Source organism: Desulfovibrio sp. UIB00 (genome assembly GCF_022508225.1).
Taxonomy (GTDB): domain Bacteria; phylum Desulfobacterota; class Desulfovibrionia; order Desulfovibrionales; family Desulfovibrionaceae; genus Desulfovibrio.
This window is the reverse complement of sequence record NZ_JAETXJ010000008.1, coordinates 57,672-115,342: the sequence shown is the minus strand read 5'-3', so window position 1 is coordinate 115,342 and position 57,671 is coordinate 57,672. Positions and strand designations below refer to the sequence as shown.

Here is a 57,671-nt window from a genome sequence, read left to right as displayed (position 1 = left end):
AATACAATGCCATCACTGATTTAATAAACCTCGAACTTCACTTATTTTTTCAATATAACATTCCATCCCCGCCACTCCAGAGCCTTACCGTAGCTCGCGCAGGTATTGACGCAGTCGCCGCAGTGGGTGCAGTCCCTTCGCTCTGGCCCGCCCTTGCGGCGCGGATTCAGCTCAAGCGAGCAAGCCTGCTTGCAGGGAGCCTTGCCCTTGCAGGTACAGTTTGCCGCCTGCCAGCCGATGCGCAGGCCCGGAGCTTTGACGGGCAGGCATTTGGCCGCAGCGCCAAGCAGTACCGACTGCGGGCACACAAAGCGGCACCACAGTCTTTTGCCAGCCACAAGCTCCAGCGCCAGCGCCGCCAGCGGCACAGCCACCGTCCCAAGCAGCAACCAGAAGTCGCCGCCTTGCCATACAAGCATGGGCAGGAGCGACAGCTCGCCCGGCAACGAAACAATAGCCATTGCGGGAAAGCCCGCCACCAGAACCGCCGCAAGCCCTGCCCCCAGCAGCAGAGCCTTGCCCGCAAACGCGCGCCCTTCCTTCACGTGCGCGCTGCCTTGACGCCCACGCGCCCAGTGCGCCAACTCGGAAAAAAATCCGTAGGGGCATACCCACGAGCAAAAAACTCTGCCCAGCACTAATGCCAGCGCCAGCGAGATCAAGGCCCCGATCAGCAGACGCTCACCAGGTAAAAAGCCTGTGGCCGCAACCTGGGCCGCGCCAACCGGGTCAGCAAAGGGAATGCCGAAAAAATCCAGCGCAAAAAAACTGCCGCTGATCTGGCGCAATTCTGCTGCATTGAGCCACGGCAGCACGCACAGTCCCGCCACCACCAGCACCTGCGCGCCGCGTCGCGCCCAAGCGAGAATCTTCATGCCTTGCCTCCGGGCGCTTTTTCCGTGGGAGCCGCCATTGGCGGCACAAAACGGGATGAAGTGGGAACAATCTCCACAGCCTGCACCGGGCAGACATAGTCGCAGATGCCGCACCCAACGCAAGCCGTGGTCATGGCAGGCACCAGCCCGCCGCTCAGCACCACGGCTGTTCCGCGCAAGGGGCAGCGGTCATAGCAGGTCATGCACATGGTGCCGGTTTTGTAATTGTGGCAGAGGTCTTTAAGAATATAGGCCTGCCCCATTCCCGCCCGCGCAATTTCCTTTACGCCCGTGTCCAGCGCCCCGGTGGGGCATACAGGCGGGCACTTCATGCAAAGGTAGCAGGGTTTTCTGCGGGGGCGCACCTGCGGCGTATGCCGCGCGCGCCCCAGACCGCCAGCCAGCTCAATGCTCTCGTGCGGGCAGGCAGTCACACACTTGCCGCAACGAACGCACTTGCGCAAAAAGGTTTCTTCATCCACAGCACCCGGCGGGCGCAGAGGCGGCACAAAAAGGCTCATTTCGTCTCCCCTGCCTGTTCCCCGCCATTGTCAGCGTCCGCGCCCGCATGGCGGCGCGGCTCATGCGCAGGGCAGCCCATGTGCCCTTGCACGTCCAGATCATCTTCATAATCGGCAAAGGCCAGATGCAGATCGTCCACCTCCGGCAGTTCCCGCAACGCCATGAGTTCCTTCTGGATTTTGTCCGAAGGCTGCTCCACCACGACCACCAGCCCGCCAATGTCCGCGCCATCCGGCGTGCGCTGCACATCCAGAATGCCTTCTCTGCCCTGCAAAGCCTTCTCAAGCCTTGCGCAGGCTGCTGCTGAAGCACTCAGGATTATTCCCGCAATAGCCATATTTCCTCCCGCGTTGCCCCGCCCGCATGCCAAACACACGGACGGGGCCTTCACTCATATGGGGCTTACCGATGGGCGTTAAACCTTGCGAACCCGCGCGGCGCAGATCTTGTATTCCGGCTCGCGCGAACCGGGGTCGGTGGCGTCCAGAAACAGCTTGTTGACCAGCTTTTTGGGATCAAAAAACGGCACGGCCACAAGCCCTGGCCTGCACACATCACTCACGCGCGCGGGCAGTTCCATTTTGTCGCGCCGGGTTTCCAGAATCACGTTGTCCCCGTGCTTCACGCCGAGGGAGGCGGCGTCCTGCTCGTTGATTTCCACAAAGGCCGCCGGGTTGGCCTTGAGCAGTTCCGGCACCTTGCCTGTCATGGTCGCTGTGTGCCAGTGGTCGATAACGCGCATGGAGGTAAGGTACAGCGGGTATTCGGCATCCGGCTCTTCCGCAGCGCCCTTGGCGGGCCGCATGAAGATGGTGGGTTTACCGTCCGGCTTGCCGTAAAAGAAGAACTTGTCCGGATGATCGGCTGGCACCAGCGGATCATGCCCGCGCACAAAGCGCAGATTGGTACCGGGGTGATCCTCCGAGGGGCAGGGCCAGATGATACCCGATTCCTTACGCAAGCGCTCGCGCGTCATGCCGTAGAAATCATAGGTGGTGCCCTTGGCCACCATGCGCCATTCGTTCCACACGTCCTCGGCGTTTTTGAAGTTCACCAGCTTTGGGTCAACGCCAGCGCGTTTGGCGAATTCCACCAAGGTGTTCACCGTGGGACGGCACTGACCGGGCGAATCCACGGCCTTTTCAGTCAGCGAATACCGTCGCTCGCCGCAACCGTACACGCCGTCGCGCTCGCACCAGAATGAAGGCGCAAGCACAAGGTCGGCGTATTGCAGGGTAACGGCATCGGGGAAGGCCTCAATGCACACGATAAACGATTCCGGGTGCGACATGGCCTTGTGCACCTTGTTCAGGTTGGGCAGGGTGTGCGCGGGGTTGGTCTCGCAAATGACCATGCACTTCACATCGCCCCGGCCCAAGGCCTCAAAAAGTGCCACGGTGTGATAGCCGGGATTGGGCGAAATGCGCCCTTCCGGCAGGCCCCAGAGTTTTTCCATCTCCGCCCGGTGCTTGGGATTGGGAATGGCACGGCCCGCTGGCAGCAGATGCGAGAGCGCGCCGGTATCGCGCACGCCGCCGCAGGCGTTGGGCTGGCCCGTGAGGGAAAAAGGCGTTGCGCCGGGGCGGCATATCTGCCCGGTGAGCAGATGCAGGTTGTGAATGAGGTTATTGGCAAAAACCCCCTGCACGCGCTGGTTGATGCCCATGCACCACAGGCTCATGGTGGCGGATGATTCGGCAAAAGCCCTGGCCGCCGTATAAATCTGCTCCACGGGGACGCGGCAGATTTCGGCAACTTTTTCAGGCCGGTAGTTTTCCAAAAAGGCCTTGTAGCCTTCAAAGTCCGAGGGTTTGCCCTCGACATCCACAAAGCTCACGTAGCGCTGCCAGAAGCGCGGATTGTCCAGTTCTTCATTGATGATGACCCAGGCCATACTGTGCATGAAGGCCAGATCCGTGCCGGGGCGAAAGGCCACGTGCATGTCGGCTATGCGGGCAGTATTGGTGCGGCGCGGATCGGCCACAATGATCTTGATGCCCGGCTCCACTTGCTTGCGGCGGGCAATGCGGCGGAACAGCACGGGGTGCGCCTCTGAGGTATTGGAACCGATGATGAAAAAACAGGTGGCCTGATCGATGTCGGCATAGGTGCCCATGGGCTCGTCCTTGCCGAACGTGGTGGTATAGCCGCCCACAGCCGAGGCCATGCACAGACGGGGGTTGCCGTCCACGTTATTAGTGCCGAAGCCAGCCTTGAATATTTTGCTGGCGAGGTAGCTTTCTTCCGTCAGGCATTGGCCGGAGCCGTACCAGGCAACTGAATTTGCGCCGTACGTATCAATGCTGTGCCGGAATTTGGACGCCATGAGGTCAAGGGCTTCATCCCAGCTCACAGGCTCAAGGGGGCCGCCCTTTTTGCGCCGCACCATGGGCTGGGTGACGCGTTCCTTGGAATTGAGCACAGGAATGAGCAGCGAACCCTTCAGGCACAGCAGGCCCGCGTTGTGGTTGTTGGGGTCGCCCTGAATGGCAACGGCCTTGCCGTTTTTAACGCCCACCATCACCCCGCAGCCGGTGCCGCAGTAACGGCACACGCCTTTGACCCATTTGTCGGGTTTCTGATCGTCCGCAGCAAGGGCGAGGGTTGGCAGGCCCACGCCCGTGGCCGCCGCCATAGCGGCAGACATGGCAAAAAAACGTAAAAAATCACGACGCGATGAATTCATATCCGCAACCTCGCTGTTAGCTTGGCATGATTGTTTCTTTACTGCGGGCCGCCCTGCTTGCGGGCTGGCCCACCCTGCGCCGTCAGATGCGGCGCATACCGCACGTGCGAGCTACCAATCCGTCTTGCCGCTGGGCATACGGTATTCGTAAGCCTTGCCGTGCATGGGGCTCTGGTGGTTGGGGTGACAGGCGGAACAGTCATCGCGCTTGCCAAACTTGGCCTCCATGCGCTGGATGGAAAGCGAATGGCAACGAGCGCAAACCTCAACCCCCGGCTTGCGGGTAAAGGGAATGGCCCCCTTGCCGTCAGGCATGCCGTGACAGGTCTGGCAGCGCACAAGGGTGATGCCGTGCTTGCTCTCATACCATTCCTGCGCAAGACGGGGAGTGCTCTTCATGTGGCAGGCGTAGCAATCGCCCGCCATCTGCGGAGAATCCAGATGCTTGGCCGCCTCGCAGCGCTCCGCAGGGAAGGCCCAGGCCATATACAGAAAATAGCCGCCCGTCAGCACCGCCAGGGCAAGCAGAACGATGAGCAGTTTCTTGTTGCGGGTCATGGCCGTATCTCCTTGATTTTCTGTGCGAACTTCTGATTTGCTGGAATGCGCTCGTCAAATACGGGCAAGTGGGCAAGGTTGCGATGGCAGCCCACGCAACCGCTGCGGGCCTGACCGTTCTTGCCTTCGTAATTGTCGTGCGCAAGGCGGCCCTCTGCCGAGATCGGCCCGTCTGCCTTGGCATTGCGGGTCAAATCCTGATGGCAGGCGCGGCAGTTGGCATCGTCCGTAAAGCGGCGGGCAATGGGTTGCATGGCAGCCCGGTCAAGATCCGTACCGCCCTCCACATTGTGAACCCACAGGTCTTTTATCCCCATCCATGCCTTGGCGCCGAGCATGCGGGCCAGATTGCCCGAAGGGATATGGCATTGCGAGCATCCGATGGCTTTGCCCTGTGCGTCCTTGGCGTGCGGGGAGAGCATCAGTTCATCCTGATACACGCGCATTTCGTGGCAGGACAGGCAAAACTCCGTCCGCGACGAATACGACACTCCCGCTGCCGCCAGGCCTACGCACGCGGCCAGGGCGATACAGCCCACAATCCAGACGCGCTTAGAAGGATACGGCATGGTTTTGGTCTCCATGGCTGATGGTGCCGCCATGCCAAAAGGGCATTCCCGCCCGGGGATATGCCTGCGGCAGGGCGCAAATTGTGAATTTCACCACAAAAAGCAAAAGAGGTGCCAAAAACCCTATTTTGAAAATTTGTGTGATTAGCGGTAGTTTGTGATCTTCTGGAAGTCAGGGGCTTAGGATTTGTCAGAATAAAATGACAAAAATCATCTTATTCTGACTATGTGACAACTGGAGCAGACAAAAAACCGAGCCAGCACATGGGCGGGCTCGGGAGCGTGAGGTGGGCGCGGGCATATCCCGCCACTGCACGGGAGAAAAAGCGACAGAAACTATTTTTGCGCAGCAGGCGTATTTTTATAAATCCAGGTGCTGATGGCAGAAACCGCTTGTCCTTCTATACCCAAAAAGCCGTGTGCAGACATGCCCTGGCAAGCATCGGCAATGGCGTCACCGTGCGAAAGGGCGATCACATCCTTGCGGGGCGCGTTTTTAAAGGCGCGCTGCAAACCCGCCACGCCGGAATACGGGCTGACCTTACAGGCATCCTGCTCATTGTGCAGAATGAGAACAGGGATGGATATGCGACCCAGATCCGCATTATAGATGGTGCCGGAATTCTTTTTGCTGTTCTGCGTAACGGTGGAGCTGACCACCAGGGCATCGGCATTACCGTGCTCCAGCCGCGCGGCTGTGTTGGCCGCGGATATTGTGCCCCTGCTGGTTCCCACCAGCACCACGGGCACATGCCACTGTTTGCGCACAAATTCCATGACCATAGCGGCGTCCTGAGCCTGCTCCGCGCTTGTGCGGTAACTGTTGGCGCTCTGGTTGCCTATGCCTGTCGGCACATCCAGCAGCACCGCTACCAGTCCCTCCCTGGCAAAAAGTTCTCTGGAGCGGGCGAGGAAATTCCCCTGGAGGCTTGTCTGATCCCCATTTTCCGTCAGCCCCAGGCAGCCGTTGTCGCCCGCAAAAAGGATCACGGCGGCCCTTGGCTGTGCGGGCACATCCACCAGAGCGCGCAGTGCGCCCTGCTTGGCGGTTTGCCATTGCACAAAAAGGCGCTCGGGTGATGTGGAGAGTTTTTTCTGCACCACATTCTGAGCGTCCGCGCTCCAGGCTGGGCCGCACAGCACGCTCAGCAGCATCCCGCAAAAAAGGCATAGGGCAAAAAAAGGCTTCCGTCCCTGCGCACGTTGACGCGCGGCCAAAGCCACCGACAAATCTGAGCCAATACCGATCATTGCGTCTTCCTGTTGTATCTGGCGATCACCGCCGCTCCTGAACCCCAGAGTGTTGCTGCCATGCCCTGCGCCAGCAGCATCATAATATTCACAAATACCCCTCGCTGTGTAAGCAAAACGTTAAGGAGCCTTACCTGATGCAAACTGGCGCTGTTGCCACTGTCTCCCAATCCCCATTGTGGTTTGGCGCAAATCCGCTACAGTATGCCCATGATACGTTATGGATTTGCCTGCAAGACCATCGGGGTACCCGGCGCTGACCTGAGCGCTCTTACCCTTGCCCGGGCCACGCCCGAAAACATGCTCACCGTGTGCCGACACAATCTGCGCGCGCTGGAAACCATGTTGCGCTACTGCGCCTCGGCGCGCATCCCCTTGATGCGCATAAGCTCGGACATCATCCCACTGGCTTCGCACCCGCAAAACACATTTGACTGGCGCGCATGCTTGCAAGACGAACTGGAAGGGCTGCGCGCCGTGCTGAAGCAAACCGATATCCGGGTTTCCATGCATCCCGGTCAGTACACGGTGCTGAACTCCCCCCGGCAAGAGGTGGTGGAGCACGCCTTTGCTGACCTTGTATTCCATGCCGACTTTCTTGACGCGCTGGGGGCGGACGGCAGCGCCCGCATCGTCTTGCACCTTGGCGGGGGCTATGGCGACAGGGCATCCGCCCTCGTGCGGCTGGCAAAAAATCTGCTGGCCCTGCCGCCGCACGTTCTGGCCCGCATCTCGCTTGAAAACGATGAGCGCACATTTACTATTGAAGATGCTCTGTGTATCTGCGATAAATGCGGCCTGCCCGCCATCTTTGACGTTTTTCACCATTCCCTGAACTCCCCGGCAAAGGGAAATCTGGCGTACTGGCTTGATCGCGCCATGGAGAGCTGGAACCCGCAGCATGGCCGCCCCAAGCTGCATTACAGCCAGCAGCTTGCTGGCGGCAAAGCGGGCATGCACTCGCGCACCATTGCCATGCGGGATTTTATGAAATTTCATCAGTCTCTGGGGCAGCGTGAGGTGGATGTGATGCTGGAGGTGAAGGACAAAAACCTTTCAGCCGAAAAGTGCATCCAACTCACCAATCCTGGGCTGACGCGGCAGGAGCTTACGGCCCAGTGGGCCAGATACAAGTATCTTGTGCTGGAGAGAGATCAGGCAGCCTACACGGCCATACGCGCCCTGCTCAAGGCGGAGACGCCCGATGCCAAGGCTTTTTATGCACTGGTGGAGCAGGCGATGGAAAAGGAACTTTGCGGCCCGCAGGCGCGCAATGCCGCCGAGCATGTGTGGGGCTATGTGGACAAGCTGGCCGCGCCCGCAGAAAAAAAGCGCGCTCTGGCGGGCATGGCTGAACTGCAAAACGGCCTTGCCGCCCTGCCCCGCGTCAAGCGTCTGCTGCTGACCCTGGCCGAGCGGCATAAGGTGGAATACCTGCTGCACAGCATCTATTTTTATGTGTAGCAAAAAAATTGGCGCAGGGCAGAACCGTGCGCCGAAAGATGTCAGGCTGGTTCGCCCTGCCACTCCATGTGCAACAGGGGGTAGGGATTGCCCTGCCCGTCCAGAGCCGACCGCCCCACCACCTTGAAACCCTGCCGCTCATAAAAAGCCAGAGCCTGCGGATTCTGTTCGTTCACATCCAGCGTCAGCCGGGAGTGCAAGGCCCGCACGTGCTCCAGAAGCGCCCTGCCCACGCCGTGACGGAAGCAGCGCGGCTCAACAAAGAGCATTTCCACCTGCGCGCCGTTGCAGCCAATAAAGCCCGCCAATGGGCTGCCCGTAGCGTGTTGCGCGGGTGCAGCCTGCCCGCAAGGCGCAAGCTCCGCCACCCATAGGATTTCCACGCCCGGCAGATAGGTGTTGTGCACATCATGAAACAGGCGTTCCACCTCGCCGGAAGGCAAAAAATGGTGGGTGGCCTCCACGCTGCGCCGCCACAAATCCGCCAAGGGCGCATGGTCGCAGGCTGTTGCCTGCCGGATGCGCAATGTCTGCGAAAGAGCCTTTTCGACAACGCCGCTCATCGAACATTCTGATGAGCAACCCCGGCCAGCAGACCTGCAGTGCGGTCGACACGCAGGGGCGGCACATGGCTTTGCACTTCAAGGGTAAACTGCTCCTTGACCAACTGGCCGCTGTCGAGCAGAGCGCGGACGCGAGCCTCGCGGTCGGGCGCGGCAGAAGCCACCGCCGAGGGTGACTGCTCATGCCCCTTGGCGTACTTGGGCGAAAAATGTCTTTCGACCAGCGCCACGCAAACAGTATAGGCCACAAAAACCACTGTTACCCCGCCGAGAAACAGCGCCGTGCGCAGCAACATCTTAAGCGTTTCCATATGTCTCCCGACCTGAACGTGTTATGCAGGCGCAGCTTCCCCGGCAGAGGGATCCAATACTTCCATCATGTCGCCCGTGCGCACAACGCCGCCGTGCAACACCTTGGCAAATACGCCCTGGGTGGGCATGATGCATTCGCCCATGGTGTGGAATATCTGGCAATGGCTGTGACATTCCTTGCCGATCTGCGTAACTTCCAGCAGCACGTCATCACACGCAATACGGGTTCCCACCGGCAGAGCGGCAAAATCAATACCGTCCACTATCAGATTTTCTCCAAAACAGCCGTTGGCGACCAGAGCGCCCCGGGCCTTGAAGGCCTCGATGGCCTGCCACGAAAGCAGGCTGACCTGACGGAGCCAGTTGCCCGCGTGAGCGTCGCCCTCAATGCCGTGATTTTCTATAATATTCGCCTGATCCACGGCCTTTTTGGCCGTGCCTTTTTTCTGACTGGTGCAAATGGCTATGATCTTGCCCATACTACATTTCCTTTACTGTCGTTATGCCTTGCCGCCTGCAAGCGGCTGTCCGCAGTCTGCCCCAGATAGGCGGCAGCGTCCAGTCAGGCTGCAGGCCTGCTGCCTGACACATCATGTATGCTTGCCCACCCGCCACATCCCGCAGGCGGGAAACCGCGCAAACAGGTACGTGAGCAGTGGAGCTGCCTAATAACACTATTTTCGTATGTTATCACAACCCGCACCGCCCGCCAAGATGAGCGGCATCAATAATTATACTTCCAGGTCAGGCCGCCCTTGGTACTCTGCTGCTCGGTGCGCAGTTCAAGATTGGCCTTCGGGGTCAGCTCCAGCTGAATCACAAAGGCGGTTGTGCCCTGTTTGGCTCCCTGCTGCACGCCCACATAGATATCTTCCGTGAGGTACTTGCCCATTTCCACCGAGCTGCCCGCCGCCATGCCGTCGCCGCCTTGGCCCGACTGGCCCGTCCCGTTTGTGCCGGAAGCGCTGGAATTGAAGCGCAGCACATCAACGCCCAGCACCTGACGTGCAGAATCCAGCACACCACCGCCTCCGCTGCCCGACCCAAATCCGGCCAGCTGCGCCACGGCGGCGGCCAGACGCAGATTTTCAAACCTCCCAAGCTCGCTGGCACTTTTGCCAAAAAGTATCTGGGCCAGAATTTCATCGCGCGGCATTTCAGGGTCGCTGCTCAGGATCAGCTGCATTTTGCGCACCGTGCCCACAATGCTGATATTGGCCATGAGTGCAGGGGTCTGACTGGTGAGCATGATGTCCAGCAGGGGGTTGGACACAGCCCCGCCGCCAAAGGTCACAGCGCCCCGCGCCAGCTTGAAATTTTTGCCCAGAATATCAAGACTGCCTTTTACAGCGCTGAGCTGGCCGGAGATCAGAGGTTCGGCGGGCGTACCGCCTACATGCATGTCTGCCTTCCACTCGCTCTTGAGTCCAAACCCTTCCACGACAAAGCGCCCCGGGATGACAATGCGCAAGTCCAGCAGGCCCGCACTGCCGCCAGAAGCGGGAGCAGTTGGGGCTGGGCCGACGGCTGCGGGGGATGCGGTCTTTTTGCCCTGCGGCACGGCAGGTGTGGGCGGTTCATGCCCTGCTCTGGCCCAGGCGGGCGAAACCTTGCTGATGGGCAGGGTGGTGATGCTGGTGCCCACATCAAGGTTATTGAGCAGCACAAGCCCCTGATTCACGGTGACGGTTCCCCGTACTTGGGGCGCTGCGGCGCTGCCAGCCACGGAAGTCTGCGCCGAAAGTTCCACGCGGATGTCGCGGCGTCGCAAGGGGCGCAGATGGTCAACCACGGCCTTGAAATCAAGCATGCTGCCGTCAAGCCTGGCCTGCCCGGTGATGCGCGCTGTACCGCCCTGCCCATCAGCTGCGCCAAGGTTCAGACGGGCAAGCCCCAATGCGCCGCCACGGCCTTCTTCAAGATCAAGCCGTAGGTTGATGCCCGTGAGCAGCACACCGTACTGCAAATTTTCGTAACGGGTGTCGTCCATGCGCACAAAACCCTTGGGGGTCGGGGCCTCAAGGCTGCCGCCCACATCAAGCGAAAGCGCAAGCCGCCCCGCAAGCCGCTGGTCAGCCACGGGCATAAGGCTCCACAGGGGGGCCACGGCTCCATTCCAGTGCACTGCCGCGCGGAGCGGCCCCTGCATGTTCGGGCTCGGCAATCCGTCCGGCCCGAAAAGAAGGGGCAAACGGGCTTCTACCCGGCATTCCGTACCGCCCAGAGCCACCACCGTGGCCTGATCCGGCACAAGGCGCAGGGCCAGAGCGCCGCTGCCAGCACTGTCCCGCTCCAGCTTGCCGGTAAGCGCAAGATTCATGGGTTTGAGCGCCGCCCCCGGCACCACAAGGCCGCGCACGTCCACGCGCAGATCCCCGCCGGGTTGAGCCGGAGTGCCGGTAAGCCGTGCGCTGGCCTCAAGCTCGCCCTTGGGCAAGGCCGGAATCAGCACACGCCAGGGCGCGAGCGAAAGACGCTCCAACGTAAGGCGCAGATCAAGCTTTTCCGGCCCAAGGGCGGCCTGCGCCCGCAACCTGCCGGAAGGCTTCATGGTTACATCAAGACCGTTGACCTCCAGATCGCCCGCGCCGTAGCGCATTGTGGCCCCTGCCGCCGCGCGCAGGCCCAGCTTTTGCGCGGGCAGGTCAAGATCAAGGCGGCGCAGTTCAAGCAGGCCGGGCTGCCAACGCACGGCGCAACGCGTTGCGGCAAATCCACTTGTTTCGAGGCTGGCTTCCAATGGCCCAAATATGGAACCCTGGGCGCGCAGCTTGGCACCAAGGCGGATAGTCCCGCTGCGTACCCCGGCGAGGTCAAGCCGGACGGCAAGCAGGCCCTTGCCGAGGGTATCGGTCAGAACCGCCTCGCCCTCCAGGCCCTGGATTTCCACCGCCGGGTCTTTGCCTGCCCGGTAAGCCATCCGAGGCACTCGCCAGCGAAGCGTTGCCTGCTGTGAGTACGCGGCCTGCGAGGCCGGAGCCTGCGTTTTCTGGGCTTGAGAATTTTTGCCTGATAAATCCTGGCCTGACGAACTTTGAGCAGCTGCGGGCACCGCAGGTTCCACCCGCAGCGAAGCCAGTTCAAGGGAGAGCGCGGCGTCTCCGTCCAGCCGCGCCCCAGGCAACATGGCGGACAACGCCTGCCAGTCCGCCACGCGCACGTCCACCTTGCCGTTCACGCGGGGCATACCGCCCACCAGCGGCGGCAGGGGCAAGGCCGCACTCACATGGCCAGAACCAGCCACGCCCAGCAACTGGCATTGAAGGTCACGCAGGCCAGCGCGCAAAAGACCATGCCCGTCTTCACTGTCGTTCAGGGCAAAAAGCGTTGCGCCAAGGCGCTGTGGATGGCTATCCACTACGGCGGAGGCCTGCACTTTTACTGTCAGTTCCGCTGCCTGCGCCGCATCTTTTTGTCCGGGGTCTGTCAGCCCGACTTCTGCCGGGGTTGCACTTGTCTGCTTGAAAGCGCCAAGCAGCACCCGCCCCCAGTTGAGCGGCGTGGATTCCAGTTTCAGGGAAATATCCGCCAGGGCATGCCCGCCCACGTTCCACGCGGGGCAATCCAGCGCTATCTGCATATCTGGAGTTTGCAGCGGCCCCTTTGCCGTGATGCGCAACTGGGCGAGTTCCGGCAGCAAGGTACTGTTTGTGAAAGGAGCGGCAGCTGATGCAGGTGCGGTCTTTTCAGCAGCGTCTTTTTCCGAATCAGCTTTCCCGCCAGTGTTGGCCTGAATATCCACATCCAGCGGCCCGTCCAACCAGGAAGCGGCCTCGCCAGTGTCCCACTTTGCATGCCCGGCAAGATGCAGAGGCCCGGCTTCCACCCGGATGCTTTCCAGCGCGGCGCTGACCCCGGCGGCTCCACCACCAGCGACGGGAGCAGTGACGCGCGCGGCAAGGCGCGCCTGTACATAGGTTCCTTCGCGCAGCAGGGCGGCAAGCACGCCTGATTCGGCGGGCAGATTCCTGGCAGAAGAGATTTCTACGGAAGAAGAACTTGCAGGAGAAGCAGTGGAAGCGTCAGAAGCCCTGCGCAATATCGAGGAAAGCTCGGCTGTGGCATCAAGGCCAAGAACTTCGCCCACGTGGGAGGGGGTGAGAATCACTTTGGCTGTTGAGTCAACCCCGTGGATTGCCGCCCCACCAACGTACAAAGGGCTATCTTCCGCGCAGGCTATTCTGAGCAGCAAGAAGGCTTTCGCCCCCTGTATTCCACCCTCCACCCGCAGGCTGGCTTCAAGAAGTACATCGGCGGAAGTTTTATTTCTCCCTCCGCCCTGCGCTTCGGGATGCAGCTCAGGGCGCACTCCGGGCAATGTCGCGCCGGGTGTCGCTGGCTGGCCCTCTGCGGTAGGAGGCGCACTTTTTTCCGCATCTGGCGCGGCAACCTTTGGGGTTGGCGCAGTTTCATTCCGGGCAGCGGCAGGAGCCTCCCCACCCAGCAAAGCTTGAGGCAAATGGGCATTGAGGATGTTCAGCCCGCCAAGATGCACCTGCGGCAACCAGCCGGGCAAACCGCCAAGCATGCGTAGCGCATCACCCAGCATGGCGCGCAAGGCAGCCTCAGTCAGGGGCGGCGCAGGCGCAGGAACGGGCGCGTCCGGCAGTATGGGCAGGCGCAACAGTTGCGCGTCATTTACATATACGGAAGCAATGCGCACGACCGAAGGCAGGGCGCGCCAATCCCATTGCGCGCGGCAGTCCGGCAGACGCATCCACAGACCGTCACCATCGAACAGTTCCAGGCCAAGAGAAAATTCAAAAGGCAAGGAGCCGGAAAGATGGGTAATGCGCGCCCGCACGCCAGCAGGCGGCGTACCGGATCCCGGCGCGGCTTCCATAGCCGTATTGATTTTTTCCGTCAGCCAGCCCTGCACGGATTCGCTGCGCAAGGCCGCGAGGGTTGCGGCAAGGGCAATTACGCACAGCAGCACGCACAGGCCCAGCGCCCAGCCTGCACGGCGCAGCCACTTGCGAAAGGAACCACTACCGCCGCCAGAGGGTTTTCTGTGGCCGGGCTGGCCCGCATTGGAGGCAGCCTTGCCGCCCAGAGCGGCAGATGCGGAAGGAGAGGAAGACGGCGGGGCCGCGCTGTGTTCCTGATCCATCAGAAAGACTGTCCTATGCTGACGTAAATCTGCACCGGGGGATCGCCGTCAATGGGCTGCAAGGGAAAACCCACATCCAGCCGCACAGGGCCGATGGGCGTATAGTACCGCAGGCCAAGGCCAGCGCCCCAGTTCATGTCGCCGATGATGCGCGGCAGCTCGTCCCTGTAGACCATGCCGCCATCCAGAAAAGGCACAATGCCCACATCCTCGGTAATTTTATAGCGCGCCTCAAGATTTACCACCTGATAGGAACGCCCGCCCAGCGGTTCGTCCTTGTGGTCGCGGGGACCGAGCGACTGATAGGCATAGCCCCGCACAGAGCCAGCCCCGCCCGTGTAATAGCGCAAACTGGCCGGAATGGTGCGCAGCCCGGCACCCGCAAGCCCCCCGGCCTCGACCCTGCCCGCCAGCACAAGCTTGTCATCCGGCAGGCCGTCCTTGCGGAAGGGGGCGTAATAGCCGCTGGCAGAAACAACCCCTGTCATGACGTTGAACGATTCGCCGTAAAAGCCCGTGTAGGGCTTGACCTTGACCGCCAGCTCCGACCCGTCGGAAGGATTGAGGATATTGTTGCGCGTGTCGCGCCGCAGCCCCACCCGTGGCCCAAAAAATCCGTAGCCCTTGGGGTCCTGCTCGTTATCCTTGATGGAGCCGCTTTCGCCCCCAAGGCCCGCGCTGCCCCACCACTGGCGAGAAAGCCGCCGCTCGATGTCGCCGGAGCCGCTGCCCGCAATTTTTTCGTAGGCGCTGGTATCTTCCCGCAGGGTGGAGCCGGTGACGAGCAGTTTCTGCTCCCTGGCCATAAAGGCGGGCTTTTCAAACACCGCCTTGAGGCCTTGCGTTTCCGTAGCCAGCGGAGCTGAAAGCGTGAGTTTTTCACCATTCCCAAAGACATTGCGGTTTTCCCACATGCCTTCCACACCAAGGCCCGTATCCGTATCGTACCGGGCACTGGCCCCCACCGAATGGAAGGGCGCTTCCGCCACGGTCACTTCCAGCGGCAGCACGGAGGCGCTTTCGCGCCCCGCGCCCCAGGCGAGATTTTCTTCCAGAGGTTTGACCTGCACGGAGCGGAACAAGCCCAGACCGCGCAGCTTGTTGGCGTAGTCTTCCACCATGTCCGAATCCCACGGTTCCTCGCCCACATTCCAGGGCGCGAGCCGCTGCACGTATTCGGCGTTCACTTCCTTTGCTCCGCGCACTTCGATACGGCCCATGAGCGCCGGAGGACCGGGCCGCACCAGGATATCGGCATTGAGTTTGCGGGCCTCGCGGTCAAGGGTGTAGCTGGTATCCGCCACAGCGGCCAGGGGATAGCCCTGCCGCCGCAAGGATTCTGGCAGGGCATCCACCGCCGCGAGCAGGTCATCGGCGGCAATGGGCTTGCCAATGGCGACTCCCGGCAAAACTGTGGGGAAGGACGGCGGGGGCACGGGTTCCGTTTGCAGCCCCCAAAAGCCCACCTCGCGCTGCCGATTGCGGAAAAACTGCGGGATGTCGGGCTCCGGGTCGTAATACACATCGGCGCGGCCCAGGCTGTAACGCTTGCCCGGCGAAAGGACAAGGTCAACAACAACGGGTGAGGCGTCCTTGTCTATTTGAACGGAAGCAAGGCCGTCATAATAGCCTTGGGAGTGCAGCAGGCTTTGCGCGCTGGCGGTGTCGGCTCTGGCGCGCCTTTCAAGAGCCAGCAGGCTGTCTGGCTGTTCCTTGGCAAGCTGCACAAGCTGGCTTGAGGCCTTCATTTGCCCTGCCAGAGAATCAGGGCCGTCCTGCACCTTGATACGCACCTTGTACGGCACGGGCTTACCCTGCCAGGCCGTTTCCAGCCCCGGCGGCGCTGGCTGCGGTTCTTCTGCGGGCGCTCTGGCCAGCAAGCCGCAGCCCCCGGCGCACAGCAGCAACACCAAGACTGCGAAGGCTCGCAGTACGGAAAGGCTGGTCGCCCTCTGGGGGGGTAGTGCGCCAAGGGTGGAGATCATGTCGAATCATACGTTGCCCCGCCGCATGAATCAAGAACCATTCGCAACTGTTGCTTGCAAAAAACTGCCGCTTGGCTAGGATTGATGCAACAGGCCTTGCAGCCTGCGCAACGCATAACAACAGGAAGAAGTATGAATTACGATCTCTGCCTGCACATGGACAGCAAGGACCCCGACATCCTGCGTCTTGTTCTTCGTAATGCAGCCAACTATATCAAAGCCCTGCCCCAAGAACGCTTTCAGCTTGTGGTTGTAGCCAACGGCCCAGCCGTCACCCAGTTCGTCAAGGGCAATGAAGAATTCCGAGCCATTGCGGCCCCCTTGCAGGATCAGGGCCTGCGCATCCTGCTGTGCGCCAACGCGCTGGCCGACAACAAGATCGATCATGCTGGCATCTGGCCCGGCTGCGATGTTGTGCCCGCCGGGCTTGTGGAAATTGTGCGCCTGCAACGCGAAGGCTTCGCCTATATCAAGCCCTAGGACGAACTGCGTTTCTGTGGGCATCTGCGGTGTCTGAGCGCGTTCTACCCTGCGCTTTTTTTACTATTGCTTCCGGTCTGGCCGGGGGAGACAGAGCATGGAATGCTTTGGGGAAATTCTCGACATGGTGCGCCGCCAAAGCCCCGTGGTGCACAGCATTACAAACTATGTGACAGTCAATGACTGCGCAAATATCATTCTGGCTGCGGGGGGATCGCCCATCATGGCTGATGATGCGGCGGAAGTGGAGCAGATTGTGGGCCTCAGTTCGGCTCTGGTTCTCAATATTGGCACCCTCAATACCCGAACGGCGGCATCCATGCTTGCAGCGGGCAAACGCGCCAATGCCCTGAACATTCCTGTTGTGCTCGACCCTGTGGGCGCGGGCGCGTCCAGCCTGCGCAACGAAACGCTGCGCGCCCTGATGCAGGAGGTGCGCTTTGCCGCCATCAAGGGCAACAGTTCTGAAATCCGTTTTCTGGCGGGCGATAAAGCCACGGCGCGCGGCGTTGACGCAGATGAAGGCACGCTGGTTTCAGAAGACAACCTTGCCGCCTCGGCCCGCATGGCCATGGACATGTGCGCCGCCACTGGTGCGGTTATCATCATCAGCGGGCGCATAGACATTGTGGCCCACTCAAAAGGGGCCTGGGCCGTCAGCAATGGCGACCCGCTCATGACGCGCATCACCGGCGCAGGCTGTATGACAGCCGCCGTGGTGGGCTGCTGCGTGGGCGCTGCCCCGGCCGAGCTGCCGCAGGCCTGCCTGTGCGCCATGTGCTCCATGGGCGTGGCCGGGGAGATCGCCGCAGAAAATATGGGGGCCGTGGGCGGCGGCACAGGCACCTACCGCACTCTGCTGCTGGATGCCATGAGTTCCCTTGACGGCCCCGCCATCACCTGCCGGGGCAAGGTACAGCACATAGCCTGACCTGCGCTCCAGAGTTCAACTACTCACAAAGCCCTCTGCCGCTCGACATTTGAGCGGCAGAGGGCTTTTGCAATTCTGGCTTCGGGCTGGCAGAAAAAACTTTTAGCTCAGCTTACGAATGGATGAATTACTGCTCTAAATGGGCAGCCGCACAACGCAGAGCACATCGTTGGCGTAGCGCCCATCGCGCTTGTATTCGCGGTAGCCGCGCGAGCGCGCGCAACCCACGGCATACAGCACACCATCCACAGATTCGAGCTGCGAGGTGCATTCGCCCTGTCCTAGAGCCAGCCACTGGGGCCGCAGCTCACGGTTTTCGCCAGGGTGCATGTGGGCTTCGCTGGCGGCCACAAGGGTTCCGCCCGCCTCGGCAAAAAAGCTTGCTGCCCCGGTGATCACTTCGCCATCCCCATTCTTGGGCAGGGTATCGCCCAGCATGCCCGCAAACTGCGGCAGGGAATCGAAAACAATGCCTATGCCACCAACGGCCTGCCCCCCCTGTGGTGCAAACACGGGAGCGCTGTACACATAGGTTGGTTGCGCTGCGCCCTTGGGGTGATACAGTTCAGTGGCGCGAAAGGGCGAGACGGAAAAATCGTCCGAATCCTTGAGCGACAAGGTACGGCGCACATACTCCTCGCCTATCTGCTGCCCGTAAAGACTGCGCTCCCCGGCCTGCGAACAGGCCACAACGGTTCCGCGCGCATCGTAGAGAAACAGGTTTGAGTACACCGTGTAATAGCTGTTGATGTACTCCAGAATATCCTCAAGGCGTGAGAGGTCGCCCCTGCTGACGGACGGCTGCGCAAGGATACGGCGAAAATCCGGGGTCAGCGCCCACCAGCGGCAATCGTTGGCGCGCTCATACAAATTGCGGTCCATTATTTCCACGGTGATGGAGGCCAGAAAGGAGGCATCGTTCAAACGCGAGGCCGTGACCGTTTTTAGCAGGCCATCGGTGAAATAATGGAACTCATGCTCCATTTCGATGCCCATTTTGCGCACAGCATCCAGGATGGGCGGCAAGGCCTGGGCGGCGAGGCGTTCGTCATCCCGCGCATTGCCGCTTTGACGGGCGGCCATTATCTGCCCGTTGAGCGCAGCCAGCGTCAGATCGCCCATAACATCGCCGGCCTGTTCTTCAATGCTGGTCAACTGGGCGGAGAATCCCGCCTCCCGCCGCACAAGGGCAACATCAAGCCCTTCTGCCGCCTTGCTGGCAAACGCGCTTTGCGCGTTGCGCAACACGTGGGTTTGCCATGCCTGCCCCTCATAGCCCTGATAACCTTCTGAAGGACGCGAGACCGCCAGAGTTGCCTTGCTGGCATGACTGGTCACGGTAAAGCTGTCCTCCGGGGTGAGGGCAAAGGAACTCCCGATGGGAACCATCCGCGTATCGCTGCTGGCAAAGGCCTGACCTTTTTCGTCCAGCAGCAGGATGACCATATCCTGCGCAAAGCGGGCCATACCTGCAAAGAGGTCTGCGGTTTCTCCGTCCATATCGAATACAAGACAGAGCACGCCCAGGGGTTCGGCGATACCTTCGCCCCTGATGGCGTGGGAATATACAAGGGCCGACCTGCCATCGGGGGAGAGGTCTGTAGGCCGAAAGGTTTCCACAAATTCCTGTGCGGCCAGCGTCTGCCTGACCAGCGGATCTTTTGAGGCGCTCACAGGCCTTTTGGTATCAAGCTGCACGCACACCCCGCCCTGAGGATCAAGCACCAAGATGTCACGGTACACGCTGTATTTTGAGCGGTAGGCAGCAAGCCGGGCGCGCAGCGTGGGTACATCGCATGCGCCGCTCTGCAAAAAGCCCACAATCTCGCCATCTGTTGCCAGAAAGCTCACGTCCGCAGTGCGCTCATAAAGATTGCGCTTGATGATGTCCATGACCACCTGGGCCACAGGCGACATTTCGCGCACGGCTTTTTCAAGCAGCTTTTCGCCCAGCATGCTGGTCATGTCCTGCCGCAGCAGGCCAAACGTATCGCGGGTCTTGAAGATGAAATCAAAGAGGGTGGCGGCAATGGCGTTGCAATTGATCTTGCCCGTGAGGGCAATCCACGTCCATTGCCGTTCCAGTTGAGAAAATACCGTGTGGCATCGCCTGATATCAGGCATAAAGGGAATCAGCTGCTCAACGGCCTCTTTCGTGGACGCATGGGGGTCGCGCACAATCACCTCGCTCGGATTTTCTCTTGGCGCCGCAAGGCAGAGCAAAAAAACGGACGGTTAATAATCCGTTGCAAATTACAGTAGCTGTATCAAAACTCAAGCGGGGGGGGGCAAAGAACCTCTAAAAAATTTACACAAAAGTCAATGCTACTCTCTTTTTTTTTAAAGAGGTATTTTTGCACACCTTGCGATTTGTCTTATTAAAAATGATAAGCAACAAACAGTAAATTTGTTAGCACACTAATCATCCATGACAGTCAAATATACTTTATGTTTTTGCATTTGAACATGTATTCAATACACACAATCAAATTATTATTTGTATTGCGGACAGAGTAGCACACCATAAGCTTATCGACAGTATAATAAAAACTTAAGAGCTTTTGTCTGAAAGGCCTTGCCATTCATGGCAGGGAACCATGAGCCACCACAAAAAATCATGCTGGCGGCGCAAACAGCAACACCCCCGCAGGGCATGCCCTGCGGGGGTGAACTATCAAAATGAACGGAAGGATATTGCCGCTCGCGGTGTTGATGCTTTAGCTGTTCTTGCGCTTGCCTGCGGTCTGGTAGCGCTTCATGGCCGAAAGTTCGGCCTTGCGCAGGCGGATGGAAAGGGGAGTGACTTCCACCAGTTCATCTTCGCGCACAAAGTGCAGGGCGTGCTCAAGGGTCATTTTCTTCACCGGGGTGAGGGTGACGTTTTCGTCTTTGCCCGAAGCGCGCAGGTTGGTGAGCTTCTTTTCCTTGGTGGGGTTCACGTCGATATCGTTATCGCGGTTGTGCTCGCCCACGATCATGCCTTCGTACACCGGGTCGCCGGGTTCCACAAAAAGAACGCCGCGCGGCTCAAGGTTAAAGAGGGCATAGGCCACGCCAGCGCCAGCGCGGTCGGCAACGATGGACCCCGTGTAACGCGTGGGAAAATCGCCGCGCCATTCTTCGTAGCCTTCCACATAGGAGTTCATGATGCCGGTACCCTTGGTATCGGTGAGGAACTCGTCGCGGTAGCCGATAAGGCCGCGCGAAGGCACGCTGAATTCAAGGCGCACACGGCCCGTGCCGTTGTTGACGCAGTTGAGCATGCGGCCCTTACGCTGGGCCAGCTTGTCAGTCACCACGCCCATGAACACTTCGTCGCAGTCCACGTACAGGCGTTCAATAGGTTCAATGACTTTGCCGTTTTCGTCCTTGCGCAGAATAACTTCGGGGCGGCCGACGGAAAGTTCAAAACCTTCGCGGCGCATGGTTTCGATAAGGATGGCCATCTGAAATTCGCCACGGCCCTTAACCAGGAAGGCGTCGCGGTCTGCCGTGTTTTCCACGCGTACGGCCACGTTGCGCAGGGTTTCCTTGACCAGACGGTCATAGATGGCGCGGCTCTGCACAATCTTGCCCTCGCGACCGGCCAGGGGAGAACTGTTGATGCCAAAGCGCATGGCCACAGTGGGCTCATCCACGCGGATACGGGGCATGGCGCGGGGATTGTCGCGGGTGCAGATGGTATCGCCGATGGTCACATCTTCAATACCTGCCAGAACCACGATGTCGCCGGGCAGGGCCTTTTCCACTTCCACCACCTGCAACCCATCATACACCTGAAGCTTGGTGGCGCGCAGGGGCTTGGCCTGACCGTCCTCACCAATGCAAGCCAGGGCTTCCTTGGCGAAAACAGTGCCGTGCATGATGCGGCCCACGGCCAGACGGCCCAGATAATCGGAATAGTCGAGGTCGGCCACCAGCATCTGGAAGGGCTGCTCGGGGTCATAGCTGGGGCCGGGGATGTACTTAACAATGGCATCGAACAGAGGCGAAAGATCCTTCTGCTCGTCGTCAATGTTGTTCATGGCCACGCCAGCGCGCCCAATGGCGTACAGCACGGGAAATTCAAGCTGGTGCTCGTTGGCATCCAGATCAATGAACAGGTCGTAAATTTCGTTGAGCACTTCCTGGGGGCGGGCGTCCTTGCGGTCAATCTTGTTGATGACCACAACCACGGGCAGACCGGCCTCAAGGGTTTTGCGCAACACAAAGCGCGTTTGCGGCAGCGGCCCTTCAGAGGAGTCCACCAGCAGGATTGCGCCGGTAGCCATGGAGAGAGAACGCTCCACTTCGCCGCCAAAGTCGGCGTGGCCAGGGGTGTCAATGATATTGATCTTGACCCCTTTCCAGTTGACGGCGCAGTTCTTGGCGGCAATGGTGATGCCGCGTTCGCGTTCCAGATCCATTTTGTCCATCACGCGGTCGTCAACCTGCTGGTCGGCGCGGAACACGCCGCCCTGTTTGAACAGACCGTCCACAAGGGTGGTCTTGCCGTGGTCAACGTGGGCGATAATGGCGACGTTACGAAGGGATTCATTGTGCTGCATGGCTTTGTGCCCTTAAAAAACACTAGGTAGTGCGGTTTTGTTCCCCGCCGGGGGGAGATTCCGACTGGCAGCGAAGCTGCGCCAGTTCAGCGCCGGGTGCGGCCGACGCAGGCAGGGGGAAAAACCGGCAGTCGGTATTGTTTGTTCTTTAATGATGTCCGGGCCGCGCTTTTACGCACTTTTCAGAGTTTTGTCACCATGGCGCGGATGAGCCGACCCAGATTTTTGCCCGCCACAGCGGCCACTGCGAGGATTTCTTCCAAGGGGGCCGGGGTCATGCAGTCAGGTAAATTTTTATTGGTCAAACATGAAAGGCCAAGTACACGCATGCCCATATGCCGTGCCGCAATGATCTCAAGTACAGTGCTCATGCCCACGGCATCCGCTCCCCACTGGCGGTACATGCGTGTTTCTGCGGGCGTTTCCATTTCCGGCCCATGAACGCCAATGTATACGCCGCGCTCAAGCCGCAGGCCCATTTTTGCCGCAGTTTCCATGGCCATCGCCCGCAAATCCGCGTCCAGAGGCGCGCACATGTCGGGGAAGCGCGGCCCCCACGCCTCAACATTGATCCCGGTTAGGGGCGAATGACCGGTATTATTGATGATGTCGCTCATGCACATGATGCCGCCAGCATCGAACTGCGGGTTCAGCCCGCCAGCCGCATTGGTGATAACAAGCGTTTTCACGCCCATCAGCGCCATAACCCGTACGCCCATGCAGACCTCTGCCGGGGTGCGTCCTTCATAGAGATGGCAGCGACCTTGCTGGATGAGCGCATAGCGCCCTATGGAGTCGTCCTCTCCACACGCTCCGGCAAACCGGCCCCATACAAATGCGCCCGCATGCCCTTCCACGCTGGAAGCGGGAAAACCCGGCAAGTCGGTATAGGGAACAACAACACGGTCTTGCAGCTTTTCTGCCAGAGCAGAAAGCCCCGTACCCAGCACAATGCCTACAGGTGCATCCGCATCGGGCGCGGCCTTGGGATCAAGCCTGCGCGCTCCCAAGGGCAAAGCCAGAGGCCCCTGCGCGGCCTGAATGGCGTCACGCAGTGCCGTTGCGGCGCGCTGGACATCCTGAAAATTTTGCATAGAATCCCCTCCTGAAAAATACGCTCAGTGGTCTGCTGTCAGGCCGCAATCCGCGCCGCGCGTTCCTTTGCCGCTGCGCGGCTTTTTGTGCCGGACAGCCCCTGCGCGAGTGGATTTTCGCGCCAAAAGCGGGTAAGAGGTGCGGATGCACAGTCTGTATAGCTCGCCAATCGACACCCCACAAGGGGGGAGCGGGCAACGAAACAGAACCGTAACACCCCGCGATGCAAATCCAAACTCCGGCACACGCCCGCTCCGCCTCTTGGGCAATCGCGGCCATGCCGGGCATAAACCAACACAAAAAAGCGCAATTCAATGAGGGAGACAGGCTTGGACAAAGCTCAGGACAGCATTCCCCTGCAAAAGCACAAAATTCTGGTGGCCAACCGTGGCGAAATAGCCATGCGCATCATGCGCGCCTGCCGCAAGCTTGGAGTGGCCTTTACCGCCATCTTCACGGCTGAGGACGCGGCATCGGGCCATGTGCGCCTGGCGCGCGAACAAGGCGGAGAAAAAAGCCTGTACCGCGTGTCATCTTACCATGACGCCAACGAACTTATGGCCGTGGCCGACGAGGCGGGCTGCACAGCAGTTCACCCCGGCTACGGTTTTTTTGCCGAGGATTTTCGTTTTGCACGCCGCGTAACCAAACGCGACCGGAAACTTATCTTCATCGGCCCCTCGTGGAAAATCATTCGCGAGCTGGGCGACAAAATCAACACCAAGCGCCTGGCGCGCAGCCTGGGCGTACCTACCGTCCCCGGTTCCGACCGCCCCATCTATGACGAGATGGAAGCCGAACGCATCGCCAAAAGCGTGTTCGAGTTTCAGGATCAGCAGGGCATCACGCGCCCGCTGGTGCTGGTCAAGGCTTCCGCTGGCGGCGGCGGCATGGGCATTGAGGAAGTGTACGACCCGGATCAGTTTCGCTCGGTCTACCGCCGCATCCGCAGCTACGCCCTGCGCCAGTTCAAGGATGAAGGCGTACTCATCGAGCAGCGCATCACCGACTTCAACCACCTTGAAGTGCAGGTGGTTTCTGACCGTTCAGGGCAGAATCCCGTGCATTTCGGCACCCGCAACTGCTCCATCCAGTCCACTGGCCGCCAGAAGCGCATTGAGATCGCCCCGGGCTTTGCCCCCGATGAACTCAAGTACACTTTTGACGCGGGCAAGGTGCTGCGCGATATTGTTGACTACTCCCTCACCATGGCCCGCAAGGTGGGCTACGACAACGTGGGAACCTGGGAATGGATTGTGACCCGCAAGGGCGAACCCTTCCTGATGGAAGTGAACACGCGCATTCAGGTGGAAAACGGCGTTTCAGCACGTATTTCAAGGGTGAACGGCAAGGGCGATGTAGACCTCATCGCCGAGCAGATCCGCATTGGCCTTGGCGAGCCGTTGGGCTACGGGCAGTCGGACATCACCTTTGAAGGTCTGGGCATTGAATACCGCCTGATCGCCGAAGACCCGGACAGCAACTTCACCCCCTGGGTGGGCCGCATTGAAAAATTTGCATGGAAAGACCAGCCATGGCTGACCATGCTCACCCATGTTCCGACAACCGAGCCTTACGAAATTCCCACAGAATTTGACCCCAACCTGGCTCTTGCCATCATCTGGGGCAAAGACCTTGAGGAAGCCAAGGCGCGCGGCCTTGAATTTCTTGGGGATCTTCGGCTGGAAGGCCACAATGCATCGGGCGAGGAGCTGAAGTCCAACGTCAACTTCCTTGCGGCCAACACAGAGCGCATTTTGCGCTTCTGACGGGACCAGCCCATGAGCACGGCACCGTCCACACATCTGGCGCAGGTTTCCGCAGACTGCGGGAACCAAGGCGCACTGACCGGGGCGAAGACTTTACGCCCCCAGTATGGACGCATGCTGGCAGACATGCCATTGGCCGCCCGGAATTCCGGGGATTTCGCCTACCTAAAAAAACCAGTCTAGCTGGCCCCAATATACTATGGACAACAACATCGAAAAACGCATCCAGAGTCTGCGCGACAGACTTACCTATCTGGTGGACATATTCGCCGGCAAGCACAAGGACAACGCCGACCTGCTTGAAGAAAAGCTGACCGCCTTCACTGCGCGCGTCCGCTCCGGCAATGTGGAAGATCCCTATGCCGAACTTGCCACGGTAGAAGATCTTTTCAACTATGTGGAACGCCGCCTTGAGGGCAGCATCACGCCCATGGACAAGGTGCGCATTGTGCGCCACGCCCAGCGTATCTGCCTGCGCGACATACTTGAAAACGTCTACGACAATTTCACCGAAGTGGGCGGCCAGGACGAGCACAGCCTCGACCCCAGCATGCTCATTGCCCGCGCGGTCATTACCCGCCGCCGGGGCAAAAAGGTATACACCCAGTCCGTTATGGTTATCGGGCAGGAAAAGGGCCACGGCGCGGAATTCCGCAACGGCGGCTCGGTCAAGCCCTGGGGCAACGCCAAGGCGCAGCAGTACATGCGCGTGGCCGAGACCGAAGGGATACCTGTCCACACCTACATTTTCACGCCTGGCTCGTATCCCATTGAGGATTACCCCGGCGCGGCGCAGCAGATCGCCCGCAACATCTACAGCATGGCTGGCCTGCGCGTGCCCGTTATCGCCGTCATTTCCGAAGGCGGTTCCGGCGGCGCGGAAGCCATCGGCCTTGCCGACAAGCGCCTGATGCTCTCGCACGGCTACTATTCGGTTATTTCACCCGAAGGCGCCGCCGCCATTGAAGGCCGCATCAAGGCTGGCCAGCGCGCCACGCCCGAGCTGATTGAAAGCTGCGCCACTAACCTCAAGATGACTGCGCAGGACAACCTCAAATTCGGCTACATCGACCGTGTGGTGCAGGAACCGCCGCTGGGCGCGCGCCCCTGGCACTTCGACTTTTTCCGCAGTCTGCGGCAGGAAGTGCTGCGCGCCACCGACGAGGTCGTGATCTCCACACGTACCATGCCCGGCCTCAAGGGGCTGGCCTTGGCCCGCGTGCGCAAGCCGGACGCCAACCTGGACGAAATGTACACCCGCTGGGGTCTGACCTCTGCCGCCAAGGACAGGCTGCGCGAACGCCGCCAGCAAAAGTTCCTGCGGCTCTCGCGTCAGGCGGCGCGCGACAGGCGTCCCTTCTTCACCAAGATGGCCGTTGCCACCTGGGACTGGCTCACCAAGCCGTGGGTCAGCTTCAAGTACGATTTCTACCGCAAGCACCAGATGCGCATCCGCACTTTTATGGAAGAAATCGACAACGAGTGGGAAGTGTTCAAGAGCCGCCTGCTGGCCCCCTGGCACAAGCTCACCCGCAAGTTGCCCAGCGCCAAGGCCGAAAGCAGCAAGGTCAAGGAGTTGACCGCCCTGTCTACGTGGTCGGACGATGGCCGCCGCAGCCGGTGGAACTACATTTCGCCGCGCTACAAGACAGACCGGGCCATCACCTGCCCCAACAGCGCCGCCTATGGCTGCCTTGACCTGTGGGGGCCTGACCTCTTTGCCGAATTCGCGGGCGTGTGCAGCCACTGCGGCTACCACTTTCCCATGGAGCCGGAATGGTATGTGAAGAACGTCTTTGACCTCGGCTCGGTCTTTGAATTCAACAGTGAGATTGAAGCGGGCAACCCCCTTGATTTCCCCAACTTCAGCGACCGCGTTCTTGACGCGCAGAAGAAAACAGGGGCCAAGAGCGGCTGCATGACCTTTGAAGCCCGCATAGACAACACCAAGATGGTCGTAGCCATGCTCATGGGCACCTTCCGGGGCGGCTCCGTGGGCGCGGCAGAAGGCTACAAGTTTGTGGAAGCCGCCCAGCGCGCCGCCAAGAAGCGTTATCCCTTCCTGGCCTATGTGCATGGCACGGCGGGCATCCGCATTCAGGAAGGTACGCACGGCGTTATCCAGATGCCCCGCTGCACCGTGGCTGTGCGCCGCTACATTGAATCCGGCGGCCTGTATATGGTGCTGTACGACACCAATTCCTTTGCCGGGCCTGTGGCCAGCTTCCTCGGCTGCTCGCCCTATCAGTTCGCGGTGCGCTCGTCCAACATCGGCTTTGCCGGGCCGGGCGTTATCAAGGAAACCACGGGCATGGACATCCCGCCCAAGTACCACCGCTCGTACCGCGCTCTTTCGCGCGGGCACATTCAGGGCATCTGGGACAGAAGGGAAGTGCGAGCCAACCTCAAGCAGGCCCTGCTGACCATTGGCGGCAGAAACCTGTATTACAGGTAGCGCCCCACTGCGTAGAAAAACGACAAGTATTCCGAGTGACGCGGCGGCCGGGAACAGTCCGGTCGCCATGCGCCGGCGGTTCGGGGGCAGCAGCCCCACCAGCCGGAGCGTCGCCAATATATAACGTTAACGGACCCAAGCATGATAAACATATCTGCACTGCTGGACGAAATAAAGGCTTCGCCCTACCGCGAAATAGTCATCAGCACGCCCCACACGGGCAAGGTGACATTTGCGGGCATAAAACAGGGCGACAAGGTGGTAGGCCCGCAGGGCCAGTGGAAGGAAAAGCCCGGGACGCTCATCGCCACGCTTGAACGCGAACGCAATCCCAAATCCATCTGCGCCAACGAAAAGGGCGAGATCAGCCTTCTGCACACCGAACTTGAAGGCACATTTGTGGAGGCAGGCACCCCCCTTGCCGTGGTGCGGCACATGCTCACCCGCGCAGAGGTGGAACGCATCCTGCTCAAAAAAGCCCTGCATCTTTTTGTTGCGCCCGAGCGGGCCAAGTACTACTTCACACCTGAGGTGGACAAAAAAATCCGCGCGGCAGATTCACAGTCGGTAGCCGTGCGCGAAGGCATGGAACTGCTCATCATGTCGCGCATGAAGCGCGAGGTGCCGCTGGTCTATACGGGGCCTGCGGGCGTTATCTATGCCGTCTACTTCACCTATAACGAAAACATCGACGCCGGAGCGCCCCTCATCGGCGTATGCCCGCAGGATCAGCTTCCCGCCATTCAGGAAGTCATCATGCGCGTGCAGACCGAATGGACTGAAAAAGACTAGGCTCTCCTGCCAGCACAGGCCGTTGCCCTGCGCACGCTGCCGAAAGCAGCTCGTCTGGGCGCGGCAAATTCGCATACGGGCGGCCCGCCGCCAAGGGAGCACCTATGGGCAATGCACTGCAAATCCGCGTGAGCGCCGTCACCTGGAACGAAGACCTGCTGGAAAAACTCTGGCCCAAACTTACAGAGCTGGCTTTCAGCGTTCCCATCAAGCATGAAAAACATGGAGTGCTTGAAATGGTGAAGGCGCTGGATGAAGGCTTGCAGTTTTTGCCATGGTCGCCAGCCCGCCGCAAGGCCCTTGGCCCCGGCATTCTTGAAGCCGCAAGGCTCAAGGCCGAACTGGAAGCGGCCCTTGCCGAATGGCAGCCGCGCGAAGCCAACAAGTTGAGCGACTCCCTTGAAGACGTGCTGGATCAGCTCGAAAAGGCGTTTGTAGCCTGAGTCTGAAACTCGAATACCACCTTGGAGCATCACCATGCTGAACAAAGTAATGATTATTGGCCGTCTGGGCCGCGACCCCGAGCTGCGGTACACCCAGAGCGGTTCGCCCGTTGCCACCCTGAATGTCGCCACTGACGAATCCTATACCGACCGTGACGGCAACAAGGTGGATCGCACTGAATGGCACCGCGTTTCTGTTTTTCAGCGCCAGGCGGAAAACTGCGCCAACTTCCTTGCCAAGGGCAGCCTGATCTACGTGGAAGGCAGCCTGCAAACCCGCAAATGGCAGGATCAGCAGGGCCAGGATCGCTATACCACCGAAATCAAGGCTCAACGCGTGCAGTTTCTTGACCGCAAGGGCGGCGATGCCCCACGTGAAGGCGGCGGTGGACGTGGGTTTGAAGACGACTACGGCGCGCCCGCTGCCTCTGCGGCTCCTCGGGGCAATGCCCCTCGCGGCGGCCAGGGTGCGCAGGGCGGACGCGGCGGCTATGCCCCCCAGGGCGGCAGCCGCAAACCGCAGCCCATGGACGATGATCTCGGCCCGGCCTTCCCTTCCGAAGCCTCCAACATGGACGATGTGCCGTTCTAGGGGCTAATCCCTCCGATTATTGACCGCAAGGCGTGGATGCTACATCCACGCCTTTTTTGTTGCTTCTGCTTTGACGAGGAGCGGGCATGATGGTTGAGAAAAATTTCCCCCAGTCAGCAACTTTCTATCCAGCCAAACAGTTTTTCTCCCTATTTCGCTGCCTGCAAGCAATGACGCCAATTCGCGCAACATAGCCCAGCAAAAGACTTTGCGAAAAAAAGCGCACTTTCACATGCTTTTTCGGGTTCAGGCACATTTTTATTGTGAATCCCCCTTCTCTTTTTGCGCGATTCAGCGTATAGGTGTCGGTGAATTTTCCGTATTACCCGCTGTGGCTGTGGTTTTTTTGGCGAGTAGTCAGGAAAAGTTTTAAGAGGTAGTTGACTTTTTGTTAGATTATTCACAAGATGCGAACTGAACGCTGCCCTTCCGCATGGCGACGCGGCCACGGAAGGATGCCCACATAACTAAAACACGGAGGATTTCGCAATGTCCAAGCTGGTAGCTCCTCATGGCGGTAAGGGTCTGGTCTGTTGCCTTCTGGAAGGTAAGGCCTTGGATGACGAGAAGAAAAAAGCCGCAGGCCTGAAGCAGATCGAGATTTCTTCCCGCGCCAAGGGCGACCTGATCATGATGGGCATTGGCGGTTTCTCGCCTCTGAACGGCTTCATGAACAAGGCCAACTGGAAGAGCGTCTGCGAAAAGATGACCCTTTCTGACGGCACCTTCTGGCCCGTGCCCGTTACCCTTGATGTTCCCGCTGCTGACGCCAAGGCCCTCAAGGTCGGCGAAGAAGTGGCCCTGGTTCGCAAAGGCGAAATCATGGCTACCATGAAGGTCGAAGAAGTCTATGAAATGACCGAAGCCGACAAAAAGTGGGAATGCGAACTGGTGTTCAAGGGCACTGGCCCTGACTCCGAAAAGTTCTGGGAAGTGGCCCCCGCTGACCACCCCGGCGTGAAGATGGTTCTGGCTCAGAACGAATTCAACGTTGCCGGTACCGTTAAGGTTCTTTCGCAGGGCGAATTCCCCGAAAAGTTCCCCGGCGTGTACATGACCCCTGCTCAGCTGCGCGCCAAGATGGACGAACGCGGCTGGCAGAAGGTTGCCGCTCTTCAGCTGCGCAACCCCATGCACCGCTCGCATGAATACCTGGCCAAGATCGGCGTGGAAGTTTGCGACGGCGTGGTTATCCACTCCCTCGTGGGCTCCCTGAAGCCCGGCGACATCCCCGCCGAAGTGCGCGTGAAGTGCATCGACACCCTGGTTGACAAGTACTTCGTGAAAGACTTCGTCATTCAGGCTGGCTACCCCCTGGACATGCGTTATGCCGGTCCCCGCGAAGCCCTGCTGCACGCCACCTTCCGCCAGAACTACGGCATCAACAACTTGCTGGTTGGCCGCGACCACGCTGGCGTGGGCGACTTCTACGGCATGTTTGAAGCCCAGGAAATCTTCCGCAAGATCCCTGTGCCCGCCGAAGCAGGCAAGCGTCTGCTCTGCGAACCGCTGAACATTGACTGGACCTTCTACTGCAAAAAGTGCGACGGCATGGCCAGCATGCGCACCTGCCCCCACACCAAGGAAGATCGCGTCATCCTGTCCGGCACCAAGCTGCGCAAGATGCTCTCCGAAGGCGCGGAAGTGCCGGATCACTTTGGCCGCGCTGAAGTGCTCGTCATCCTGCGCGAATACTATGCCAGCCTGACCGAAAAAGTTGAAATCAAGATGCAGCGTGCGGCCTCCGGCTCCACCATGTAAGCTTGACCGCAGCAACACAACGCGAGAGGACGCCCGAAAGGGCGTCCTTTTGTTTTAGCTGCATCCCCACTGCGGCCAGCAGTTATGGCCCCCTGCGGCCTGGGCTTGCCGAATTTGGGCATATTGCTAGCCCTTGCCGCATGCGAGATGAAATAATAGTGCACGGCATACTTTCGCCACAGCCTCCGCAATATAGTTTTGCGCAGCCCCTTATTGGCGCACAACCACCATGTAACAGAGATGGGGCCGCGCTTTACGAAAAAGCAAAAACAGCCTATAACCTGAAACGAGTTGCATGAAATCGCGGCTACAGCCCGATGTTTCGGCGGGCCTAATGATGGTCAGTACCGGGCCTGTCGCGCTATTGCTGCACCAGCCGAAAAGCTATTACATTCACAGGTACCTATGAACCGAACCCATCAATTATTTCCTGGCATTCTGAGCATGGCCGTTCTGGCTGCGGCCTTCTGTATCTGGAGCGCCTTTGGCAACGAAGTGAACCTGTGTGTAACTTCTGGCTGCGCACTGTTCCAGGATACGTCCGTTGCGGGCATATCACTTTGGTGGGCTGGCGGGGTCATGTTCACGCTGCTTGCCGCAGCTGCCTTGATGGGTGCGGCCCAGTTGGGCCTGATTCTGGCGGGTTTGGCCCTTCTGGGCGATATCGGCCTTTTGCTGCTCATGGCGGTTACGGCCCCCTGTGTGAGCTGCCTTATTGTAGCCTGCTTTTTTGCCATGATCTACGCTGGCTTTCGGCAAGCAGCGCAGCGCAGCCGCTCCGGTCTTCCGGCGGACAAGCCGGGCCGTTCGCTTTTGCTGGCTCTGTGGGCTCTGCTGTTTATCGTCAACACGGGTACCGCCCTGCGTACGCAGGCGGACGTGTGGGCCATCACGGACAACAGCAACGAAGCCAGCGTGCGCATGTTTTTTTCTCCCTCCTGCCCCAGTTGTCAGGAAGGCATCGCCCTTCTCTCCGGCCATGTGGATGTGGCCTTCTACCCTCTGGCAGAAAATGAAGCCGACATTCATACAGTCGCGCGCATGCTGCGCCTCATGGATAACGGCGCAAGTCTTTCTGAAGCCCTGACCAAGGCAAAAGACATTGCTGCGCCATCGGGCATGGCCGCCACCGCGCCCGACATGCTGCTGCTGCGCCTGCGCATGTTGCGCAACAAGGCCCACGTGTTCATGGCTGGTTCGCAGACAGTTCCATTTTTTGAATACCACGGCTTGCCCGCCATGCTGAAAAAGAATACCAAGCAGCAGGCAGGCCAGGCTTCTTTGCCGCAAGCTCCTACTCCCCCCCCGGCAGCAGGCAGTGCAGATTTGCCGCTTGACCCGCAAGTGGCTGGCCAGTGTTCTGGCACAACGCCCTGCCCTTAGGCAAAGCCGGCTCTAGTTCTTTTTGCCTCCGGCGCAGGAACTGCACGGGTCGATTTAGCCTGTCCAGGCGTGGCCTTAAACTACCCTGGCTTATCGCCTCCACCGGGGCCTTGTGCAAAAAATGACAAACCTTGCGTTTTAAAAGCGCAAAGGGGCTTGACGCCCTTTGCGCTTACTATTTATATGAGAGAGCCTTAGACAAAAGGGCACGGGGACAGAATGAAAGCAATCGACGTGTTTCGTAAACACAAGAGCGAGATGGTGCGTTTATGGACAGACTCCGTATTCGACACCTATCCATTTGAAACGACAGGTTTTCTTCGCACAAAAGACGACCCCTTCGGCAATCCGGTAGCAAACATGACCAAGGAAGCCGCAGGGGCTGTGTACGATGCCGTTACCGGCGAATCCGTGGAAGTGGCCCAGACCCGCAAGGCAATGGACCGCTTTATCAAACTGCGGGCAGTGCAAAAATTCTCCCCCAGCCAGAGCCTGGCCGTGTTCAGCCTCATGAAGCCTCTTCTGCGGCAACACGTCATGCCTGAACTTATGGCCCAGGACGACCTGGCGGCCTACCTTGAGACCGAATCGCGCATCGACAGCCTGACGCTCCTGGCCTTCGACATGTATATGGAAGACCGGGAAATTCTGGCTGAGTCGCGCATTACGGAAATACGCAACCAGCACGCCCAACTGGCGCGCTGGGCGCAACAACTGGAAAGCGGAGCCGTTCCTTCTGGGGACGACCGCTGACATTCCGCGTTCATTAGGCCGTAGGGCCTGACCGTGGGCTTTGCAGCATGCGGGCCAGAGATCTCTCAAATCCCGTGGTGGGCTTTTGAGGCAACTTTAGTGGAAGTGAGGTAGGGAATGTTCAATTCATTACTGCTGGTGCTGCTCATAGGAGCCATCGCCTGGGCGGGAGCGGCCATAGGGCTTGCGGGCCTGTTCGGCGTGGCGCTGCCTTATGTGGCAGTAGTCGTGTTCATCGCCGGTGTCGTCTGGCGCATGGTGTACTGGGCCAAATCGCCCGTGCCCTTCTGCATCCCCACCACAGGTGGGCAGGAGCAGTCGCTTGACTTCATCAAGCAGGCAAAAATCGACTGTCCCAGCACAACTTGGGGTGTTGTGCAGCGCATGTTTCTGGAAGTGTTCTGCTTCCGTTCGCTGTTCCGCAACACGGTTGCGGAAGTGAGGGAATTTGATCCCGTCAGCAACGGGCCGCGCACCATCTATTATTCCTCCAAGTGGCTGTGGGTTTTTGCCCTGCTGTTCCACTACTGCTTCCTGCTGGTTTTTATCCGTCACTTCCGTTTCTTTATGGAACCCGTGCCTTCCTGTATTCGCTTTCTGGAAAGCATTGACGGCATCATGCAGTTTGGCTCGCCCCGCTTCTTCTGGACGGGCGGCCTGTTGCTGGTAGCGCTGCTGTTCCTTCTGGGACGCCGCCTGTTTAACGAACGCCTGCGCTACCTTTCGCTTGCCAACGACTACTTCCCCCTGTGGCTGATCATCAGCATCGTGGGTACCGGTATCTGCCTGCGCTATTTCGACAAGACCGAAATCGCCCAGGTCAAGATTTTCGTCATGGGCCTGACCCACTTTGCGCCTGTGTCCACCGTGGGCATCAACGCGCTGTTCTTCACGCACCTTACTCTGGTCTGCGTACTGCTGATTTACTTCCCCTTCTCCAAGCTCATGCACATGCCGGGCGTGTTCTTCAGCCCCACGCGCAACATGGCGAATAATTCCCGCCGCGTGCGCCACATCAACCCCTGGAATCCGCCCAAGCAGTACTTCACCTACGCCGAGTACGAGGACACCTACCGCGACGCCATGGCTGATGCCGGGCTGCCGCTGGAAAAGCAACCCGAAAAGGCCGCCGAGTAAGGAGTTTCCACGATGGCAAAATTACCTACGCCGCAAATGCTTGTGTCCAGCCGCCCGGCCTTTCCCGCCCAGGACTGGCTTGACACCAAGCCCGAATTTACACCGGGCAGCTTCTGCTATCCGGCCAAGCAAGAGACCATGGAACTTCTGCACATGCCCAATCCCCACGAATGGGATCCGGCGGCAGAAGACTGGAACCTGCCCGAAAACTGGGAACAGATTCTCTGCGATGCTTTTGAAGAACGCCTTGAAAAGCACCGTTCGCTCAAGCTGTTCATGGATATCTGTGTGCGTTGCGGCGCTTGCGCCGACAAATGCCACTTTTTCCTGGGCACCAATGATCCCAAGAACATGCCCGTGTTGCGCGCCGAGCTGCTCCGTTCGCTCTACCGCCGCGACCACACCATGCTGGGCAAGATCCTCGGCAAGAAAGTGGGCGCTCGCGGCTGGGACAAGGAAGTAGTGAAGGAACTCTTCTACTACGCCTACCAGTGCACCGAATGCCGCCGTTGCTCGCTCTTCTGCCCCTACGGCATCGACACGGCGGAAATCACTGCCATCGTGCGCGAACTCCTGCATGAAGTGGGCCTTGGCATCCACTGGATCATGGATCCGGTCAAGAACTGCAGCTTCACCGGCAACCACCTTGGTATCAAGCCCCACTCCTTTGTGGAAATCGTGGAAATGCTGGCCGATGACTGCGAAACCATCACCGGCATCCGTCCCAAGACGCCCTTCAACGAAAAGGGCCACGAAATCCTGTTCATCACGCCCTCTGGCGACGTATTTGCCGACCCCGGCATCTACACCTTCATGGGCTATCTGATGCTCTTCCATGAGCTGGATCTGGACTACACCTTTTCGACCTACGCTTCGGAAGGCGGCAACTTCGGCTCCTTTACCACGTTCAACATGGCAAAGAAGCTCAACGCCAAAATGTACGCCGAAGCCGAACGTCTGGGGTCCAAGTGGATTCTGGGCGGCGAATGCGGCCACATGTGGCGCGTGATCAACCAGTACATGGACACCTACAACGGCCCGTCGCCCTCGCACATGACGACGCCTGTTTCTCCCTACACGGGCACGGTGTTCCAGAACGCGGCTTCCACCAAGATGGTGCACATTGCCGAGTTCACGGCTGACCTGATCCACCACAACAAGCTGAACCTCGACCCCAGCCGTAACGACCATATCATCACCACCTTCCATGACTCGTGCAACCCTGCGCGCGGCATGGGTCTGCTTGATGAACCCCGCTACGTGCTCAACGCCGTGTGTAACAACTTTGTGGAAATGCCCGAAAACACCATCCGCGAGCAGACCTTCTGCTGCGGTGCCGGTTCCGGCCTCAACACAGAAGAAATCATGGAACTGCGCATGCGTTCCGGCATGCCGCGCGGCAATGCCCTGCGCTATGTGCAGGAAAAGCACGGCGTCAACCACATGGCCTGCGTGTGCGCCATTGACCGCGCCACTCTGCCCCCGCTTGCCAATTACTGGGCGCCCGGCGTCAATGTGAGCGGCCTGCACGAGCTGGTGGGCAATGCCCTTGTGATGAAGGGCGAGTGCAAGCGCACCATGGATATGCGCCAGGAAGACCTGCCCAACGTGGTAGAGGATGATGACGCGCCCGAGGCGCAGGGGGAGGGTCAATAGATGTATAACTCCAAAGCTGTAATTCTTGGGATCATTATCTTTGTGGTCCTGTTCACCTCCCCGTTCTGGGCAAGCATGCTGGGCAAGTCCTATACCAGCACCGGCATTGCGCTGCCCAAGAATGAAAAAGAGTGTGTGGAAAATGTGGATTTCATGCGCGACAAGCACATGCAGCTGCTCAACGAGTGGCGTGATGAAGCCCTGCGCAACGAAAACCGCACCTATGTGGCATCCAACGGTAAAAAGTGGACCATCAGCCTGCAGAACACCTGCATGAAGTGCCACACTGACTACAAGGGATTCTGCGAAAAGTGCCACGTTGCCAACAGCGTTGATCCCTATTGCTGGACCTGCCACATCATTCCCCAGGGGAGCAAGTAATGAACAAGAGCAGAAGAAGCTTTCTGAAAGTGGCGGGGCTTTCTGCCTGTGCCCTGAGCAGCGGGTTGGCTGGCCTTGGCGCCTTGTCCGGCGTTGCTCAGGCCAAGATTGCCCCCGGTCACTATGAAAAAGGTGCCAACGCCCTGCACGCCAAGCGCTGGGCCATGGTTATCGATACGCGCCAGTTCAATGGCCCCAAGGACTACGAACCGCTGATCGAAGCCTGCCATAAATTCCACAACGTCCCGCACGTTCCGGGCGATCAGAACATCAAATGGTTCTGGCTTGATTCGTTCGAGCACACCTTCCCTGATGAAATGAACGCCTTTTTGGACAAACGCCGGGCCGAAGCCAGCTATCCGCTGCTTTGCAACCACTGCACCAATCCGCCCTGTGTGCGCGTTTGCCCCACGCAGGCCACCTACCGGATGGAAGACGGCATTGTGGCCATGGACTACCACCGCTGCATCGGCTGCCGCTTCTGCATGGCTGGCTGCCCCTACGGCGCGCGTTCCTTCAACTTCAAGGATCCGCGCAAGTTCCTGGCAGATCCCGTGCCCAATCCGGCCTTCCCCACGCGCATGATCGGCGTGGTGGAAAAATGCACCTTCTGCGCCGAGCGTCTGGCCGTTGGCCAGTTGCCCGCCTGCGTTGAAGCTTCTGGCGGCAAGATTCTCTTCGGCGACCTGGAAGACCCCAATTCAACGGTGCGGCAGGCTTTGTCCGCCAACTACAGTATCCGCCGCAAGCCCAACCTGGGCACGCAGCCCGGCGTTTACTACCTCATATAGGGAGGACAGGCCATGGTTGAAAAATTGCTCGAAGGTCCCAAGACCTACTACTTGTGGCTGCTCTTCCTGCTCTGCGTGATCGCAGGCTGCGGCATTGTGTACCTGGATCAGCTCCAGAACGGTCTGTCTGTGACCGGCATGAGCCGCGACGTTTCGTGGGGACTGTATATTTCGCAGTTCACCTACTTCGTCGGTGTTGCCGCCTCAGCCGTTATGCTGGTGTTGCCCACGTACTTCCACCACTATAAAAAATTCAAGCGCATGATCATTTTTGGCGAATTCATGGCCGTTGCGGCCGTGGTCATGTGTGCCCTGTTCATCGTGGTTGACCTTGGGCAGCCCCAGCGCATGCTCAACGTTATGCTGCACCCCACACCCAATTCCGTCATGTTTTACGACATGCTGGTGCTCATTGGCTACCTTGGCCTGAACATCATTATCGGTTGGGTGACCCTTGAAGCCGAGCGTCACGAAATCGATCCCCCGAAATGGATCAAGCCCCTCATCTATCTTTCGATTCTGTGGGCCTTCTCCATCCACACGGTGACCGCCTTCCTGTACGCTGGCGTTCCTGGCCGCCACTACTGGCTTACCGCCATCATGGCTGGCCGCTTCCTGGCTTCCGCTTTCTGCTCTGGTCCTGCCATCCTGATGCTGCTCATGCTCTTGCTGCGCCGCCTCACCGGCTTTGACGTGGGCAAGGAAGCCGTGAAGACCCTGACCACCATCATCGTGTACGCCATGTGCGTGAACGTGTTCTTCTTTGTGCTGGAACTGTTCACTGCCTTCTACAGCAACATTCCCGGCCACATGGAACCCATCCACGTGCTGTTCTTCGGTCACGGCGGGCATCTGCTGTGGGTGAGCTACTGGATGTGGGCTGCGGTTATCATGGCCTTTGGTTGCCTTGCCATTCTTATTCCGCCCAAACTCCGCACGCACCCCACGCTCATGCCTATTGCTCTGGCCATGCTTGTGGCTGCTTCGTGGATCGACAAGGGTCTTGGTCTTCTGATTGGCGGTTTCACCCCCAACATGTTTGAAGCCATCACCCCCTACATGCCCACCGGTAAGGAAATTGCCGTGGCCCTTGGCGTGTACGCCGTGGGCGCGCTGGTAGTCTCCCTGCTCTGGCGGATTGCGCTTGGCGTGAAAAAAGAAGTGAACCACTTCTCTGACTAAGCGTCAGGTACGTGTACTCAAACGCCCCCGCGTCGCTGACGCGGGGGCGTTTTGTCTTGCGAGCGGATATGTCAGCAAATAGCAGTCAGCACCACAAACAATGATCCGCGTAGCCATAACGGCATTTCTTCAACCGCAAGCTTGACTCGCACCCATGCTCGCGGGCATAGTATCAGCCATTCCCCGTTATTTTATTCGCAAGGAGCCATGGATGCATCAAGCGCTCAAAGACGCCATAACCATAAGCAAAACTCTGTTGCGCAACGGCTATGACGCTCATGTTATCAACGCCCCCTTGCAGGAGCACCTGCTGGAAAACGCCACGCAGCCCACTGTGGATATTGCCTGCGAGCCGGATCTCGATACGCTTATCAAGCTTTTTCCCAAGGCAGTGCCCCAGCACGACAAGCGCGCTCTGGCAACGCTGGAAGAAAACGGCTTTGTCTTCTGTTTTTATCCCTTGGAAGTAGCTGCTGCCGGTCACCCGGAGCTTTCCCTGCTGCGTATCACGCCCACCATGATGGACAGGATGCCCCATGAGGAACAGCTCAAGCTGCGCATTACGGGCTTTGGCAGCCCCGAGACCACGCAGGATGCCTACGACGGCTTTGAAGACGTCAAGGGCGGCGCTATCCAGCTTGCGGGGCTTCCGGATGAAACCCTTCGCCACAATTACCTACTGGCGATACGCGCTCTGCGTTTTGCAGCCAATTTTGACCTGCCCATCGAGCCAAACACTTGGCTTGCCATTGTGCGCGCCTCAAGCCGCGTGTTGGATTACGTTCCTGCCACGGACATCATGGACGAATGGCGCAAGGTTGCTGCCGAATCCATGTACCGTTTTGTGCGCCTGCTCTTTGATTCGCATATCCTTCAGGGGCTTATTCCTGAAGTGGCCTCCCTTTCCTGCCTCACCCAGATGCGTAACAAGGAAGGCGACACGGAAAACGTGTTTGAACACACGCTTGAGTGCATGAAGCACTACCCCGAAGAAGATTTTCACTACGATTGGCTTGGCACAATGGCCATGCTGTTCCATGATGTGGGCAAGCTCTACACTGGCGAATACTTCGACGGCATCTGGACGTACTACCAGCATCACCGCGTGGGCGCCAAGGTAACGCGCAAGATTCTGCGCCGCCTGCACTTTGCGCAGGAAGATATCGACCTGCTGTGCCATCTGGTGCGCCACCACATGCGCTTCCACTTCATGATGACCGACAGGGGCATTCGCCGCTTCAAGGCACTGGACGACTACCCCCGGCTTATCGCCATGGCCAGGGCTGACCTCAAGGCCCGCGACGGCATCCTCACTTCGTTCAACCACAATATGAAGTATCTGGATCGCGCGGAAACGCCGGAGCAGATGCTGGAACCGCTGCTGAACGGCAATGAGATCATGAGCGAAACCAAGCTGTCACCTGGCCCGCTGGTGGGCATTATTCGTGACGCGCTGTTGCAGGCCCAGATTGCAGGCGAAGTTACGGATGTTGAATCCGCCGTGACCTTTGTGCGTGATTACGCGCGCAAGTCAGTGGGATAATCACCCAACCGCCTATGCTGACACTATGGGCGTTCCTTTGGGAACGCCCTTTTTGCTTGTTCACGGCGTATGAACGCGGTTTTTGCCGGCATGAAAATTTCTTGCCCATCAGCGCCAAACATCGTAGTTCAACAGCCAGTGCACAACACTTCTGTACTACAAAACCTTATCTCATTCCGGCAGAGCATATGACCAATCTTCTCAACCTGACCCTTCCCGAGCTGGAAAACTGGCTTCAAACAGAACTGGGCGAGCGCAAGTTCCGCGCCATGCAAATTTGGCAATGGCTGTGGCAACGCATGGTTCGCGACTTTGAATCCATGACCAATATTTCAAAAGACTGCCGCGAAAAACTGACTGCCAAGGCTGTCATTGTCTGGCCGGAGGTAGTCACGGTAGAGAAAAGCCAGGATGACACCACAAAATTTCTGCTGCGCCTCGAGGATGGTGCGCTGGTTGAAACAGTGCTCATTCCATCGGATTCACGCGAAGGCGTGCGCCGTTGGACGCAGTGCGTGTCGTCCCAGGTAGGCTGCGCCATGGCCTGTACATTTTGTTCTACGGGGCAAATGGGCTTTGAACGCAACATGACCATGGCCGAAATTCTGGGTCAGATCCTTGTGGCGCGTGCGCACCTGGGTGATGACAGGCCGGAATGGCCCATGCTGCGCAATATTGTGTTCATGGGTATGGGCGAGCCATTGCTCAACATGCGCGAACTCATGCGCTCCCTTGAAGGCCTGAATAACGCCAAGGGGCTGAATTTCTCCCCACGCCGCATCACAGTTTCCACATGCGGCATTGAAAAAGGGCTGCGCGAGTTGGGAGATAGCGGCCTTGCTTATCTGGCGGTTTCGCTGCATGCGCCAACGCAAGAACTGCGGGCGAAAATCATGCCCAAGGCCGCACGCTGGCCTCTTGACGAGATGTTTGAAGCGCTCAAGTCATACCCGCTTAAAACGCGGGAGCACATTACCTTTGAGTATCTGCTGTTGGGCGGGGTCAACGACGGACAGGAACAGGCCAGGGATCTGGCCCGGCTGGTAGGCGATGTGCGGGGCAAGCTGAACCTTATTGTCTACAACCCCGCTGAAGGCGCTCCCTACGCCGCCCCCACGGAAGAAAGCGTACTGGCCTTTGAGCAGTATCTCTGGAAGCGCAAGATCACGGCCATACTGCGTAAGAGCAAAGGACAGGACATCAAGGCAGCCTGTGGACAGCTTAAGGCGGATCGACAGGCACAATTGGACTGAACCGGGGTGGCTGGCTGGAATAGTTCTAGCGTTGAGCCGGACGCCGCCTTGAGGCGCCGCAGCTCGTGTCTGCCCCATCGCGTGGTTTCAGCCAGCCGTACCCGCCCGTCCAGCGGCGGCAGAGCCTGTAAATCAGCAGGGGAAGCAAGGCCAGGGCACACACAAGATGCAACCCTTTAACGTATGCATACACACCATCGTACAGAGAAAAATCTGGCATGTTATGCATGATAAGCGCCAAGCCGCTGATGGCCAACCCTATCAGCAAACTCACGCGCAGCAGGCCGCAGCGGGTCAGGCAGTAAGCGCTACGCCCCTGAAGACGCCAGACTGTGAAGGCGTATGTTCCCAAGAACAGCAGTGCCGCTGACGAATAATAATGCGCAACAGATGGCGACCAGCTAGAGCTTTGAATCAGCCCATAGCGCCCGGCCTGCGGCAAATGCGCTAGACCGCTCCACACGGCTGTGAGCATGCTGGCCAGCCACAATACGCTGAAGAATGAGGAAAAAAGCGATGGCTGGTTTTTCATGGCTTGCGCCTCATCTTTCTTTCACGCCACAATCGCAGTACCGCCAGGGCCGCCCCCGCCACAGGGGCCAGCAGAACCGCCTTCAGCAGGCTGTTTTCTTTATCCATACTGGCGCCAGCCGGGCGCAAACTCGGCATACCAAAGCCTACCTTTCCCTGACGCAGCATGTTGGCTTCAATATCGCGGAAAAGCACTGAAGAAACATAGATGGTGTTTGTGCCGCCATTTTCTTTGAGTCCAAAAATATCCCCGGCCCGCTGCTCCGCCATTTCCTTGGCCAGCTTAGCCATTTCCTCACGAGGTCCAATACGCATGGCCCCCTGCGGACAGGCCGTCACGCAAGCAGGGTTTTCGCCAGCCTTGAGCAGAGAACTGCAATAATCACATTTGAACATCTGTCCGTTGCCAACATACCTGGGCGCAAGGTTCAGGTAAGGGCCAACCCCCGCCTGGCGTTGCGGAATACCCCACGGGCAGGCCCGGTCACAGGGGCCGTCCCCCAGACAGGTGCTGCGATGAGAGTAAACTGCTCCTTCATTGCTTTGGCGCAAGGAGCCTGTGCTGCACAGAGTGACGCATTGTGGGTTCAGGCAATGCAAACAGCGCCGAGGCAAATATATCCGACGCTCCACACCGTTAACCGCGATGGAGCATGATTGAATAAAAAGCCAGTTGTAGGGAGTAAGGCGAGAAACTTCATCGCGGCGGGTCGACCAGTCGTTGACGCGCACCCATGCTGGGTAGGGACGGGGAATTGGCTGAACAGGAAGTGGAATTTCTGCCAGATTTCTATCGCGGCAGGCGGACACGCAGGCTCCGCAACCATTGCAGAGATCCACATCAATGATGGTGGCGCGGTCATCACCGCCGCCCCAGTTCTGCAAGCTTGAGGCCATAGAAGATGATGCACCCGCCAGCGATAAGCCCGCAGTGCCTGCCATGGCCTTAATGACTGACCTGCGCTGTAGAAGCAGCTTGTTGCCCATGAGAATGCCTTGCCTGTTACTGTCTTGCAGTAATTCTATAGGCCTGCCTTTACCGTGGCGTCAACTTCTCAGACAATTGGCCCGGCGCAGTCTGATCATCCGGGTAATGCTTGCCACTCCATGCCTTGCACGGCAACTGACCGTCCAGATGTGCATCAGGCAAGCGCGGCTTTTTCAAAAGGCGGTGGTGGTCTCCAACGCCAGAACAAGGCCAGCAAAGGCACAAGGCCTGCCAGTTCTGCCAATTCACGCGGCGCGACCAGCCCTATCCCCCACCACAGTCCTACGCAGGCAGCGCAGGCACCAAGCATGATTCCCCACTGCTCAAGCGACATGGGGCGCGCGGCCCACTGAAAATAGCCAACTGTAAGCAAGGCCACCCAAACCTTGGTAATGGTAAGGGACAAGGCCGCACCTTCAAGGGGCATGGCAGGAATGAGAGTAAAGCAGCATATCAGATTGCACACCAGGCCCGTGAGATAAAATACCAGGAGCAATCGGTGTTGGCGCATGCCAATCATGGCGTATGCCGCAAGGTTGTGCAAAAAGGCCGTTGCTAGACATGGTGTAAGCAAGCGCTGAGCGGTGACCGCACTTTGGTAGTTGGGGCCGTAAATCAGGGGAAGAAAGCGGTCGCTCTCCACACAGATAAGAAAGATAATGGGCAGCGACGCAGCCCAAAGGGAGCGTGCAGTCTGACCGGCCAGTTGTCGGAATGCGCCCTTATCCTGCTGCCAGAGTTTTGCCAGCAGTGGAAAAATAACCTTGCCCAGCAATGCGCTGGAAACAAGCACCGACAGGCCTTCAACTGTTTCCCAGGCAACGCCGTAGCCACCCACGTCGGCATTACCGCCGTACTGCTTAAGGAATATCACGTTGATCTTGTTATAAAACATGGCGCAGCCAGCCATGCAGGTAAAGATAAGGCCGTGCTTCATGTGCCGGGCCAGATCTTTCATGCCATCAAGTCCAACACCAGCAAGGGGATTGCGCTGTAATGCCAACAAGGCAAAAATGATGCACAGCACAGATTCCATGGGCTTGTACAGGGCAATCACAATGGGCGGTGCATCAAGCACCACGCAGGCAATACCAAAGCCAATGCCCATCAATGCAGACGGAACACGGATGCGCATTTCCACATCCTGTCGCCCCCGCGCCTGGCAGAGTGCAAAAAACGAATCGCTCACCCCGTCCAGCCCCAAACCAGCGGCAATGCACATAACCACAAGCCGCAGCTCAGGTGTATAGTTTTGCCAGCCAGTCACAAGCCATGTAACGCCGAGGGCCAGAACAAGCACAACGAGCTTGAGCCAGGTGACTTCACCCAAGAGGGCCAAGGGGCGCCCTTCGCGCCGGGCAAATGTTGAGAGCAGAAAATCATTAAGCCCCACGTCGGCTACGGTTTTCACCAAGTAGCCGAACGTGAGTGCCAGCACGACTTGCCCCAAGATATCGGGGCTGCGGCGTGCAAGAAGAATGGTAAAAGCGGTCCAGGCCAGGTCGCGCGTCCATTGCGCACCCAGAATGTACCCCAATCGTCGGGGGATGCTTTTCAGCTTCATGAAACGGGTTTACCTGCTCCCTTTGAAGCGCACCACAGCCTTGAACCCAGGCTTGAGTTCCAGACCAGGATTGGGAACAGTAAGCTCCACCGTGTAATATGAAGGATTTGAAACGCTCATATCATTAGAAACCCAGGAAATTTCATTCACTGTACCGTTGAACTTTTTGTTGTTCAGCGAAGGAATTTCAACTTCCACCGAGTCTCCAGCCTTGATGCCGCTGATCTCGGCTTCGTAGACGGGCACCTGGATCAGCACGGGATCAAGCCGCCCCACGCGCACGGGCGTGGTGCCAGCGGCCAACAGGGATCCAGGATTGAGCGTGGAGTCAAGCGACAGCACATAACCGTCAATGGGAGAGGTAAGCGTAAGTGTCGCAGGCAGGCGCTCGCCTTCCTTGATGGTTGTGCCGAAATAGCCGCTCAGTTCCTCGAGTCGGGCGGCGAAATTCTGTTCAGACTTCTGAATGGTCGCAGTCAAAAGTTCAATGCGGCGCTTCAGGGAGTGAACATCGTCTTCCAGTCGGCTGGAAGCTTGGGCAGAGCCTAGCCCCGAGGCTGCAAGCTGGCGGGCCTTGTTGCGCTGGGCGGCAGTTTCTGCAAGCTTGCGGTCAAGATCAAGCACCTGTCCTCTAAGGCCCTCGGTAGCAGCCCCGGTGGTCACTTCTCGTTGCAGCACCCGCTCGGCTTCTTCCTGAAGGTGGTAACGCATCAGCGGCGCACCTTTGGCAATGGCTTCGCCGGGCTTGACCATCACTTCATCCACAACAGCGTTAAACGGCACAGGCACGGCGCGCGTGACCGTTGTAACGACCTTGCCGGTCAGAATGGTCGCGCCAGCGCCTATGGAACCATTCTCCGCAGCAGAGACTGCACCCTGAAATATCAAAAAAGCAGCAAGTAGCGTGACAGCAGACAATGCTGCGGCAAAACAACGCCGCCGCTCCCGCGAGCTCGTTTTTTTATACATACCCAACATTACAGCAGCTCCTTAGCAGGCAGGCCGAGGAAGCGCTGGGCCAGAGAATTTGACAGGTCCATCCACTCAAGCTGGGCCAGCTTATAGTCAAGCTCGGCATTGATGTAGGCAATGCGCGCCTGAACCATGTCCTCCTGCTTGGAGGCCATGTCGGGCAGCTGCGCAATGCCTTCGTGGAAAGAAATCTGGGCTTCCTTGTACTGCATGCTGGCTGTGTCCAGACGGGTCTTGGCAAGCTTGAGTTCCGTTTCGGCCAAGGCTACCCGCTGCTCGCTCTGGAGCCATTTGTTGGAGTAGTCCGTACGCTTGCGGGCCAGCTCGTGGAAGGCCTGGGCCTTGCCCATGCGGGCAGTCTGTACACCACGGTACCTGCGACCCCAGTCGATAATCGGGAAGTCAAACGTCAGATGCAAAAAGGTGTCTTCAGCACCGCTCGGAGGCTGATACTGTCCTGACGGAGGATAGCTATTCAGCGCAATGGTCATGGTCGGCATATACTGTGCCCACGCGACCATAATGTTGTAATCGCCCAAAGTCACCTGGCCACGCAGCAGCAGGTCATCTTCTGTGGCAGGCCAACGTTCTTCCCAGGTGAGCTTGCGGCCATCAAAACCGGCCAGCACGGAATCAGCGCTCTTGGTGTCCACCTCAAGCCTCTGCTGCGGCTCAACGCCAGCAAGAATCTTGAGTTGTGTGCGCTGCATCACTTCCTTCATGCGGGTCTGCTCCAGCTTGAGTTCAAGCTCGCGCTGGTGCTGAATGGCCATGTTGAGCGAAACGCCCTGACGGCCATCAACAGCCTCAACCTTCTTCCAGTAATCCACAAGCTCCTTGCCGAGCGGCAGCAGCTCTTTCTGCGCGTCCACAATCTTCTGCTGGGCCTGAAGCTGGAGATAGGCCTCGCCAATCTTGCCAATGGCCTTGCCCACGGCCTTGCGGTGGGTGGAGATGGCCAGATTGACCATGGCCGACTGCACCTTGTGTTCAAAGTAGGTGGCCATGGGATTGGGGAAGGCGGCATAAAAGCCCACGCGAAACCGGGTTTGGCCGTAATCGCTGGGCGTGTCTTTATTGTCCATATTATACCGCGTCAGGTTGTTGGACACGGTAAAACTCATGCGCGGCTCGGGAAGGTACTTCCACACGGCGTCTGTCTGGGCGAGACGTTTGATTTCAATATTCACGGCGCTGTTGACCAGGGCAGGTGACTGCTGGATGGTCAGAAACACGCAATCTTCAAAGGAAAAAACCTTCTTGGGATCATAGAGGTTCGGCACTGCGGCTTCAAGCTTGGCCTTGTTTTCAACAGGCACGCCTGGGGCTTCTTCAAGCCAATGCTTGGCGGGAAGTTCCGGCGACTTGAGCCCAGCCTTGTTGGAACAGGCTCCGGAAAGCAGGGCCGCCACAAGCAGTAGCGGCAGAAAAAGACGTGTAGTAAGGTTTGCTTGTGCAGTGAGCATCTGGCACCCTTTGCGTCGTTGCGCTTTGCGCGACGCTGAGCAGATTGAGTGTTTATGCCGAGGGATTCATGGCAGGGGAAAGCCCGGCCTGATCACCTCGGTCAAATTCAAGATGGTGAATTGTCAAAAAAACATGCCCTTCCTGATCAATGACCTGCGCGTCAAAACGACGCAGCCGTGCATTGGCCCAAGAACGTTGCATCAATATGCGCAAGGGGCCATCAGCACGGACAGGCCCGATGCGGATAAAGCCCACGGCATGCAAAGCCCACTCCTGCATAGCGGCAGCAAGAGCGGCAGTATCTGAAAAATCCTTGGAGTATTCGGATGTTATGGCAAGCCATGCAGCCTGCAATACGCCCTCCACCACAAGCATGTCGTCAGTATAGCCAGAATCAGCTTCGGGGGCAATGCATGTCTGGGGCAAACTCACCGCGCCAGAAAACAAGTCGTTGGGCAACATACAGAAGCTTTCCACAAAACGCCACTCGCGCCCCAGCCCGGCAGCAGTATAAAAGGGCCCGGTGTCTAGCGCAGGGCTTGCCACGGAGGCTGCGGCAGGCACCTCCTCCCACAGGGGGGGCACACTGCTGCGATGGGCCGCAAGCCACACCATTCCCTCGCTTACCGGTGCATACTGGGCAGTATGCCTGCCGTTGGGCGTCAAGCCGCGCACTGAAAGCTCACTGCGGCACATGCGCGTCATGACTTTTTCCTGCAGCAGCCAGGGTTCTGCCTCAGCTGTCACCCGGCATTCGCGAGTAATGCCGGGCGGCAATTCCGGCGCATCAAAAAAACGCAAATCGCAAAAGCCCGTGACTGTCAGCCAGGGCAAGGATTGCCTCGAGCTTTCAAGCATGGCCTCCAGACTGCGGCAAACCGGCAGACGTGGTACATCCGCTCCAAGGCAGTTACCCGGTTGCGCGCCGTGCAGGGCCAGTGTTTTGTCGGCAAAACGCGAAAAATGGCAGGCCCCCTGAAACAGGGTGGCGGTTGAGCGGTATACGGGCTGTTTTTCAGGAAACACCAGCGGGAATCTCAACGGATTCTCCTTGATGACGTTCCGGACGGACGGCTCCTCACAAACAACCTGACCGTTCAAGGATCCAGGCCGCACCCAGAGCACCTGTTCGGCTGTGCCGCAAAGAATTTCACGCGCCAGCATGTCGCCCCATTCGTCAAGACTCGCTCTTTCAGGGCCGTGCAACATGCGAATTGCCCGCACAGCCACATCATGGGCGTGAGCCGCCGCATCCAGGGCTTTTTCCAACGGGGCGTCAAAAATGCAGTTTTCCACTTTGGGCGGCAGCACGGAACAATTGCCAGCAAAGCGCAAGCCATGAGGCACGGCAGCCGCAATAGCCGCTTCCATCAACGCGCCAAGCCGCTCCGGCGCAGCATGTGACGGCACATCATCGGCAGAAGGCGCAACCATAATGCCAGCCGGGATCGGCGGCACAAAAAACAACCCGTCCACTCGGCCCTGTGCCTGTGCGAAATCCGCTATGGCCGTCTGCAACTGACTAACTGCAAGAGCGGTTTCGTCGCCATTGCCCAGATCTATATCAAGCGGCACCAAATTTGCCCCGGCCTTGGCAAGGGGCGCGCACCGCTCAAGCAGAGGCTGGGGCACACCCAGCACGCATCCCAGGGGTGCAATGCCGCTCAGCAGGCGGGGCAATATGTGAGCATCCAGTACGCAGAGGAGCACAACATCGCCAAGCTGAAGATTTATCCCTGAGGCACTGGGATCAAGCAGCAGAGGCTCAAGGCACAGCTCGCCATTGCTCCCAACTGCGGGCAAAGCTTTAAGGGGGGCAAACCTGCGCAGAGGCTCCGCGCAAAGCTTTGCGGTTGCACTGACCCTTTCTGCGGCGTGCTCTGCCTGCCCTGCAAACGCAGAACCACCGGAAAGCACCCGGCCAAGATCACCGATGGTTGATACCTGCAGCAGGTCTTCAAAATTGACGGCAATGCCAAGGGCCTTTTCCACATCCTGCACAATATGGGGAAAGCGGCTGGAGCGCAGGGCAAGATCATAGCGCAAGTCCATTTCTGGGCGTAGATCTTCAACCGGCCTGCCGCAGGCCTGAGCCAGAATTTGCAGAACCACCGCCATGTTTTCGGCATAGGATGCCATTACAGGTGCGGCATCCGAGGCAGCGACAGCAGAATCAGCGAGTTCAGCCGTTGCCGTTTCCATAACACTGGATTGCGGGGCATCTGACGCCGCCGAAGCGCAGGTATTTGCAACATTGCCAGCCACAGCAGGGCATAAACCGCAGTGTGGTGCCGGTTTGCAGGCCAACAAACGGGCTTCGCCGCCGCTTGCCGCCAGATGCATCCGCCGGGCCACAGCCTCACGCCGCAGGTACCCCAGTGAATACAGTTGGGCGCAGGCCTGACGCATGCCCTCTACTTCTTTCCCCTTGCGTCCTGCCGTCAGGCATTTTGCCTGCGGCTCATTGTCAGCCGCCAGGCTGCACAGCGTATCCTGCGGGCCAAGTTCAAGAAAATACCGGATGCCCTCACGGTTCCACATGGTCTGCACACATTCTGTCCATCGCACGGAATTTTCATCAAGATCGGCGATGTACTGGCAGATGGAGGGTTGATCTTCAGGGTAGAAATCTGCGGTAATACCGCTCAGCATGGGTCTTTCGGGCGCAGACATGTCGAGTGCGCTCAGACGGCGCAAAGAAATGTCGCGCAACACGCGCATGCTGGGATGGTGAAAAGCCAGGCTCACATTGAGAACAATGGCAGGGATGCGGCGTTTGCGCAGGCTCTTGCGGGCTTCCTGCAACACACCGCGAGGGCCGCTCAGAATAAACTGATGCGGCGTGTTGTAGTTGGAAACATAGAGTTCTGGCCAGGTGGCGCAGGCTTCGTTGATGATCTCGGCGTCCGCGTGCACGGCCATCATACCTGTTTCACGGGAGGCCCCAGCCTCCAGTTCAGCCATGTGTACGGCGCGCGTATCCAGGATATACCACGCCACTTCGGGGGCCAGTATGCCTGAAAAACAGAGAGCGATCAATTCACCAAGGCTATGGCCGCAAAAAAGCGAGGGGCTCAGCCCCAGCGAAGACAACACGCTCCACTGGGCGTACTCCAGCATGAATACGTAAGGAGACTGCCAGCGGGTAAGGCTGATTTTCTCCACGCCCGTTTCATCCATGAGGCCAAGCACGTCCCAATCCGCCACGGCGGCAAGGCGATCCATTGCTGCTCGGGCTGCGGGGAAATTGTCGTACAGCTCACGGCCCATTCCGGGCCAGACCGCCCCAAGACCGCAGCACATCACCGCCAAAGGCGGCGGGCCGTCAGCCCGCTCCGGCGCAATCCACAGACCGCGAGCTTCCAGCCTGCCAAGGGCTTCGGCATCGGGATTTGCTGGCAGAGCCAGTAATTCCTGTCGCCATGCGGGGTTGACGGCACCGATACGCCACTGCTGGCCAGCCTGTTGCAGGTTGGCATAACGCACGCCATCAAGAACTACTTCGTCTTGCATGGTGCCTGGTACTGGATTTTCATAGTCCTGACGCATATCTTAGTGCCTGTAAAGGGCCAAAGCCCGGCAACCCGACAGGGCCGAGGCGGGGCAAAAGGGGCATAGCAGCCATTTGGGTAAAGGATTATGTTAGTAGATATCATCATTCTTGTCCAGCCAGCGCCCGCAAACTCCTTTACCACACTGCCAACAGATCAGCACTGTCTGTAAAGCTTTCAACAGCGCCGCCCAACACGTGACTTGCCATAACATCTTGCTTTGGCTATACTGACTCCTTACAATGTTGCGCCTGCCGGATTTCGGCCCTCATCTGGCCCACCAGGCACGGCTTTTTTGGACAAATTTACGAGGACGAGGCATGAAGAACAACCATTCCTATCAGGCTGGCCAAGAGGCGGTGCAAACTCCCGCCGCCGCCGAAAGCAGCGCTTCCGGATTTAACCGCACGCGTTCCAAGCTCGCCTTTGATCGGCTTGTGGAAATGGGAGCCAAGATGGGGATGGAAAATCCTCTGTTTCTTTGCCATGAGCGTGCGGCCAAGGCCACCACGTTCATTTCCGGCAAAGAATATCTCAATTTTTCCACATACGACTATCTGGATATCAACGCTCACCCCGAGATCACCGCTGCCGTCAGCGAAGCCGCTGCCATTTACGGCACCTCTGCTGGCGCCAGCCGCCTGGTCGGCGGCGAACGTCCGCCACACCGTGAGCTTGAGCGCGCCTTTGCCGACCTGTACGGAGTGGAAGACTGCATCATTTATGTGAGCGGGCACGCCACCAACGTCTCCACCCTTGGCTTTCTTTTCGGCCACCGCGACGCCATCTTCCACGATGGCCTGGCTCACAACTCACTGGTTCAGGGCGCGCGTCTTTCCGGCGCATCGCGCTACTCATACGCCCACAACGATTGCGATGCCCTTGAAGAAATGCTCAAAGCCAAACGCGCCGAGCACAAGCGCGCCGTTATCGTTACCGAAGGCTTGTTCAGCATGGACGGCAACATCCCAGATCTGCCGCGCATCATTGAACTGAAAAAGCGTTACGACTGCATGCTGCTTGTGGACGAAGCCCACTCCCTTGGCGTGCTTGGCGCAACGGGCCGGGGCGCGCACGAACATTTCAATATTGATCCCACCGATGTGGACATGTGGATGAGCACGCTCTCCAAATCCATGTGCGGTTGCGGCGGCTTCATTGCCGGCAGCCATGAGCTGATCGAATTCCTCAAGTACGGTTCGCCGGGCTTTGTTTTCAGCGTGGGCATGCCCCCCATTATCGCCGTGGCCTGCCACAAGGCTCTGGACATCATGCTGCGCGAACCCGAACGGGTGCACAAGCTACAGAAGATTTCGCACTTCTTTGTGGACTACGCCGCCAGCATTGGCCTTGATACGGGCGCGGCCCAAGGCTATGCCGTTGTGCCGGTCATGGTGGGCGACCCCATGGTGGCGGGCTTTTTGTCCAACGCACTGTTCAAGCGCGGCATCTATGTGATGCCCATCACCTTCCCTGCTGTCAAAGAAGGCACAGACCGTCTGCGTTTCTTCCTTTCCGCAGCCCATACGGAAGAACATATCCGCACTGCGCTGGATGCCGTGAAGGAAGAAATCCCCAAGGCCTGGGCCATTGTGGACGACTACAAGCGCCAGAACGCCAGCGAGAGCGGGCAGGCGTAACTTCATAGCGACCCGTGTTGCGTGGTCGGACTGTCGCTCAAGCGGGCGTTACATCGCCCGCTTGAGGGTCGCAACTGTGCGACTCTGCGGCATGTTCGCATTTTCGGGCAGATGGAACTTCCGTCTGCCGTGCCGGGCCAAGTGGCCCGGCTCTTGTTTGCAGCGGAGAAAACCATGACGCATATTGACGGCGCAAAAGCAGAGAAAAGCGCATCACAACCGAAAATGGACGCCTTGCCGGTTGTTGCCTATGTTCTGCTTTGGTTTCCCCTCTCCTCCGAAACGTTCATCTTTCGCGAGGTTGTGCAGCTTATGGCGCGGGGATTGCCTGTGCGCGCCTATACCATGTATGGGAAAAGCCTGAGCGGCTGTAGCGAAGAAATGCGCAAGTTTACCGGGCCTGTGGAACGCATGGGCGTTGGCGGCACAGTGCGCATTCTCCGGGCTTTCATGCGTGCCCTTTCACGCAATCCGCTCAAGGTCTGGAACCTCATGCGCAAGGGATTTTTCCACCGAATGCGCAACATGGAATCCCTGGGTGAAAACCTGTGGTGCTTCATGGCGGGCTTTTTGCTCGCCGAATTGTGCGTGAGGGATGGCGTCAAGCTTATTCACGCCCCGTGGGCCAACGGCCCGGCAACGGCATCATGGGTGGCTTCGCGTCTTACAGGTATTCCCTTTGCTTTTACGGGACGCGCTGGCGACATCTACCCGGAAGACGGCCTGCTGCGGGAAAAATCCGCAGATGCGCTCTTCATCCGCACCAACAATCACGCCAATGTGAGCTGGCTGCGCAACTTCTGCCCTGTTGGGCAGGAGCATAAAGTACACGCCATTTACAACAGCCTTACATTTACCCCCAAGGGGCAGTGTGCAGTCAGCATGCGCCCTCCTTACCGTTTGCTGGCGGTGGGGCGCTTTGCGCGCACCAAGGGTTTCCCCGACCTGCTCTCGGCCATGGCGCGCCTGCAAAGAGAAAACGTACCTGTGACCCTTACCCTCGTGGGCAACGGCCGCTGGCGGCTCAAGCTTATGGGTATGCGTGACCGACTGGGCCTTAAAAATATCGTGCACATGCCCGGCTTTATCCCGCATGATCAGATCTGCGGCTACATGCTCGACCACGACATGCTCATCATGCCGAGTGTTGTCCATTTCAACGGCGACCGCGACGGTATCCCCAACGTGATCATGGAAGCTCTCTCGCACCGCATGCCTGTCATTGCCACAGACGTGTGCGGCATCTCCGAAGTGATAATCAACGGAGAAACCGGCCTGCTTACCCCGCAGCGCAACCCGCGCGCTCTTGCCGACGCCGTACGGCATATGGTTGAAGACCGGGAACACGCAAGCCGCATGGCCGAGGCAGGCCGCGCCCGCGTTGAAGAAATGTTTGACCGGGAAAACAACATCACGGCTCTGTTGCGCCTTTATGTGGATGAAAGCCGTCGTTACTGGAGCCATTCCGGTGGACAGACCCGAAGCATTGCAGAGGACGACATCCCCGCCGCCATGAAAGCCGGAGCGGCAGGTCACGCATGAGCGTCAAACAGCCGCTCTATCTGGCCGTCAGTCTGGACGTTGAAGAAGAAGGCCTCTTTGGCGGACGCTACGCCCGCCGTGGCTTTTCCACGCGCAACACCGCCAGCCTGAGAGCCTTGACCCCTTTCTGCACCATGGGCGTGCGCCCCACGCTCTTCTGCGCTCACAGCGTATTGGCTGATAAAACATCCCACGAGACCCTGGCATGGCTGCGAGACGAACACCATGCTGAAATTGGCGTGCACCTGCACCACTGGAACACGCCGCCTCTGGCGCTGGACGGGTCGGAGCAAACCCTGTCCGACATGACCGACAGCGTGCCCGCTGCAGCACTGTCCAACGATCTGTTCGCCGCCAAACTCGCGGCCCTTATGGAGGCTGGCCGTGCAGTGCAGAGCGCGCCGCTCACTTCCTTTCGCATGGGCAGATGGGATCTGCACCGCCAGCACTGGCATCTTCTGGCCGCCGCAGGTATTCTTTGCGATGCCTCAGTGCGCCCCCTGCACTGCGCCCCCACGCCTATGCAGGGCCCCGACCATTTTGACGCGCCAGGCACTCCATACTGGGTTTCGGTTGGAGAGGACAATATTTTTGAAGTTCCCCTCACAGTGACCCCCCTCATTCCGCAGCTTCCGGCCTTGTTGCGCAGCGTGTCCGGCCCGGCTGGCAAAAAAATACGCGCCAGCCTGAAAAGCTGGGGAGCACTGGCTCTGCTGCCTGTTTACCATCCTCTGTGGGCCATGTGTGCCATTACAAAAGTCTTTACGGCCCGTGGCGGACGGGTGCTTTCCCTGACCTGGCATTCATCAGAAATGATGCCCGGCGGCACGCCTCACCTGCCTGACGCCACAGCAGTGGCGCGCTTCACACGCAAAGTTGCCGACTGGCTCAACTGGCTGCACAGTCATTACAGTGTGCGGTGCGTGACCATGGACGAACTGCGCTGCGAGCTTGGGCCAACCGCCCCCACGTTGTTGGGCAAGGGCGACTGGACCGGGGAATCTACAAGTCCATAGTACAGCTTTCCAGAAAAAATTTACTAGCAAACCTTGATGATATATATACAAAGAGGCGGCGATAGCCTTAATACCCAGCAACCCGCTGAGAAAAGCCCGCCGCATTTGGAGACAGCCATGACGGAAACCAGCACCAAGGCCTCCCCCCCCGTATTCGAGACGGGCCTGCCGCACGTGGCCTATGTTCTGCTGTGGTATCCGCTGTTTACACAGCCCTTTATCTTCAGGGAAGTAGAAGGCCTCAAAAGGCTGCTTCCGCTTTCCGTATACAGCCTGTACGGCCCCAACCTGCGCCACTGTTCCAATGAGATGCGAGCCGTGGCCGGAGAGACGCACACTTATGGCATGCGCGCTCTAGGGCGTGTGCTGGGGGAATGCTTCCGGCAAATTGCGCTGCACCCGTTACGCTCGGGACGCCTCTTTCGCAGGGCCATATTCCGCCGCTGGCGCAGCTGGGAAACCTTGGGGGAAAACCTTTGGGCATTTTGCGCTGGCATGTACCTGGGCCGTCTGTTCAGCGAGGCTGGCATAGACATGATCTACGCTCCATGGCCACGCGGCACGGCCACAGCGGCCTGGGTTGCCTCGCAGATCGCCGGGTTGCCCTTTGCCACAGCCGCGCGCGGCGATAATCTGGAGCCAGCCGACTCTGACCTCGGCGACAAGCTGACCGCAGCTTTTTTTGTCCGTGCCAACAACGAGGCGGACAAAACACGTATCGAGGTTTTTGCCAAGGGGCAGGCCAAGGGCAAAGTGGAGTTGATCTACAACAGCCTTACCTTGCCGCCATTGCCAAAAACTGAAGCAACCACAAGCGTTGCCGCACCCAAGGCACAGGAACATGCCCAGGCACAACAGCCCATGGAGCGCCCTGTGCGCCTTCTGGCTCTGGGGCGGTTTGACGTTACCAAGGGTTTTGACGTGCTGATCAAGGCCTGCGCTATCCTGCGCGACAGAGGGGTGGATTTCAGGCTTACCCTCGCAGGCGGAGGCGGCGCGGTTATGGGTCTAGGGCGTATGGAAGCAGAAATACTGCGCCTGCGCGAGGAGCTGCGGCTTGAAGACCGCGTACTGCTGCCCGGCATTATTTCGCACAACGAACTGCCGCACATTCTGGCCGAGCACGACATTTTTGCAGCGCCCTGCGTAGTGCACGAATCTGGCCGCCGCGATGGTATTCCAAACACGGTTATTGAAGCCTTGGCCTACGGCCTGCCGGTGGTGAGCACCACGGTCAACGCCTTGCCTGAAGTGGTGATCAACGGCAAAACCGGCCTTGCCGTGCCGCCCAATGATCCCGTGGCTCTGGCCGATGCCCTGCAACGCCTTGCCGATGATGACGCCCTGGCTCAGGAGCTGGCGCGCAATGGCAAGCAGCTTGCGGCGGATATGTTTGACCCGACCCGCAACAATCGGCGTCTGGCAGACATTTTCATCAAACATTACACCCTCTGGAAGCAAAAATGTGCGGTATAGCGGGCATTTGCCAAGTTGACGCCTCGCCTCTCACTCCCGAAGCCGGGCAGTGGGTCAAGGCCATGACCGATCGCATGTCCCATCGCGGCCCCGATGGTGAAGGCCAGTGGAGCAGCGGCCCGGTATGCCTTGGGCACAGGCGGCTCTCCATCATCGACCTTTCCGGCGGCGGCCAGCCCATGCATAGCGCAGATGGTCAGATGACCGTCACCTTCAACGGTGAAATATACAACTATGCCGAGCTCAAGGCGCAGCTGATCGCCCTTGGCGGACAATTTCAGACAAGTTCCGACACGGAAGTCATTCTCGAAGGCTACCGCATATGGGGGCCGGACTGCCTGGCCCGCTTTGACGGCATGTTTGCCTTTGCCCTGTGGGACAACCAGCAGCGCCGCCTGTTCTGCGCCCGCGACCGCTTTGGCAAAAAACCATTTTTCTACACCGTGCAGCACGGCAGGCTGTATTTTGCCTCTGAACTGACCGGGATTGAGCAGTTGCGCCATCTGAGCCTGACCATGAACCCGCAGGCCGTTATGCGCTATCTTGCCTACGAGTACGTGCCCACGCCACACAGCGTCTACACGGAGGTGCAGAGCCTGCCGCCTTCGCACATGTTGCTGCTGCAGGACGGTAATCTGAGCATTTCCCGCTACTGGGATATGCCCACGCCCGATGAGTCCGACAAGCGCAGCGACAATGAGCTTTGCGAAGAACTGCGCTTTCTGCTCTCACGGGCGGTGCGCCGCCGCATGGTCAGTGATGTGCCGCTGGGCGTGTTTCTTTCCGGCGGTATTGATTCCTCCATTGTAGCCGGGCTCATGGCCCGCCAGTCTTCCACGGCCATCAAGACATTTTCCATCGGCTTCAGCGAGGCCAGCTATGATGAGTCGCGCTATGCCCGCATCGTGGCCAAGGCCTTTGCCACTGACCACCATGAACGCGTGCTTTCCGCCGAGGAATGCGCGGATACCCTGCCCGGCATCATCAGCCGCATGGACGTACCCATGGCGGATGCATCCGTGGCCCCCACATGGCTGCTTTCCGGCGTCACGCGCGAAAAGGTCACCGTGGCCCTTGGCGGAGATGGCGCTGACGAACTTTGGGCAGGTTATGAGCATTACATCGGCTTCAAGGTTGCCCAGTGGTACAATGCAGCTCCCTCCGCGCTGCGCAAGGGCATCATAGAACCGCTCGCGCAACTGCTCCCTTCCTCTGCGGGGTACATCAACCCCCGCCTGGCCGTTGCCACATTCCTGCGGGCGGCGCATGCCCCGGCATGGCAGCGGGTGCAGACCATGCTCACGGCCTTTACGCCCGACATGCAGGAATCCATTCTGGATGCCGCTTTCAAGGCCCAACAGCCCGGCTTTCTGGCTCCCGAAGTTCTCTTTGCCCCCACGCGCGAGCACTATGACCACTGGCAGCCGCAAAACACCGCCACGCCGCTTGCCCGCGCTTTCCACGTGTATGCCCGCCAGTTCATGCTTGATGATATTCTGGTCAAGGTTGACCGCTGCTCCATGCTGCACAGCCTGGAGGTTCGCGCGCCGTTCCTTGACAAGGACGCGGCGGAGTTTGCAGCGCGCCTGCCTGTGAGCAGAAAACTGCACGGCTTCAAGCGCAAATGGCTGCTCAAAAAGGCTTTTGCCGAACTGCTGCCAGATGAAATCCTGTACCGCAACAAACGCGGTTTTCAGATTCCTGTGGCGCAATGGCTGCGGGGCCGCATGCGACCCCTCATGGAAGACCTGCTGAGCGAATCCACCCTGAAGGCGCAGGGCATATTCAACTATCAGTCGGTCCGCGCCCTCATGGACGAGCATATCTCTGGCAGGGCCGATCTGCGCAAGCCACTGTGGACCCTGCTGGTGTTCCAGCTGTGGTGGAGGGCTCGCCATCCCTGAGTCAGCCCTGCTTGCCACCATCAACAGAGTGCTTATAATGAAAGAAGCATGCGGAAAACCCGCTGCTTAAATCTGCTTGAGAGGAAAATGCATGACCAGCCAGATCAAGACTGTTCTTCTGCTTGCCCTGCTTTCCGCCATTATAATCTTGCTTGGCGGCCTGATGGGCGGGCGTACAGGC

General features: G+C 58.8%; 45 protein-coding genes (1 of these 45 only partly in view). 24 read left to right on the top strand and 21 right to left on the bottom strand.

Annotated features, from left to right (window positions below; genetic code table 11):
- Positions 1-41: 41 nt before the first annotated feature.
- The 7 genes from JMF94_RS12525 to JMF94_RS12495 all read right to left on the bottom strand — a co-directional run bounded on the left by JMF94_RS12525 (position 42) and on the right by JMF94_RS12495 (position 6,365).
- Positions 42-875, bottom strand: a complete 834-nt coding sequence (locus JMF94_RS12525; RefSeq protein ID WP_240825464.1) for a 4Fe-4S binding protein — start codon at positions 873-875, stop codon at positions 42-44.
- Positions 872-1,396 carry a 4Fe-4S dicluster domain-containing protein gene (locus JMF94_RS12520; RefSeq protein WP_240825462.1) on the bottom strand — a complete coding sequence of 175 codons (525 nt, stop codon included), beginning with the start codon at positions 1,394-1,396 and terminating at the stop codon, positions 872-874. Before JMF94_RS12520 ends, JMF94_RS12525 begins: the two co-directional genes overlap by 4 nt.
- A complete protein-coding gene (locus tag JMF94_RS12515) occupies positions 1,393-1,734 on the bottom strand; it encodes a hypothetical protein (RefSeq protein WP_240825460.1) in 342 nt (113 codons plus the stop codon). The genes JMF94_RS12520 and JMF94_RS12515 overlap by 4 nt, the downstream gene beginning before the upstream one ends.
- Positions 1,735-1,812: 78 nt before the next feature.
- The gene (locus JMF94_RS12510; protein ID WP_240825458.1) at positions 1,813-4,083 is read right to left on the bottom strand and encodes a nitrate reductase; all 2,271 of its coding nucleotides are present in this window, start codon (positions 4,081-4,083) and stop codon (positions 1,813-1,815) included.
- Between the two features lie 111 nt (positions 4,084-4,194).
- Positions 4,195-4,641 carry a hypothetical protein gene (locus JMF94_RS12505; protein WP_192112751.1) on the bottom strand — a complete coding sequence of 149 codons (447 nt, stop codon included), beginning with the start codon at positions 4,639-4,641 and terminating at the stop codon, positions 4,195-4,197.
- Positions 4,638-5,210, bottom strand: coding sequence for a NapC/NirT family cytochrome c (locus JMF94_RS12500; protein ID WP_215648387.1), 573 nt, complete (start codon positions 5,208-5,210; stop codon positions 4,638-4,640). The genes JMF94_RS12505 and JMF94_RS12500 overlap by 4 nt, the downstream gene beginning before the upstream one ends.
- Positions 5,211-5,546: 336 nt before the next feature.
- Positions 5,547-6,365 (bottom strand): hypothetical protein, encoded by an 819-nt coding sequence (locus JMF94_RS12495; protein WP_240825456.1) that lies wholly within the window; start codon positions 6,363-6,365, stop codon positions 5,547-5,549.
- A 306-nt stretch (positions 6,366-6,671) separates the two neighbouring features.
- On the opposite strand from JMF94_RS12495, the gene uvsE reads away from it, so the two are divergent.
- Entirely contained in the window at positions 6,672-7,925 is a 1,254-nt protein-coding gene (gene uvsE / locus JMF94_RS12490) for a UV DNA damage repair endonuclease UvsE (protein WP_240825454.1), read from the top strand.
- Positions 7,926-7,966: 41 nt separating this feature from the next.
- Here uvsE and JMF94_RS12485 read toward each other — a convergent pair whose 3' ends face one another.
- The 5 genes from JMF94_RS12485 to JMF94_RS12465 form a co-directional block, all read right to left on the bottom strand.
- Entirely contained in the window at positions 7,967-8,488 is a 522-nt protein-coding gene (locus JMF94_RS12485; RefSeq protein ID WP_240825452.1) for a GNAT family N-acetyltransferase, read from the bottom strand.
- Positions 8,485-8,799, bottom strand: a complete 315-nt coding sequence (locus JMF94_RS12480) for a hypothetical protein (RefSeq protein ID WP_240825451.1) — start codon at positions 8,797-8,799, stop codon at positions 8,485-8,487. Before JMF94_RS12480 ends, JMF94_RS12485 begins: the two co-directional genes overlap by 4 nt.
- Before the next feature lie 21 nt (positions 8,800-8,820).
- On the bottom strand, positions 8,821-9,279 hold the full coding sequence (locus JMF94_RS12475) for an MOSC domain-containing protein (protein WP_240825450.1): 459 nt from the start codon (positions 9,277-9,279) through the stop codon (positions 8,821-8,823).
- Between the two features lie 245 nt (positions 9,280-9,524).
- Positions 9,525-13,910 carry a translocation/assembly module TamB domain-containing protein gene (locus JMF94_RS12470; protein WP_240825449.1) on the bottom strand — a complete coding sequence of 1,462 codons (4,386 nt, stop codon included), beginning with the start codon at positions 13,908-13,910 and terminating at the stop codon, positions 9,525-9,527.
- Complete coding sequence (locus JMF94_RS12465; protein WP_240825448.1) at positions 13,910-15,895, bottom strand: BamA/TamA family outer membrane protein; 1,986 nt, start codon at positions 15,893-15,895, stop codon at positions 13,910-13,912. Before JMF94_RS12465 ends, JMF94_RS12470 begins: the two co-directional genes overlap by 1 nt.
- Positions 15,896-16,027: 132 nt before the next feature.
- Between JMF94_RS12465 and JMF94_RS12460 the strand changes: the two genes are divergently transcribed.
- Complete coding sequence (locus JMF94_RS12460) at positions 16,028-16,375, top strand: DsrE family protein (RefSeq protein ID WP_240825447.1); 348 nt, start codon at positions 16,028-16,030, stop codon at positions 16,373-16,375.
- A 97-nt stretch (positions 16,376-16,472) separates the two neighbouring features.
- The gene (gene thiM, locus JMF94_RS12455) at positions 16,473-17,306 is read left to right on the top strand and encodes a hydroxyethylthiazole kinase (protein ID WP_240825446.1); all 834 of its coding nucleotides are present in this window, start codon (positions 16,473-16,475) and stop codon (positions 17,304-17,306) included.
- Positions 17,307-17,441: 135 nt separating this feature from the next.
- Here the strand turns inward: thiM and JMF94_RS12450 are convergent, their stop codons facing one another.
- The 3 genes from JMF94_RS12450 to JMF94_RS12440 all read right to left on the bottom strand — a co-directional run bounded on the left by JMF94_RS12450 (position 17,442) and on the right by JMF94_RS12440 (position 22,947).
- Positions 17,442-19,484 carry a cache domain-containing protein gene (locus JMF94_RS12450; protein WP_240825445.1) on the bottom strand — a complete coding sequence of 681 codons (2,043 nt, stop codon included), beginning with the start codon at positions 19,482-19,484 and terminating at the stop codon, positions 17,442-17,444.
- Positions 19,485-20,023: 539 nt separating this feature from the next.
- Positions 20,024-21,853: a translational GTPase TypA gene (gene typA / locus JMF94_RS12445; protein WP_240825444.1), complete on the bottom strand. Its 1,830-nt coding sequence runs from the start codon at positions 21,851-21,853 to the stop codon at positions 20,024-20,026.
- Positions 21,854-22,035: 182 nt separating this feature from the next.
- Positions 22,036-22,947 carry a purine-nucleoside phosphorylase gene (locus tag JMF94_RS12440; RefSeq protein WP_240825443.1) on the bottom strand — a complete coding sequence of 304 codons (912 nt, stop codon included), beginning with the start codon at positions 22,945-22,947 and terminating at the stop codon, positions 22,036-22,038.
- 315 nt (positions 22,948-23,262) lie between these two features.
- On the opposite strand from JMF94_RS12440, the gene JMF94_RS12435 reads away from it, so the two are divergent.
- The 15 genes from JMF94_RS12435 to rlmN all read left to right on the top strand — a co-directional run bounded on the left by JMF94_RS12435 (position 23,263) and on the right by rlmN (position 40,839).
- On the top strand, positions 23,263-24,717 hold the full coding sequence (locus JMF94_RS12435) for a biotin carboxylase N-terminal domain-containing protein (RefSeq protein ID WP_240825442.1): 1,455 nt from the start codon (positions 23,263-23,265) through the stop codon (positions 24,715-24,717).
- Positions 24,718-24,916: 199 nt separating this feature from the next.
- On the top strand, positions 24,917-27,172 hold the full coding sequence (locus tag JMF94_RS12430; RefSeq protein WP_240825441.1) for an acetyl-CoA carboxylase carboxyl transferase subunit alpha/beta: 2,256 nt from the start codon (positions 24,917-24,919) through the stop codon (positions 27,170-27,172).
- A 141-nt stretch (positions 27,173-27,313) separates the two neighbouring features.
- On the top strand, positions 27,314-27,964 hold the full coding sequence (locus JMF94_RS12425; RefSeq protein ID WP_209818207.1) for a biotin attachment protein: 651 nt from the start codon (positions 27,314-27,316) through the stop codon (positions 27,962-27,964).
- 104 nt (positions 27,965-28,068) lie between these two features.
- Complete coding sequence (locus JMF94_RS12420) at positions 28,069-28,407, top strand: hypothetical protein (RefSeq protein ID WP_240825440.1); 339 nt, start codon at positions 28,069-28,071, stop codon at positions 28,405-28,407.
- 34 nt (positions 28,408-28,441) lie between these two features.
- A complete protein-coding gene (locus tag JMF94_RS12415; protein WP_240825439.1) occupies positions 28,442-28,999 on the top strand; it encodes a single-stranded DNA-binding protein in 558 nt (185 codons plus the stop codon).
- A 489-nt stretch (positions 29,000-29,488) separates the two neighbouring features.
- Positions 29,489-30,760, top strand: a complete 1,272-nt coding sequence (gene sat, locus JMF94_RS12410; RefSeq protein WP_240825437.1) for a sulfate adenylyltransferase — start codon at positions 29,489-29,491, stop codon at positions 30,758-30,760.
- Between the two features lie 405 nt (positions 30,761-31,165).
- The gene (locus JMF94_RS12405; protein WP_240825436.1) at positions 31,166-32,143 is read left to right on the top strand and encodes a hypothetical protein; all 978 of its coding nucleotides are present in this window, start codon (positions 31,166-31,168) and stop codon (positions 32,141-32,143) included.
- Positions 32,144-32,362: 219 nt separating this feature from the next.
- Complete coding sequence (locus tag JMF94_RS12400; RefSeq protein WP_022659763.1) at positions 32,363-32,896, top strand: RsbRD N-terminal domain-containing protein; 534 nt, start codon at positions 32,363-32,365, stop codon at positions 32,894-32,896.
- 117 nt (positions 32,897-33,013) lie between these two features.
- Positions 33,014-34,033, top strand: a complete 1,020-nt coding sequence (gene dsrM / locus JMF94_RS12395; RefSeq protein WP_192112733.1) for a sulfate reduction electron transfer complex DsrMKJOP subunit DsrM — start codon at positions 33,014-33,016, stop codon at positions 34,031-34,033.
- Between the two features lie 12 nt (positions 34,034-34,045).
- The gene (dsrK, locus tag JMF94_RS12390) at positions 34,046-35,689 is read left to right on the top strand and encodes a sulfate reduction electron transfer complex DsrMKJOP subunit DsrK (protein ID WP_192112732.1); all 1,644 of its coding nucleotides are present in this window, start codon (positions 34,046-34,048) and stop codon (positions 35,687-35,689) included.
- Complete coding sequence (dsrJ, locus tag JMF94_RS12385) at positions 35,690-36,070, top strand: sulfate reduction electron transfer complex DsrMKJOP subunit DsrJ (protein WP_192112731.1); 381 nt, start codon at positions 35,690-35,692, stop codon at positions 36,068-36,070.
- Positions 36,070-36,861, top strand: a complete 792-nt coding sequence (gene dsrO, locus JMF94_RS12380; RefSeq protein WP_022659759.1) for a sulfate reduction electron transfer complex DsrMKJOP subunit DsrO — start codon at positions 36,070-36,072, stop codon at positions 36,859-36,861. The genes dsrJ and dsrO overlap by 1 nt, the downstream gene beginning before the upstream one ends.
- Before the next feature lie 12 nt (positions 36,862-36,873).
- Entirely contained in the window at positions 36,874-38,043 is a 1,170-nt protein-coding gene (gene dsrP / locus JMF94_RS12375; RefSeq protein ID WP_192112730.1) for a sulfate reduction electron transfer complex DsrMKJOP subunit DsrP, read from the top strand.
- Between the two features lie 211 nt (positions 38,044-38,254).
- A complete protein-coding gene (locus tag JMF94_RS12370; protein ID WP_240825435.1) occupies positions 38,255-39,586 on the top strand; it encodes an HD domain-containing protein in 1,332 nt (443 codons plus the stop codon).
- 188 nt (positions 39,587-39,774) lie between these two features.
- Positions 39,775-40,839 (top strand): 23S rRNA (adenine(2503)-C(2))-methyltransferase RlmN, encoded by a 1,065-nt coding sequence (rlmN, locus tag JMF94_RS12365; RefSeq protein WP_240825434.1) that lies wholly within the window; start codon positions 39,775-39,777, stop codon positions 40,837-40,839.
- A gap of 25 nt (positions 40,840-40,864) precedes the next feature.
- Here rlmN and JMF94_RS12360 read toward each other — a convergent pair whose 3' ends face one another.
- The 6 genes from JMF94_RS12360 to JMF94_RS12335 form a co-directional block, all read right to left on the bottom strand.
- On the bottom strand, positions 40,865-41,371 hold the full coding sequence (locus JMF94_RS12360) for a FeS-binding protein (protein ID WP_240825433.1): 507 nt from the start codon (positions 41,369-41,371) through the stop codon (positions 40,865-40,867).
- Positions 41,368-42,357, bottom strand: coding sequence for a 4Fe-4S dicluster domain-containing protein (locus JMF94_RS12355; RefSeq protein ID WP_240825432.1), 990 nt, complete (start codon positions 42,355-42,357; stop codon positions 41,368-41,370). Before JMF94_RS12355 ends, JMF94_RS12360 begins: the two co-directional genes overlap by 4 nt.
- 155 nt (positions 42,358-42,512) lie before the next feature.
- Positions 42,513-43,922: an oligosaccharide flippase family protein gene (locus JMF94_RS12350; RefSeq protein WP_240825431.1), complete on the bottom strand. Its 1,410-nt coding sequence runs from the start codon at positions 43,920-43,922 to the stop codon at positions 42,513-42,515.
- 9 nt (positions 43,923-43,931) lie between these two features.
- Positions 43,932-44,840: an efflux RND transporter periplasmic adaptor subunit gene (locus tag JMF94_RS12345; RefSeq protein ID WP_240825430.1), complete on the bottom strand. Its 909-nt coding sequence runs from the start codon at positions 44,838-44,840 to the stop codon at positions 43,932-43,934.
- A 59-nt stretch (positions 44,841-44,899) separates the two neighbouring features.
- Entirely contained in the window at positions 44,900-46,360 is a 1,461-nt protein-coding gene (locus tag JMF94_RS12340; RefSeq protein WP_240825429.1) for a TolC family protein, read from the bottom strand.
- A gap of 52 nt (positions 46,361-46,412) precedes the next feature.
- The gene (locus JMF94_RS12335; RefSeq protein ID WP_240825427.1) at positions 46,413-49,910 is read right to left on the bottom strand and encodes an acyltransferase domain-containing protein; all 3,498 of its coding nucleotides are present in this window, start codon (positions 49,908-49,910) and stop codon (positions 46,413-46,415) included.
- Between the two features lie 322 nt (positions 49,911-50,232).
- Between JMF94_RS12335 and JMF94_RS12330 the strand changes: the two genes are divergently transcribed.
- The 6 genes from JMF94_RS12330 to JMF94_RS12305 form a co-directional block, all read left to right on the top strand.
- The gene (locus JMF94_RS12330; protein WP_215648357.1) at positions 50,233-51,552 is read left to right on the top strand and encodes an aminotransferase class I/II-fold pyridoxal phosphate-dependent enzyme; all 1,320 of its coding nucleotides are present in this window, start codon (positions 50,233-50,235) and stop codon (positions 51,550-51,552) included.
- 225 nt (positions 51,553-51,777) lie between these two features.
- The gene (locus JMF94_RS12325) at positions 51,778-53,094 is read left to right on the top strand and encodes a glycosyltransferase (RefSeq protein WP_240825534.1); all 1,317 of its coding nucleotides are present in this window, start codon (positions 51,778-51,780) and stop codon (positions 53,092-53,094) included.
- The gene (locus JMF94_RS12320) at positions 53,091-54,110 is read left to right on the top strand and encodes a glycosyl transferase family 1 (RefSeq protein ID WP_240825425.1); all 1,020 of its coding nucleotides are present in this window, start codon (positions 53,091-53,093) and stop codon (positions 54,108-54,110) included. Before JMF94_RS12325 ends, JMF94_RS12320 begins: the two co-directional genes overlap by 4 nt.
- A gap of 117 nt (positions 54,111-54,227) precedes the next feature.
- A complete protein-coding gene (locus tag JMF94_RS12315; protein WP_240825423.1) occupies positions 54,228-55,586 on the top strand; it encodes a glycosyltransferase family 4 protein in 1,359 nt (452 codons plus the stop codon).
- Positions 55,574-57,490: an asparagine synthase (glutamine-hydrolyzing) gene (asnB, locus tag JMF94_RS12310; protein ID WP_240825420.1), complete on the top strand. Its 1,917-nt coding sequence runs from the start codon at positions 55,574-55,576 to the stop codon at positions 57,488-57,490. Before JMF94_RS12315 ends, asnB begins: the two co-directional genes overlap by 13 nt.
- 91 nt (positions 57,491-57,581) lie before the next feature.
- A protein-coding gene (locus JMF94_RS12305; RefSeq protein ID WP_240825418.1) for a zinc metalloprotease HtpX crosses the window boundary here: on the top strand, positions 57,582-57,671 show its beginning. Its footprint extends 771 nt past the window's final position; the window shows 90 of its 861 coding nt (coding positions 1-90); it begins with the start codon at positions 57,582-57,584; its stop codon lies beyond the right edge, outside the window.

What these genes read in the sequence shown, in the direction of transcription:
- JMF94_RS12510 (WP_240825458.1), bottom strand. Translation starts at nt 4,083, where the DNA reads ATGAATTCATCGCGTCGTGATTTTTTACGTTTTTTTGCCATGTCTGCC.
- JMF94_RS12360 (WP_240825433.1), bottom strand. Translation starts at nt 41,371, where the DNA reads ATGAAAAACCAGCCATCGCTTTTTTCCTCATTCTTCAGCGTATTGTGG.
- JMF94_RS12440 (WP_240825443.1), bottom strand. Translation starts at nt 22,947, where the DNA reads ATGCAAAATTTTCAGGATGTCCAGCGCGCCGCAACGGCACTGCGTGAC.
- dsrP (WP_192112730.1), top strand. Translation starts at nt 36,874, where the DNA reads ATGGTTGAAAAATTGCTCGAAGGTCCCAAGACCTACTACTTGTGGCTG.
- dsrJ (WP_192112731.1), top strand. Translation starts at nt 35,690, where the DNA reads ATGTATAACTCCAAAGCTGTAATTCTTGGGATCATTATCTTTGTGGTC.
- JMF94_RS12480 (WP_240825451.1), bottom strand. Translation starts at nt 8,799, where the DNA reads ATGGAAACGCTTAAGATGTTGCTGCGCACGGCGCTGTTTCTCGGCGGG.
- JMF94_RS12330 (WP_215648357.1), top strand. Translation starts at nt 50,233, where the DNA reads ATGAAGAACAACCATTCCTATCAGGCTGGCCAAGAGGCGGTGCAAACT.
- rlmN (WP_240825434.1), top strand. Translation starts at nt 39,775, where the DNA reads ATGACCAATCTTCTCAACCTGACCCTTCCCGAGCTGGAAAACTGGCTT.
- typA (WP_240825444.1), bottom strand. Translation starts at nt 21,853, where the DNA reads ATGCAGCACAATGAATCCCTTCGTAACGTCGCCATTATCGCCCACGTT.
- JMF94_RS12335 (WP_240825427.1), bottom strand. Translation starts at nt 49,910, where the DNA reads ATGCGTCAGGACTATGAAAATCCAGTACCAGGCACCATGCAAGACGAA.
- dsrK (WP_192112732.1), top strand. Translation starts at nt 34,046, where the DNA reads ATGGCAAAATTACCTACGCCGCAAATGCTTGTGTCCAGCCGCCCGGCC.
- JMF94_RS12495 (WP_240825456.1), bottom strand. Translation starts at nt 6,365, where the DNA reads ATGCTGCTGAGCGTGCTGTGCGGCCCAGCCTGGAGCGCGGACGCTCAG.
- uvsE (WP_240825454.1), top strand. Translation starts at nt 6,672, where the DNA reads ATGATACGTTATGGATTTGCCTGCAAGACCATCGGGGTACCCGGCGCT.
- JMF94_RS12425 (WP_209818207.1), top strand. Translation starts at nt 27,314, where the DNA reads ATGATAAACATATCTGCACTGCTGGACGAAATAAAGGCTTCGCCCTAC.
- JMF94_RS12525 (WP_240825464.1), bottom strand. Translation starts at nt 875, where the DNA reads ATGAAGATTCTCGCTTGGGCGCGACGCGGCGCGCAGGTGCTGGTGGTG.
- JMF94_RS12400 (WP_022659763.1), top strand. Translation starts at nt 32,363, where the DNA reads ATGAAAGCAATCGACGTGTTTCGTAAACACAAGAGCGAGATGGTGCGT.
- JMF94_RS12415 (WP_240825439.1), top strand. Translation starts at nt 28,442, where the DNA reads ATGCTGAACAAAGTAATGATTATTGGCCGTCTGGGCCGCGACCCCGAG.
- JMF94_RS12320 (WP_240825425.1), top strand. Translation starts at nt 53,091, where the DNA reads ATGAGCGTCAAACAGCCGCTCTATCTGGCCGTCAGTCTGGACGTTGAA.
- JMF94_RS12505 (WP_192112751.1), bottom strand. Translation starts at nt 4,641, where the DNA reads ATGACCCGCAACAAGAAACTGCTCATCGTTCTGCTTGCCCTGGCGGTG.
- JMF94_RS12325 (WP_240825534.1), top strand. Translation starts at nt 51,778, where the DNA reads ATGGACGCCTTGCCGGTTGTTGCCTATGTTCTGCTTTGGTTTCCCCTC.
- JMF94_RS12340 (WP_240825429.1), bottom strand. Translation starts at nt 46,360, where the DNA reads ATGCTCACTGCACAAGCAAACCTTACTACACGTCTTTTTCTGCCGCTA.
- JMF94_RS12470 (WP_240825449.1), bottom strand. Translation starts at nt 13,910, where the DNA reads ATGGATCAGGAACACAGCGCGGCCCCGCCGTCTTCCTCTCCTTCCGCA.
- JMF94_RS12315 (WP_240825423.1), top strand. Translation starts at nt 54,228, where the DNA reads ATGACGGAAACCAGCACCAAGGCCTCCCCCCCCGTATTCGAGACGGGC.
- dsrM (WP_192112733.1), top strand. Translation starts at nt 33,014, where the DNA reads ATGTTCAATTCATTACTGCTGGTGCTGCTCATAGGAGCCATCGCCTGG.
- asnB (WP_240825420.1), top strand. Translation starts at nt 55,574, where the DNA reads ATGTGCGGTATAGCGGGCATTTGCCAAGTTGACGCCTCGCCTCTCACT.
- dsrO (WP_022659759.1), top strand. Translation starts at nt 36,070, where the DNA reads ATGAACAAGAGCAGAAGAAGCTTTCTGAAAGTGGCGGGGCTTTCTGCC.
- JMF94_RS12405 (WP_240825436.1), top strand. Translation starts at nt 31,166, where the DNA reads ATGAACCGAACCCATCAATTATTTCCTGGCATTCTGAGCATGGCCGTT.
- JMF94_RS12370 (WP_240825435.1), top strand. Translation starts at nt 38,255, where the DNA reads ATGCATCAAGCGCTCAAAGACGCCATAACCATAAGCAAAACTCTGTTG.
- JMF94_RS12465 (WP_240825448.1), bottom strand. Translation starts at nt 15,895, where the DNA reads ATGATCTCCACCCTTGGCGCACTACCCCCCCAGAGGGCGACCAGCCTT.
- JMF94_RS12435 (WP_240825442.1), top strand. Translation starts at nt 23,263, where the DNA reads ATGAGGGAGACAGGCTTGGACAAAGCTCAGGACAGCATTCCCCTGCAA.
- JMF94_RS12355 (WP_240825432.1), bottom strand. Translation starts at nt 42,357, where the DNA reads ATGGGCAACAAGCTGCTTCTACAGCGCAGGTCAGTCATTAAGGCCATG.
- JMF94_RS12430 (WP_240825441.1), top strand. Translation starts at nt 24,917, where the DNA reads ATGGACAACAACATCGAAAAACGCATCCAGAGTCTGCGCGACAGACTT.
- JMF94_RS12350 (WP_240825431.1), bottom strand. Translation starts at nt 43,922, where the DNA reads ATGAAGCTGAAAAGCATCCCCCGACGATTGGGGTACATTCTGGGTGCG.
- thiM (WP_240825446.1), top strand. Translation starts at nt 16,473, where the DNA reads ATGGAATGCTTTGGGGAAATTCTCGACATGGTGCGCCGCCAAAGCCCC.
- JMF94_RS12475 (WP_240825450.1), bottom strand. Translation starts at nt 9,279, where the DNA reads ATGGGCAAGATCATAGCCATTTGCACCAGTCAGAAAAAAGGCACGGCC.
- JMF94_RS12500 (WP_215648387.1), bottom strand. Translation starts at nt 5,210, where the DNA reads ATGCCGTATCCTTCTAAGCGCGTCTGGATTGTGGGCTGTATCGCCCTG.
- JMF94_RS12520 (WP_240825462.1), bottom strand. Translation starts at nt 1,396, where the DNA reads ATGAGCCTTTTTGTGCCGCCTCTGCGCCCGCCGGGTGCTGTGGATGAA.
- JMF94_RS12460 (WP_240825447.1), top strand. Translation starts at nt 16,028, where the DNA reads ATGAATTACGATCTCTGCCTGCACATGGACAGCAAGGACCCCGACATC.
- JMF94_RS12420 (WP_240825440.1), top strand. Translation starts at nt 28,069, where the DNA reads ATGGGCAATGCACTGCAAATCCGCGTGAGCGCCGTCACCTGGAACGAA.
- sat (WP_240825437.1), top strand. Translation starts at nt 29,489, where the DNA reads ATGTCCAAGCTGGTAGCTCCTCATGGCGGTAAGGGTCTGGTCTGTTGC.
- JMF94_RS12515 (WP_240825460.1), bottom strand. Translation starts at nt 1,734, where the DNA reads ATGGCTATTGCGGGAATAATCCTGAGTGCTTCAGCAGCAGCCTGCGCA.
- JMF94_RS12485 (WP_240825452.1), bottom strand. Translation starts at nt 8,488, where the DNA reads ATGAGCGGCGTTGTCGAAAAGGCTCTTTCGCAGACATTGCGCATCCGG.